This is a genomic window from Pseudomonas sp. stari2 (assembly GCF_040760005.1).
In the GTDB taxonomy this organism is placed as follows: domain Bacteria; phylum Pseudomonadota; class Gammaproteobacteria; order Pseudomonadales; family Pseudomonadaceae; genus Aquipseudomonas.
Genome location: NZ_CP099760.1, coordinates 5,750,485 through 5,807,354 on the forward strand (window position 1 = coordinate 5,750,485; position 56,870 = coordinate 5,807,354).

Genomic DNA, 56,870 nt, shown 5'->3' on the forward strand with positions numbered 1-56,870 from the left:
TGGGACCTGGATCTACGCCATCCTGTTTCTGGTTATCTTTTGCGAAACCGGCCTGGTGGTCACGCCGTTCCTGCCTGGCGATTCGTTGCTGTTCATCGCCGGCGCAGTGGCCGCAGGCGGCGGCATGGACCCGGTGCTGCTGGCGGGCCTGCTGATGTTGGCGGCGATTCTCGGCGACAGCACCAACTACGTGATCGGACGAACGGCAGGGGAAAAACTGTTCAGCAATCCGAACTCGAAGATTTTCCGCCGGGATTATCTGCAACAGACCCATGACTTCTACGACAAGCACGGCGGCAAAACCGTGACCCTGGCGCGCTTCCTGCCGATCATCCGTACGTTTGCGCCGTTCGTCGCCGGTGTTGCCAAGATGCCTTACCCGCGTTTTTTCGGCTTCAGCGTATTCGGCACCATCCTGTGGGTCGGCGGCCTGGTGACCCTGGGCTACTTCTTCGGCAACGTGCCGTTCATCAAGAAGAACCTGTCGCTGCTGGTGGTCGGTATCATCCTTCTGTCGCTGGTGCCTATGATCATCGGCATGCTCCGCAGCCGCCTCGGCGGTGCCGGTTCCAAAGCCGAATCGCGCTGAACCGATGTGGTCACTGAGCGCCTGGCGACGCCGACGCACTCTGGCGAAGCACCCGATTGCCGATGATATGTGGCAGCGGGTGCGTCACCACTTGAGCTTCCTCGACGGTATCAGCGCCACGGAAGATCAGTGGCTGCGCGAAGCCAGTGTCCTGTTCCTCGGAGACAAGCACCTGACCGCCCTGCCCGGCGTCGAACTGCATCAGGAACAACGCCTGCTGCTCGCCGCCCAGGCGCAATTGCCACTACTGCACCTTGGCGATCTGAACTGGTATCAGGGCTTCCACGAAATCATTCTGTACCCCGACGACTTCCTCAGCCCCCAGCGCCATCGCGATGCCAGTGGTGTGGAGCACGAATGGGACGGCGAGCACAGCGGTGAAGCCTGGCAGCAAGGGCCGATCATCCTCGCCTGGCCCGGGGTGATGGCCAGTGGTGGCTGGGAAGGCTACAACCTGGTGATCCACGAACTCGCGCACAAACTCGACATGCTCAACGGCGACGCCAACGGTCTGCCGCCGCTGCACGCTGACATGCGGGTCAGCGACTGGGCCCAGGTGATGCAGGCTGCCTACGACGATCTCAACCACCAGCTCGACCGCCACCCCGACGCAGAAACCGCCATCGACCCGTATGCCGCCGAGAACCCGGCCGAGTTCTTCGCCGTCACCAGCGAGTACTTCTTCAGCGCTCCGGATCTGCTGCACGAGGCTTATCCACAGGTGTATGCGCAGTTGCAGCTTTTCTATCGACAGGATCCACTGGCACGGCTGAAGCAACTTCAGGCCAAGGACCCGGTCTATCAGGCACACGACTAAGGCCTGGACGACCTTCGGTGCATGGCATCGTGAGTGGAATATGCCTATAATCGCCGCCACTTTTTGGTCAATCCGGCCAAGTGTTTTGGTCTACTAACGGGGGCAACGCCCAATGAGCTACAGCAAGATTCCGGCTGGCAAAGACCTGCCGAACGACATCTACGTCGCGATCGAGATCCCGGCCAACCACGCGCCGATCAAATACGAAATCGACAAAGACAGCGATTGCCTGTTCGTTGACCGTTTCATGGCCACCCCGATGTTCTACCCGGCCAACTACGGTTATATCCCGAACACCCTGGCTGACGACGGTGATCCCCTGGACGTGCTGGTTGTAACCCCTTACCCGGTTGCTCCAGGTTCGGTGATCCGCGCGCGCCCGGTCGGCATCCTGAACATGACCGACGACGGCGGCGGCGACGCCAAAGTCATCGCAGTCCCACACGACAAGCTGTCCCAGCTGTACGTGGACGTGAAGGAATACACCGACCTGCCAGCCCTGCTGATCCAGCAGATCGAGCACTTCTTCGCGAACTACAAAGATCTCGAAAAAGGCAAATGGGTGAAAATCGAAGGCTGGGACGGCGCTGACGCTGCCCGCGCCGCGATCACCAAGTCGGTTGCTGCCTACAAAGGCTAAGCCTCGCGACCTGCGACACGCTTGAAGAAAACCCCGGTTGATCCGGGGTTTTTTGTGCCTGGCTGGCAGGGTCTTAAACGACTTGTTTATGGCGCCCTACAGAAAAGTTTTAGTGTGTGTAATTTCCCACAAGTACGTCTTACATCCCGTCGCAAAATTTGCCGCGATTTTGAACGCAAGGTTTATTCAAACCGCTCTAGGCCGGCCGTAGACTCGTGTTTATGAGAAAGAACACTAGCGGTCCAAGATTCAAGGCACTCCTGGAAGCTGCGAATATCACCACCACGGGATTCGCAAAGTTCTGGGGCACGGAAGCCCAAAACGTTCATAACTGGTACACCCGAGGCGTACCCGCGTACCGCATGGAAGAAGTTGCGCGCCTGCTGTCCGTCAACAGCCAATGGCTGAAGACCGGTGAAGGCCCGAAAGAAGCGCCGCACCTGTACACCGCCGGCGACACACTGGATGCCCAGGCGATTCAGGGCGTCTATACGGTGCTCGAATCCACCGACATCGAACTGCCGCTCTACAAGGAAGCCCCTACGGCCCCTGGCTCCGACAAGACCCATGTCATCAAGGACCCGGAGCAAACCATCCGCCTGCCCCGCAGCCACCTCGAAACCCTGGAAATCCGCCACACCGACGCCATCTGCACCCACATGATCGGCAACAGCATGGCCGAGAAAATCGAAGACGGCTCCACCCTCGCCATCGACCGCGGCCTGACCCAGGTTGTGGACGGCGAAATCTACGCCATCGAACACGACGGCATGCTGCGCATCAAATACCTGCACCGCATGCCCGGCAACGCCTTGCGCCTGCGCAGCCACAACAGCGCCGAATACCCGGACGAAATCTTCCGGGCGGCGCAAATCGAGGAGCAGAGGATTCATGTATTGGGGTGGGTGTTCTGGTGGTCGACGCTGGGCAAACGGCGGCCGGTGGTGCCGTTTCTCTGAGTAACCCGGTGTGGTGGGAGCCAGCCTGCTGGCGATGAGGCCCTGAAAGTCGGTACAAATCCTGGATTTTCTCCAGTTTGATCGCTCTAAACCGCACTTCAAGCTGGGAATCAGAAGCAAAACTCAGTATCCTGCGCCCCACATTCGCGCATCGACCCGCCAAGCGGCCCAGATGACGCCTGACGCGGCAGACCACTGTCTGACCAAGTCCCACAGCCGGGCGCAAGATCCGGGTGTACGTTTTGAAGGCTGGCGCGGTTTACCAAAAATAAACCAAGCCAGTCCCCGAGAAGCCGGCCACAAGCCGGCTTTTTAATGCCTGCTGAAAAGCCAAACCTACCGTCCGAAATCTGAATCGCCGCTTGCCGGATACCAAACGCGCTTGTACCGTAAAGACAAACGTCATTACAGGTAACTCATCATGGCATCCATCAACATTCGTATCGACGACGAACTGAAACAGCGCGCCTTCGCAGAGCTGGAAAAGCTCGGGCTGACACCCTCAGAGCTTCTGCGCCAAACGCTTCAATACGTCGCGGACCGGGGCAAACTACCATTCAAAGCGGCATTGATTAGCGAAGAAGATGAAGCGCTTATCGCCGTGGTCACTGAACGACTTGCCGCTCCTCAGCGAGTCAAGGTAAGTCTGGATGACCTATGACCTCGAGTTTGATCGTCGTGCATTGAAGGAATGGAACAAGCTGGGCGATACGGTCCGTGAACAGTTCAAAAAGAAACTCGCCGAGGTTCTCGAAAATCCTCGCATAGAAGCCAACAGGCTTCGGGAACTGCCGGATTGCTACAAGGTGAAGCTGAAAAGTGCTGGATATCGCCTGATTTATCAGGTGATTGATCACGAAATTGTGGTGTTCGTAGTCGCTATCGGAAAGAGGGAGCGAGAGGCGGCTTATGACGCTGCACAGGATCGACTGTCGTCCCAACCCTGAGCCAGTTAATCATTAGGGTCAATTCTGAAATTGGGCAGCACCTGCTGCCCAATTACCCTCACGGATAACTAAACGACTTCACCAACGTCAACTCCCCCACCGCCCGCATCGGCACCAGGAACGTCTCCATCTTCTCGCTGGGTGTCCCTTCCTCGGTAATCACCGTGACCTGCGCCGTAGTCAGCGGCTGTACCGCCTCTTCCCCACCTTCATCATCCCCGCGATAACCACCGCCAAAGTAGTTCACATACACCAGATACTGCCCCTTGATCGGCGCCGGCATGGCGAAGATTTCCGGGCCGTAACCAGTGGTCACGTCGACGTCCAGCGCGGCGCCGTTGGGAGCTACGCGGTCGCCGTACCAGATGTGCGCGCCGTCAGGTGTGATCAGGTGCAGGTCGAGGTCGGTGCCGTCGCTGTCCCAGGACAGCAGCACGCGCAGCTTGGCCGGGGTGGCGCCGCCGCTGACGTTGAGGAATTGCGTGCGGTGGCGTTGCTGGCCGTCGGGGCTGCGCACTTCGACGCTGTTGCTGCCGTTGGGGAAGGAGAACGGGCGATCGAAGCGACCGCTGTCGTCGATTTTAAGCGGCATGCTGACGCCGTTGACGATCAGGCGGCCGGGCTCTTTGCTCTTCGGGGTGGCTTTGATTTCGCCGCTGATGCGCGCGGTGTTGGCCTGGCCGACCGGGGTGTTCACCGAGGAGGCCGGGTAGTTGACGGTCTGGCGAAAGCTCTCGCCCTCACCTTCAGGCGCGCCGCTGCGCCAGCCGCCGATCGGGGTGTCGAGTTTGACGCTGTCGGCGGCCATCGCCATCGGCAATGCATTGAGCGCGCAGAGCAACAGCAAGACCTGTGGATAACGGAGTGTCATGGTCTATTCCAGCAAAAGGTGACGGGCGAGCCCTTCGATGTAGGTTTCATCCTGGCCGTTGGGGTGTGCTTCAAAGGCCAGGTGCAGGTATTCGTGAGTCAGGTCGAGGCGGTCCTGCAAAGTCAGTACGCCGCGCACATAGATGCGCTGACGTTCGCGGTCGACGAAGGGGCGGCCGAAGGCGAGTTTGCAGACGGCGAAAGTGCTGACTTCGTTGTAGCCGGTTTCGCTTTCCAGCCTAGTACGCCAGCCGCGCCGCTGTTTTTGCAGCCAGTCTTGCGCGGCGGGCAGCGCTTCGCAGGACGCCACCGGGTTGTCCCAGCGACTGAGGCTCGCGCGCGGATAAGCGTGCAGCAGAATCGCGTCGTAACGCTGGCCGGCATTGGCTTGTTCGACGGCTTGTTGCCAGGCCAGCTTGTCGGGGCCGGGTTGATCGGAGTGATAGGTGACGGTGCTGCCGGCCAGCACCAGATCTGACGTCCACGCGGCGATGTTGCGTGATTCGGCGGAGGCTGGACGTGGTGCGACCCGTTGACGGGTGCTGCTGTCATCGATGCTCAGGCATTCGCCGTTGCGCGTGGCGTTTTGCAGCAGATACGTACGGATCGCCACGGCCAATGCCTTAGCCGCTTCAGCAGGTTCCGGTTTGGCTTCACGCTCAAGAACTCGAGCGACGTACTCTTCACGATCCAGCCGCGCCACAAGCTTGTCGTTGAGCAGAAACAGTTCGCCGTCGCTGTAGATATCCAGCGCATTGCCGTTGGCGAATTCGACATGGTAATCGCCCTGCAACGGGCCGGAACCCGCCACCCGATCACCGGCCAGAACCCGGGTAACGGGATAACGCGAAAACAAACCGACCTCGACACATCGCCCCGCGTCCGCCGGCCATGACGCGGGCAACACCGTCGCCAACGCCGAACCGTAATGCCGCAGAACCATCTGACTGGTGCCCCGGCCACCGGCCCAGATCGGCGAACCGTCCGCCGTCCAGCCAGCGAAACCGCCCTGACGTGATTGCGGGTCCTGATCGCCGAGCCAGCTCCAGGTTTTCACCCGCAAGCGTCCGCCGAGTTCACCGACGACATTGCCGTCCGCCGCGTTCAGCACCACGTCGAGCAGCGCCCGGCGCAGCTGATCCTGAGCCGGCAACCTAGACAAAACCTTCAGCAAGTCAGCCACGGACACCCGGGTAGCCGGTTGCACCGATGGTAGCTCCAGCAACCACGAAGGCGCCTGTCGCGCCTGCCAATAGGTTCTCCAGTCGCCAGCAGTTATGCCCAACCGCGCCGGCTCGAAATACAGCCCGCAGGATTTCACCAGCGCCTGTTCACGTTCGATCTTGCCGCCCGAAGCGCAGCAATAGACTTCTTCCTTCGACTGTCCGCGACATTCATACGCCGGTTCCCGTGCGCCGGTATCCACCAGCCACGCGTAAACGAACACCTTCCACAGACTGCCCAGCGGCGTCTCCAGCGACGATGGCAACGGCTCGCGAGCGGTCAGTTGCGTGGTGTTCAGCGACAACAGTTCGCCCTTGTAAGCCACGCGCAACGGTTCATCCTGTGCCGTCGCCAGCGCAGGAATCACACACATCAGCAGCCACAGCAGCGGCCGGGTCATGTCAGTTGACCGTGACCTGACCGAGGGCCGCTTTCGCTTCGCGGGCCTGATGCTGCGGTGCGTAGACCTGAGTGAAACGCACCGGTGGCAGGTTGAACTGGCCTTTCTGCGAGAAACGCACCAGATGGCGCAGACGCAATTCACCGCTCAGCGCATCCACCGGCACCGCGTAGGCTAGTTGGCCCGGTTCGAAACGTGCTTTCTCCAGCGCGGTCGGCTCGGTGCCGTCCTTGCCCTGCAACTTGATGCCCCACGTGGTGCGCTCGACATCGGCGCCCGGCGGCAACGGCACTTCGAGCATGCCGTAGCGCAGCGGTTTCGGTGCTTTGCTGGTGAGGATCACTTCGTCCAGATACAGACTGTCGCTGGACAACGGCTTGCTGCCGACCGGTTCCAGTTTGAAGGTGAAGGCTTCGTCACCCGGCACCAGACGCGACAGGCGACGAGTGATAGTCACCGCCATCGGATCGACCGCCGGTTGCTGGGTCTGGAAGCTCAACGCGGCACGCAACGGACGCTCCTGAGTGCCCGACACCGTCAACACGCTCGGCACCGGCGCAGCCCCCTGCCACGTCCAGAACATCTCGCCGGTCGCGCCGTAGTTTTTCTTCCAGCCGTCGCCCGGTGCCAGCGCGATGGTCGGCGACGCCTGAGCGATGCTGCGTTGCAGCCAGGTCAGCGCCAGCGCACGTTCGAGGGTCGATTGCTGCGGCAGCAGGCGCTGCAACAACGCTGTTGCACGGGCCTGATCGAACGGTTGCAGCGACAGGTTCAATGCTTCGACAAACGGTTGCGAGCTGACGGCCAAACGCTGTTGCGCAGCGCCCAGCTGACGGTTGAACGCGTCCGGCAAAGCGACTTTCGACTGCGTGGCCAGCGATGCGGTCAAGACCCGCGCCGCCGCCAGACCGAGCGCCGAATCCGGATCGCCCATCACCAGACTGTCTTCGCCGTCGTCCATCAGGGTTTCGGCATTGCCTTCCCCGGCCTTGGCCAGATCCTCCAGCAAACCGCTAAGCAGCGTGTTGACCGGCAAGTGCATCTGTTTGGCGAACGACAGGATCAGCGCCCGTTGCAGCAACGGCGTGTTCGGCGCCTGCTTGGCGTAGACCTCCAACACCCGCTGCCAGTGCTCCGGCGGCAAGGTCAGCTCCAACACCTGGCTGGCGTTCCAGTCGGCGTAATAGGCGTAAGCGGTGAGGAACGCATCCGGCTCGCCGTCGAAGCCCCACCAGGTGAAGCTCGCCGACGGCCCGGCCATTTGCACCAGACGCAGACGGCTGTTCTGCATGATCAAACGCAAGCGGTCACGGATCTGCGGGTTCGATGCCAGCGACGGATAGGCGATGCTCAGCGGCAGCAAGCGGCTGGCGGTCTGCTCGACGCCGCCGTACGGATAGCTGAGCAGGTCGTCGAGGGCCGAACGGAACAGCGCTTGCGGGCTGTCATCCAGACGCAGGCGAATGTCGGTGGCGTCTGCCGGAAGGCTCAGCGGCGTGTCACCGCTGGCTACGTCGAGGCTTTGAGTCTGCGTCACTTGCCAGCCTTCGCCGGTCGCGGTCAGGCGCACCGCGAGGGCGTCGGCGGTTTTGCCGTCCTGCACCAGTTCGGCGCTCCACTCGCCGGTGGCCAAGGCGAAGGCCGGCAGCGGCAGGTAGTTGATGCCGTTGTTCAGGGTCACCGGCAGGCGCTGTTCGGCGCCGGCGTAGTGCGTCACCAGCTCAGCCTTGACCGGCTTCTCGGCCTGGCTGAAGGCGAACACGCCAAGTTGCGGCTGATCGCCCTTGCGGAATTTGCTTGGCCCGCTCCACTTCAGGTACAGCGGTTTTTCCGAGCGGACGAACTGCTTCTTCTGCCCGACCTGACCGTCATCGGCAATCGCCCGCGCAGTGATGCGCCAGCGAGTCAGCGAGTCCGGCATTTTGAAGGTGAAGCGGGTCTTGCCGTCGGCATCGGTCAGCAACTCAGGCTGCCACGCAGCGGTGTCGACGTCTTCGCGACGCGGCCGCTCCAGCACTTTCACCCCGCGCTCGCTGCGGTTGGCCTTGCCCGGCGCGCCAGGGCTGCCCGGCAATGCCACGTCGTAACTGATGAACGACAGGCTGGCGCTGGTGCGCACGTTATTGCGGCGCGGGTGATAGAAGAACTGATCAATGGTCGGCGCGACTTCCGGTTGCAACGCGTAGACCATTTCATCCACGACGCTGACCGTCAGGTGCGCCGGCACAGCCTTGCCGGCGAATTGCGTGGTCAGGTCGACCGTCACGGTATCGCCCGGTTGATAGGTGTCTTTGTCGGTCTTGATCGCCACGTCGATCTGCGGCGCAACAACCTTGATCCCCGCGTTCTGAAAGCTGTACTGACCGCCCTTGGTGTACAGCACCGAGAACGTCAGGTTCGGCGCAAAGTTGTTCTTCACAGGAATGCGTGCGCGGTATTGGGTTTCGCTGAGTTTTTCCAGTTTCAGCCAGTCGCCGCCCTTGGCCAGCAGCGCGGTAGCTTCAACCTTGTCGCGCTCCAGCGACAGCAGTGCATCGCTGACAGGCTCCGGGAAAGTGATCAGCGCCAGTGCTTCGTCGCCGGCCTTGTACTCGGGTTTGTCGAGGACGATTTCCACGGTGCCCGGCACAGCCTTGACGCCGTCGCCAGTGACCGAATGGCCGGTGCCACCAAGCACCCGGCCGAACTGATCCTTCAGCGACAGGTTGTAGGTCCCCGGACGATCGAACGTCACGCTGAAGCCTTTGTCTTTCGCCGCCAGTTTGCCTTCGCCGGTGGTCTGGTCTTCGAGTCGAACCCAGCTATAGCCGCTCGGCACCACGGCCTGGGCCTGTTCACTGCCGCCCTCGTTGGCGTAGCTGAACGCGACCTTGTCACCGACCGCGCTGAAACGCTGCGGCGCAGTCAGACGGAAGCTGGCGGCGCCACGGTCGATGAGGATTTCCTTGGTGGTCTTGACCCGATACGCCGCGCCATCGCTGGCGAACACGGTGAGCATGTAGCGGCTCGGTTTGTCGGCGGCCGGCAGGTCGAGGGTCGCGTTGCCCTTGCTGTCGGTGGTCAGTTCGGTGCTGGTCAGCTCCACCGGGAATTGCCCGAGGTATTGCAGCTCGTTGTCGACCATCGACAGTTGCTGGGCGCGCAGGCTCAGGGTCAGTTTGGCGTTGGCCACCGGTTTTCCATCCGGGTACAGGAGCACCAGGCTGCCCTTCACCGGTTCGCCGGTGCGGTAATCCTGCTTGGCCAGATTCAGCGAGATTTCGAAGTGCGGTTTGATGTACTCCGCCACCCGGAAGGCGCTGCTGTAGGCTTGATCCTTATAGTTGAAACGCAGCTCATAACCACCGGCCACCGCGTTGTCCGGCAACTGGAAGCGGCCCTGGGTGCCGGCCTTCGAATCGAGTTTCAGATCGAGCCGCTGCAACTCGGTGCCGGTCGCATCGAGCACGCTGACATTGACGTCCGCCGCCCCCGGCAACACCGAATCCCGCGCGTTCTTGAATTCGCGGCCGACGATTTTCAGCGACACCCAATCGCCCGGGCGATACAGCGGCCGATCGGTGAAGGCATAGAGTTTGGTGTCGTAGATTTCGCTGTCGTAATAGAAGTTTTCCGAGACGAACACCCCGCCCTCTTCGTCCTCGCCGATGACGAACGAACGCTCGGGGCTTACGTGTTTCAGGCGCAGCAGACCATCGGTATCGGTGGCGCCGCTGCTCATTACACCGAGGCCGTCGGTCCACAGCACATTGACCTTCGGCACCGAGCTGCCTTCGTGTTTGCGTGCGGCCCAAACCAGCAATTCATCACCGGCAATCTTGCTCACCGCGACGGTGTTGGAAACGAAAACCATGGTGGTCGCGCGGTACTTGCCAATCAGCGCTTCGACCAGATACAGACCCGGTTTCAGGTTACCCAGCGGGATGTAAACGTTACCCGGCGCAACACTGACGAACTCGCTGGAAGACCCGGCCAGATTCACCCCGGCAGGCGGCTGAATCGGCTTGGCCTGCCACAGCGGATAACGGAACTGGCTGACCACCGGCAGCCCCGGAATCAGGGCAAATTGCGGATGAGCGTCGTACGGCGTCGGCGCCGCGATGGCGTTGCCCATCTTCAGTTCCGGCACCTCCTCGGTGACTTGCTGGCGCGACTCGTAGGAGAACGCACGCTGCATCACCCGACGGGATTTGCGGTACCAGTTGTCCCACAGGTACGCGAGGGTATTCGACAGGCCTTCGCCCTTGAACTGGCCGTCGCTGACCACGCGGTGCAGGTTCTTCTGGCGCTTGAGGAAGTCCAGGGGCTTGTCGATCTTGTACACGCGGATGTCGGCGCCGCCGTACGGTTCCATGCGGAAGCGACGGTAGTCACGGCCCGGTGCTTCGAGGCGCACCACCGCCTGCTCGTCGCTGGCGAAACTGCTGTCGGCCAGCAGGAAAAAGCTTTCACCGGAGACCGGCGTGTAGCCGCTTGGCTCCACGGTGTCTTCGGCATTCACGGCCGAAAACGGCAGGACCAAGAGCAACAGAAAAGGCAGTAAACGCAGCATGCGGGCACCGGTCATTGGGAGAGAAAGTTCAGTCGATAGACGCCGATGAAGTTGGGGTTGGCTGCGTCGGGTATCCATCGAGTGTCCTTCCATGTCATGAGTTGCTGCAGGCTTGCCGATCGCATGCCGTTGTCGGTTGGGGTGGTCGTGCCGGTGTGATAGGCGATGTAGCGGCCCATCCAGATCATCAGGTGCTGGTCGTCGCCCTGATCGAAAAACATCAGATCGCCGGGCCGCGCCTGGGACACGTCGCGGCCGATCAGATGGCTGTTGAACTGAATCAATTTAATCGCGTTGACGTAGGGCCCGACCTTGCCGCCGCCCTGCTGCCATTGCTGGGCGAACTTGCGTTGCTCGTCGCTCAACGCCAGCTCCGGCGGCAGGTAGCGGTTGGACACGCCATTGCTGCGCAGCCATTTGTCGTCATGGACTTTCAGCGCTTCGTTGGCGGCAAACCGCACCAGCCCTGCGCAGTCCTGCTGATACCAGCGCGGGCTCGGGCCTTTGCTCAACTGCTCCTGAGCGATGCGCACGAACCAGGCGCGAAAGACCTGGGATTGCGCAGGATCGAGCGTCGGCGTTTCGACTGCTCGGGCATCCGCGCTCAGTAACAGCGCGAGCAAGCCGAGGCTGCGGATCAATCCAGTCACAGCGCTTTCCACTCCAGCGGCAGCCATTGCCAGTGACCGTCGGGCTCACTGCCTTCAGGCAACGTCAGGGCGTATTTGCCGTAACCGCCGAGAGTGCGCAGTTTCGGGATCAGGTAGGTTTGCGCGGCGTTGTAGAACACCGGCTCCATGTCCTGGGGCAGGCTGTCGAGGGTTTCCTGCTGCATCAGTTGCGCCATCGAATCCGGGCCGAAGTAGATCGGCATCAGCACGTCTTTGGGCAGCACATCGGCCATCGGCGGGAAGCGTTTGTCGAGGGTGCCGAGAGCCTTGTCGACCAGTTTGTCATCGAGGGAAAACAGCAGCGTCGAACCGTAGCGCGCCAGGCTGACTTTCATGAACGCCTTGCCGGTGATCGCGTCCGGATTCTCGGCATCCTTGGCCGCGTACGGGCCGAAGCTGGAGCTGACCTGACGCTGCCAGAGATGACTCTGGCCTTCCTGCTTCTCGACCACCGGGAACGCGTGGTCGTCGACCTTGCTTTCGTAGGCGCCGACCATCGAATCGAACAACGTGCCGATATCAGCGTCGAGTTTGCCGCTGTCCTCGTCCTTCAGACTGGCCACCAGCAACGGCGTGTACAGCCGCGAATCGGCGTACCAGCACAGGCCCGCCGCGCCGGCCACGTGCTCGGTGAGTTTCTGTGCCACCGCTTCTTCGGCGCCGAGTTTCACCAGCAACGGTTTCTGCGGTTCGGCGGCCACTGGCAAGGTCACGCAAGCGCTGGCGCCCAGCGGCATGGCCTGCCAGACCGGTTTGAAATCGAAGTCCGGCTGGTTGTCCAGCTCATCCATGGCCAGGAAGCTGTGCCAGCCCTTGTCGTCCATGTCGAAACGCAGGCCGGCGAAGTTCGGGATGAAGCGCTGGTAACCCATGGCCAGGACGCTGGAATTGACCGACAGGCGCTGTTTGGTTTCAGGCGTCTTGACCGGCAGCCCGAACGCTTCGGGGAACAGTTTTTCGCCGTTGAGCAGCGCCGCCAAAGCCTGCGGCGAAACATGGCCGGACTCTTCGGAAGCACCGCTTTCCGGGTCGTAGAACTTGGACGGGTTGGAAAGCACCACCAGTTTGTCGCCGCGAGAGGCGAACAACAGGGATTTGCTGGCGTTGTAGGTCAGTTGATACAGCGGCACTTCGTCACCGCCGACTTTCAGAGTGCTGAACACGCTCAGTTGCGAATCATCCAGAGCGACTTTCGCCAAGGGCTCCAGCAACTTGGCCAAACCGCCGCGATCCATCACCAGCAGGAAATCCTTCAAACGACCATCGGCGCCGCGCCACAGCGCCACGTCCGCCGGTTGATCGAAGAGTTGCTCGATCAGGCTGTCTTGCAGCTTCAGGTCATGCTCGTAGATGATCCGCCGCAGACTGCCGATCAACCCGAGACGGTCGGCGTGGGTTTCGTAATAGAAGACGAAATCCTCGGTGAGCGTGGCTTTGAGGAACGGCACCGTCAGCAAATCCTTGGGCAACTGGCTCAGGGAGCGGGTTTCCAGCAACGCGTCCGGGCGGCTCAGCCCGAGCTTGTCACTGGCCAGTGCCGCCGCCGGCAATTTGGGCTTGTGCATCAGCCAGCCGAGCCCGCCCGCCACGCCGGCCACCAGGCACAGCCCGGCCACCAGCAACGGCCAGCGCCGGGAAGGTTTGGCGGTGGGTGCGGCGGTCGCCGGGGTCTCAGTGTTTTCGCTCATCTTCTCGCTCATGTTCCCAAAGCTCGGCAGTTCATCCGTGGTGCGGGATGCTTAATAGTTGAAAGTCTTGACCAGCAGCAGATCACCGATGGCCCGCAGGGGCACGATGAACGTTTCGCGTTTTTCGTCGACGGTGTTTTCGTTGAGCACCAGCGTGATCTGCGAGGTGATGACCTCGTTCTGGTTGCTGGCCTCCTCGAAGTTATAGCCGCCGTCGCCGAAGTTGCCCCAATAGTTGACATAAACCAGATAGGTGCCATGCAGCGGCGCGGTCATGGTGAACATTTCCGGGCCGGGGCCATCGACGCCGTCCGGGTCCAGACCGCCGCCGTTGGTCAACGCCGTGTGGGCGAAAAACGCATGCTGGCCGTCCGGGGTAATGATGTGCAGGTCGAGTTCGGCCTTCGGATCGTCCCAGCCCAGAACTACGCGAATCCGCGCCGGTGTGCGCAGGTTGTTCGCTTCGTAGAACTGCACACGCTTGAGCGACTGCCCTTCGGCGCTGCGCACTTCGACGCTGTTGGAGCCCGCGCCGAACGCATAGGGCCGGGCAAAACGCCCATCGTCGTCGGTGTACAGGTTCAGTGGGTTGCCATTGACCGCCAGGGTGTGCGGCCCGCGCTGGTTGCCAATGGCCTTGAGCTGGCCCTGGATCATCGTGCGATTGCGCTGGATGCCGCGATCGATGGGCGGCGTGGGATAGGCGACTTGCGGGTTTTCACTGCGGTCGAGCAAGCCGTTGTAGCGCCAGCCGCCCACCGGTTCCGACATCTCGGCACTCGGCGCGGCCGACAGCGCCGGCGCGCAGGCCAGGCCGATCAGCAGCAAAAGAATTGAACGCATGTAATGCCTCCTGCCATGCCTGAACGAAACCTTGCACCCGATCCTCGGTACTTCACAGCGGTGAAAACTGCGTTTCGTCTGAAAGACCCGTGACTGTCGGGTCGTAGAAGGCGCGAAGGTTAGCGACTCGGCAGTTTTTTAACAATCGGATACATCTTGAAATGCGGTAGGAATCACGCCCTCGGGTGGACGATGAGCCGAATAGGCGTCATATTCGGCTCACTAAATGAGCCGAATAGCGTTTCTATTCGGCTCACGCACTCAGGAATGGCATTTCATGGCTACTCACTGGATCTGGCAGCAGCCCGACTGGCCCGACTTCAACTGGCAGGCTGAGCGTCTCACGGCGCTGTTGCGCGAATGCGTTCAGGCGCAGGGACAATTGATGGGCATGGCGGGATCAGTGGGCAATTCACTGAGCGCTCAGACTGAACTGGACGCGTTGCTGCAAAACATCGTGACCTCCTCGGCCATCGAGGGGGAACAATTGAATGTTGAATCCGTGCGTTCTTCACTGGCACGACGCCTGGGGCTGGAATCGCCTGATGGCGACAACGTCAGCAAGCGCAGCGAGGGGCTGGCACAGCTGATGCTCGATGCCACTCATCACTTTGCCGAACCGCTGACACTGGAGCGATTGCTGGAATGGCATTCATGGCTGTTTCCAGAACAGGAGAGTGGTTTCCTTTCGCGTGCAATCAATGTCGGCGCATTACGCGGCGATGAGCCAATGCAGGTGGTTTCCGGACGAATCGACCGTCCGACCGTGCACTTCGAGGCGCCACCGCGACAAGGTCTTGAGCGGCAACTCGACAGTTTTCTCAAGTGGTTCGACGCCAGCCGGCATCAGGCAGGCCTCGATCCTTTGCTGCGAGCTGGCATCGCACATTTCTGGTTCGTCACCTTGCATCCATTCGACGACGGCAATGGGCGCCTGACTCGCACCCTTACCGACCTGGCACTGGCTCAGGGCGAAGCGCAGGCGATTCGTTTTTATGCGATGTCCGCCAGCATCCTCGATGATCGTGCGGGCTATTACTGGATTCTCGAATCAAGCCAGAAAGCCACGCTGGACATCACCGACTGGCTCACATGGTTCCTGCAAACCTTGCTGCGCAGCCTGCAGCAGGCCATCGCGCGGATTGAAAGTGTGTTGGGAAAATCACGCTTCTGGCAGGCGCACCGGGAATCCGGGCTGTCGGTGGAGCAGATCAAAGTGCTCAATCGCTTGCTCGATGGTGGTGAACGCGGTTTCGAGCACGGCATCAGTGCGGCGCAATACCAGAGTGTGGCCAAAGTTTCCAAAGCCACGGCCACCCGACATCTGGCGGAACTGCTGGAAAAGGGCTGCCTGCAACGTCTTCCGGGCGGGGGGCGGAGCACTCGGTATCAGATTCAATATCCGGGTAACTCGACCGACTGACACCCTTGTCCGTCGGCCCGCTCATTTGCCCATAAACCCCCTATCTGCTAGTGTCGCGCCGGTTTAACGTCAACCGGAATTAGCCGCCATGGCCCGCAAAAAAGCTGCACTGGATTTCGAACAGTCCCTCGCCGACCTGCAAACGCTGGTCGAGCGTCTGGAGAACGGTGAATTGTCGCTGGAAGACTCGCTGACCGCTTTCGAGCAGGGCATCGGTCTGACCCGTGACTGCCAGGCAGCACTGGCCCAGGCTGAGCAGAAGGTCCAGGTGTTGCTGGAACGTGATGGCGAACTGGCCGAGGAACCCTTCGACGCGGACCAGCCAGAATGATCGCGGCGTATTCGGCGACCAGCCAGGCGCGGGTCAATGCGGCACTGGAAACCCTGTTCAACGCACCGCTGCCAGAGCTGGCGCGGCTGTACGAAGCGATGCGCTACAGTGTGATGAACGGCGGCAAACGCGTGCGTCCGTTGCTGGCCTACGCCGCCTGCGAAGCCCTCGGCGGCAAGACCGAGCAGGCCAACGGCGCGGCGTGTGCGGTGGAGCTGATCCACGCCTATTCGCTGGTACACGACGATTTGCCGGCGATGGACGACGACGATCTGCGTCGCGGCCAGCCGACTACCCACAAGAAATTCGACGAAGCCTGCGCGATCCTTGCCGGTGACGGCCTGCAGAGTCTGGCCTTCAGCGCCCTGCTCGACCCGCGCCTGAGCGACCTGAGCGCGGATATCCGCCTGCAACAGGTCACGGCGCTGGCGCACGCGGCTGGCCCGGCCGGCATGGTCGGCGGTCAGGCCATCGACCTCGGCTCGGTCGGCCTGAAGCTTGATCAGAAAGCCCTCGAACAGATGCACCGGCACAAGACCGGCGCGCTGATCGAAGTCAGCGTCAAGCTCGGCGCCCTGGCCAGCGGCCGCGCCGAGAAGGATGAACTCAAGGCCCTGCAAAGTTATGCACAGGCCATTGGCCTGGCGTTCCAGGTGCAGGACGACATCCTCGACGTCGAAAGCGATACCGAAACCCTCGGCAAACGCCAGGGTGCCGACATCGCTCGCGACAAGCCGACCTACCCGGCCCTGCTCGGCCTTGACGCGGCCAAGGCTTACGCTCTGGAACTGCGCGATCAGGCCCTGCACGCGCTGCGACCGTTTGACGCGGCAGCCGAGCCGTTGCGCGATCTGGCCCGGTATATCGTCGACCGGCGCAACTAAAGGCTAATCAGCCAAAAAAGACCAACGCGTGGGCAGGGGACGATGCATCAGGTAAACTGCCGCATCTTTTATACCTATAACGATTCGCCTGATGCCCACGACGTTCCATGAGATTCCCCGCAAGCGCCCGACCACGCCCCTGCTCGACCGCGCGAACACGCCGGACGGCCTGCGCCGGTTAGGCGAAGCCGAGCTGGAAACCCTGGCTGATGAGTTGCGCCTGGAATTGCTCTACACGGTCGGCCAGACCGGTGGGCATTTCGGTGCCGGCCTGGGCGTCATCGAGCTGACCATCGCGTTGCATTACGTCTTCGACACCCCGGACGACCGGCTGGTGTGGGACGTCGGTCATCAGGCCTACCCGCACAAGATCCTCACCGGTCGTCGCGAGCGCATGGAAACCCTGCGCCAGAAGGACGGCATCGCCGCCTTCCCGCGTCGCTCCGAGAGCGAGTACGACACCTTTGGCGTCGGCCACTCCAGCACCTCGATCAGTGCCGCGCTGGGCATGGCCATCGCCGCCCGCCTGCAGAACAGCGATCGCAAGGCGATTGCCGTGATCGGTGACGGCGCGCTGACCGCCGGCATGGCTTTCGAGGCGCTGAACCATGCGCCGGAAGTGAACGCCAACATGCTGGTGATCCTCAACGACAACGACATGTCGATCTCGCGCAACGTCGGCGGTCTGTCGAACTACCTGGCGAAGATCCTTTCCAGCCGCACCTACGCAAGCATGCGCGAAGGCAGCAAGAAAGTGCTGTCGCGCCTGCCCGGCGCCTGGGAAATCGCCCGTCGCACCGAAGAATACGCCAAAGGCATGCTGGTTCCCGGCACCCTGTTCGAAGAGCTGGGCTGGAACTACATCGGCCCGATCGATGGCCACGACCTGCCGACCCTGATCGCCACCCTGCGCAACATGCGCGATCTGAAAGGCCCGCAGTTCCTGCACATCGTCACCAAGAAAGGCAAAGGCTTCGCCCCGGCGGAAGTCGACCCGATCGGTTACCACGCCATCACCAAGCTCGAGCCGCTGGACGCCCCGGCCGCTGCACCGAAGAAGGCCGGCGGGCCGAAGTACTCCGGCGTGTTCGGTGAATGGCTGTGCGACATGGCCGCCGCCGACCCGCGTCTGGTGGGCATCACCCCGGCGATGAAGGAAGGCTCGGACCTGGTAGCGTTCAGCGAACGCTTCCCGCTGCGCTACTTCGACGTGGCGATTGCCGAGCAGCACGCCGTGACCCTCGCCGCCGGCATGGCCTGCGAAGGTGCGAAACCGGTGGTGGCGATCTACTCGACGTTCCTGCAACGCGGTTACGACCAGTTGGTGCATGACGTCGCGGTACAAAACCTCGACGTCCTGTTCGCCATCGACCGCGCCGGTCTGGTGGGCGAAGACGGCCCGACCCACGCCGGCAGTTTCGACCTGTCTTACCTGCGTTGCATCCCGGGCATGGTGATCATGACCCCGAGCGATGAAAACGAACTGCGCAAGATGCTCACCACCGGTCACCTGTACAACGGCCCGGCGGCGGTGCGTTACCCGCGCGGCACCGGCCCGAACGCGACCATCGAGAAAGACCTCGAACCGATCGAGATCGGCAAGGGCGTGGTTCGCCGTCAGGGCAGCAAGGTCGCCCTGCTGGTGTTCGGCGTGCAACTGGCCGAAGCGCTGAACGTCGCCGAAACCCTGGACGCCACCGTGGTCGACATGCGTTTCGTCAAACCGATGGACGAAGCGCTGGTGCGCGAAATCGCTAACAGCCACGACCTGCTGGTGACCATCGAAGAGAACGCGATCATGGGCGGTGCCGGTGGCGCGGTCAGCGAATTCCTCGCCCGCGAGAACATCCTCAAGTCGGTGCTGCACCTGGGCTTGCCGGATGTTTACGTCGAGCACGCCAAACCGGCGCAGATGCTGGCCGAGTGCGGGCTGGACGAGGCCGGGATCGAAGCGGCGGTGCGTGAGCGCCTGGAGCTGCTTAACCGCTGACTCGCTGGATAAACGCAAAAACCCATGTGGGAGCGGGCTTGCTCGCGAAGGCGTCGGATCAGTCGATGATGAGTTGACTGACACACCGCTTTCGCGAGCAAGCCCGCTCCCACATTTGATTTGTGTACACCTGAAAGACCTACGGAATACCGATGAACCTCTCGCGTCTCGCCCTGCCCCTTCTCCTGCTGCCAAACGCCAACGCCCTCGCCGACACCTTCGAACGCGATCAGGCTCTGAAGCTGCCGGACGTGCTGATCAGCGCCAACCGTCAGGTGGAAGCGCGCAACGACAGCAGTGCCGCCAACACCGTATTCACCCGCGAAGACATCGAGCGTCTGCAACCAAGCAGCGTCACCGACCTGCTGCAACGGGTACCGGGCGTACAAGTGGCGCAAACCGGCGGACGCGGCAGCCTGCCGGGGATCTACATTCGTGGCACGCAATCGGCGCAGAGTCTGGTGCTGGTAGACGGCCAGCGCATCGGCAACTCCACCTCCGGCGACAGCAACCTGCAACACCTCAATATCGAGCAGATCGAACGCGTCGAAGTGCTGCGCGGTTCGCGTTCGGTGATCTACGGCAGCGATGCGATTGGCGGGGTGATTCAGATCTTCACCCGACGCGGCGCCGAGCAAGGTTTGCAGCCGCGGATGCATCTCGGATTCGGCAGCAACCAGACCTGGGAGCGCAGTGTCGGCCTGTCCGGTGGCGATGAGAAAACCCGCTTCAACCTCGGCGCCAGCCTCGATGAAACCGCCGGGATCGACCGCACCCGCGAGTCGTATCCCAGCGACAGCGATCACGATGCCTACCGCAACAAATCCATCAGCCTGAGCCTCAGCCATGCGCTGACCGATGACATCGAAGTCGGCGCCAACCTGCTGGATAACCGTGGCAAAAGCGAGTTCGACAACCCGTTCGGGCGCTTTGACCCGATCACCTTCGACTCTGTCCAGCAACAGCCCTACAGCGATTTTGCTGTCAGCAGTTTCAGCAGCTACATCGATGCGCGGATCAACGAGCGCTGGAAGTCGCGCCTGGAACTCGGCCACAGCGAAAACCGCGAAAAAACCTTCGACAAGCTCAGTGACGAACGCTCAGTGTTCAATACCTACCGCGACTCGGTGACCTGGCAGAATGACCTGACCCTCGATGCACGCAACAGCCTGATCCTCGGCGGCGACTGGTATGAAGACCGGGTCAACAGCAGCACTGCGTTCGACGAGGACAGCCGCTGGAACCGCGCGGCCTTCATCCAGCATCGTTTCCAGGCCGACAGTTTCTCCACCGAACTCGGCCTGCGTCGTGACGATAACCAGCAGTTCGGCGGCCAAAACAGCTGGAGCGGCACGCTGACATTGCCGGTCAACCCGGACAACGATCTGTTGCTCAGCTACAGCGAAGGCTTCCGTGCACCGACCTTCAACGACCTGTATTACCCGGACTTCAGTAACCCGGACCTGAAACCGGAAACCTCGAAAAGCTACGAGCTGCAATGGCGCAGCCAGTTGAGTGACAGCAGCCGCCTTGAAGCGTCGCTGTATCGGACCGATCTGGAAGACGCGATCATCTTTGGCAGCAACTCACGCCCGGAAAACGTCGCCTCGGCACGGATCAACGGCTTCGAAGCAGCCCTGAAACAGGAACTGCTGGGCTGGCAAAGCAACCTCGGCGTGGCAATCATCGATCCCCGCGACCGCGACACCGGCCACACCCTGGCGCGCCGTGCCCGTCGCACCTTGAGCTGGGATCTGGATCGGCAATTCGATCGCCTCGGCCTCGGCGCCAGTTGGCAGGCCGTCAGCAGCAGTTATGACGACCTGAAAAATCAGCAGCCACTGGGTGGTTATGCGTTGCTGGAACTGCGCAGCAGCTGGGCGCTGGACCGGGAGATCAAGCTGGATTTCAAGGTGGATAACCTGCTGGACAAGGGTTACAGCCGGGCGCTGTACAGCCATGACGGCAGTCAGTATGGCTATCGTGAGGAAGGCCGGGCGTTCATGTTCGGGGTGACCTGGACACCGCAGCTCTAGCGGTCAGCGGTCTGGCGCAATCAGTTGGCAGAGCTTGGCCGTCGCCTCGATCATCTGCCCGCTCGGACGTTCCAGACCTTTATCGGTGACCAACAGCAACTGTCTGTGCTTCACCGCCGCCACCTGCGGCCAGGCATTCCACGCATCCAGTTGCGGCTGATCGCCGGCCAGAATCACCTCGGGGTTACGCTGCAAAACGGCTTCGATGCTCACCTGCGGAGCCGGCAGCGTCAGGTCGGTGAAGACGTTGCGTGCGCCGCACACTTCAAGCGCATCGCTGATAATCTGCCCGCCGCCGACGGTGTACAGCGGCTTGTCCCAGACTTGGTAGAACACCCGCAACGGCGTTTCCCGCCGATAGCGCTGGCGCAGCTCGTCGAGCTTGCGCCGCAGCTCGGTCGCTCGTTCAACCCCGCGCTCAGGACGACCGAGCTGCGTCGCAATGGCTACGATCTGTGTGGTCAACTGTTCGAAACTGTGGGGTTCGGCAACGAAGGTCGGGATGTTCAGGCGCTTGAGCTGATCGCGCTGTGCCGGGCCGACACTGCCGGGCCACAGTAGCAACAAGTCAGGTTTGAGACTAAGCAGCCGCTCCATATCGAGTTGGCCGTAACGGCCCACCGAAGGCACATTCTTGATTGCAGATGGCCGGTCACCGGCATCCAGCACGCCCACCAGCAGGTCGGCCGAATTCAGCTCCACAACAATTTCAGACAGGGATGGCGCGAGACTGACCACCCGCATGGCGGCCAGGGTTTCGCTGCTGACGGCCAGCAGCAGAACCGCCAGCCAGAGACGGCGCATCAACCGAGCTGACGCGGGATACGGTAGAGGTAGAACAGCACCGCCGTAGACAGCGCCAACAACATCAGCGGCACCGCTTCGAGGCCGACGAACACCGCCAGAGCGCCAATCCACGCCGGTAACCCCGCCGCCAGAAACGCCGTGCGACGACGAGCCGCGAGGGCAATCCACGCAGCGGGCTCTTCAGGGGTATCGAGGGCTTTTTGTGTGGCGATCAGCGCATGTTTGTAGCGGCCGAAAAACTTCAGGCTGACAAACATCGAGGCTACGCCAGCGATGAACAACGGCATCGCCAGCACCGGCATGATCGCTTCGCTCTCGCCGAACACAGCGTTGAGCACAAATAGCGGCACCAGTGCCAGCGCCAGGTATTTCCACCAGGCGACTGACAGGCGGCGCCGCACCTGACCGCGAGTCACGCGCGGTCTACCTCGCCCTGATGTTCGTTACCCATCATGTGGTCGAGTTTGCTGGCCTTGGTCGCCAGGTAGAGTTTGTTGTGCGGGTTGTGGCCGGTGTGCAGCGGCACGCGCTCGGCGACGACGATGTTCATGTCGGTCAGGGCTTTGACCTTGCGCGGGTTGTTGGTCATCAGGCGCAGGGATTTCACGCCCAGATGCTCGAGCATCGGCAGGCACATGGCGTAGTCACGCTGGTCGGCGGCAAAGCCCAGACGCTCGTTGGCTTCAACAGTGTCGGCGCCGCCGTCCTGCAATTCGTAGGCGCGAATCTTGTTCAGCAGGCCAATGCCACGACCTTCCTGACGCAGATACAGCAACACGCCACGGCCTTCACGGGCGATTGCCTTGAGGGCGGCCTCCAGTTGCGAGCCGCAATCGCAACGCTGGCTGAACAAGGCATCGCCGGTCAGGCATTCGGAGTGCAACCGGCCGAGTACCGGGGCACCGTCGGCAATCTCACCCAGGCTCAGCACGACGTGCTCGCGGCCGGTGGCTTCATCGAGAAAACCGTGCATGGTGAATTGCGCAAAAGGCGTTGGCAGCTTGGAAGCGGCGACAAAAACGACAGGCACCGGTGTGCTCCTGATCTAAAAAGTCCGAGATTCGCTGGGCGGCATTGTAACAGCAGGTTCCTGCAGACGCTTAGGCTGAATTATCGGCCATAACGATCAAAAAGTTTGATGACAGGCCTGCCTTCATTGCCTTGAGTCGAACGGATACGGCTGTTTCCAGCGTTCGAAGATGGGCTTCAGCTCGCCGCTTTTCACCAGTTGATCCATGCGCTGGTCGTAGATCGACATCAGTGCACGGGCCTGAGGGGTATCGGCAAAGCCGAGGTACAGCGGCAGCTCCGCCAGATGCGAGTAACGGTATTGCGAAGGGTCGGCGGCATTTCTCACCACCGCTTCGATTTCCGTCAGTGCGTCGATGTAGTAATCCGCCCGCCCCTGTTTGAGCATCGACAGGATCCCGGTGCGGCGCTCGATCTGGTTGTAACGCTTGATGTTCGGCAGGTAGGTCTCATAACGATAACCCCGCACCCAGGCCAGCCGGTATTTGCCGAGGGTAGCCTCGGTCGGTGCCGGATTGCTGGCCAGCCCCAGCGCGTAGATGTGATCGGAATCGAAGTTCCAGCGCGGATACAGCACTTGTTCGGCTTCACCGCGATAGGAGCCGACCAGCGCGTCGACTTCCTTCAACTGCACCAGCCCCACCGAACGGGTGTACGGCACGGTGCGGATATCCAGAGTCACGCCGGCCGGTTCGAACACCTTGCGCAGGACGTCCCAGCCCAGGCCGTGGCCGTCGGCGGCGGTGTAGTCTTCCCAGTCTTCGCTGGCCAGGTGAATGACCGACGGCGGCGCATCCTGTGCATGGGCAACAGCACCCAGCAGGATAAAAAACAGTATCGCCAACCCGCGTCGAGCCATCCCTGTGTCCCTCATCCACGCCTTGAAATCAGGCGAAAATCCACACCAGACCCTGCATCGCCAACCAGGCGAACACGCCCGCCAGCACATCGTCGAGCATGATGCCGACGCCGCCATGTACATGCCGGTCGATCCAGCGGATCGGCCATGGCTTGAGGATGTCGAAGAAGCGGAACATCAAGAACCCCGCGAGCAACCAGTACCAGCCTTCCGGCACCAGCCACAGGGTGATCCACATCCCGACCATTTCGTCCCAGACGATGCCCTCGTGGTCGTGCACCCGCAGATCGTCGGCCACCTTGCCGCACAGCCAGAAGCCGAACAGCATGGTGATCCCGAGCATCAGCCAGTAACCCCAGTCGGGCAACATCTGCCACAACGGAATAAAGGGTAGCGCAACTAACGAGCCCCACGTGCCCGGTGCTTTCGGCAAGGTGCCCGAACCGAAGCCGAATGCTATGAAATGCCAGGGATTGCGCCAGACCGACGGCGGAACGAATTCGCCGGGAACCTGTTTCGGGTGATCTGTCACGGTGACTCCTGAAAATGTTGATAACCCCGGATTTGCGGGGTGATGTCATGCCCTTCGCGGTCCAGCAGCACCACGCCCTGCCCCTCGGCCACGCGCCCGATCACATGGATCGGCCAGCCATCGGCCAGCAACGCCGGCAATTCGACGGACGGCAGGGTAAAGGCCAGCACGTAATCATCGCCACCGCTCAACGCCGCACGCTCGGCACCGCGCTGGCCGAGAGACGCCACTAGCGCATCCGACAGCGGCACTCGCTCGCGCTCAATTTCGAGGCGAACCTTCGAAGCCAATGCGATATGGCCGCAATCGGCGAGCAGGCCATCGGAGATATCCAGCGCCGAAGTGGCCTTGCCCCGCAGGGCCTGACCGAGAGCAAGTTGCGGCTGCGGCGACCAGTAATGATCGAGCAGTGGCTGGGCGATGTCAGGCTCTGCCTCGCGCTGCCCCAGCACCAGCGGCAAAGCCCCGGCGGCATTGCCCAATTCACCGCCGACACACAGCAGATCCCCCGGCTGCGCGCCGCTGCGAGTCAGGGCCTGACCGGTCGGAACACGACCGAACACGGTGACGGTGAGGCTCAACGGCCCGCGCGTCGTGTCGCCGCCGACCAGCGCCACACTGCAGCTTTGCGCCATGCGGTTCAAACCGCGGGCATAGGCTTGCAGCCAATCGGCAGTCACCGTCGGCAAGGTCAGGGCAAGGGTAAAGGCAACGGGCGTGGCGCCCATGGCAGCGAGGTCGCTGACCGCCACGGCCAGCGAGCGCTGACCGAGCAGAAACGGATCGCAGGGATCGGCGAAATGCACGCCGGCCACCAGCGTATCGGTGGAGATCGCCAGTTGTTCCCCGGAAGGAACCGCCAGCAAGGCGCAGTCGTCGCCGATCCCCAGTGCAACGCCCTCGCCGCCCTGCGCACAAGGCGCGGCGGCGAAGAAATTGCGGATCAGCTCAAACTCGCCCATGAGGTATCAAGCGCGTTTTAGCGCTTGAACGCCTTCACTTCAGCTTCACGCAGGCGCGGAGCCAGCTTGTCGAGCACGCCGTTGACGAACTTGTGGCCGTCGGTGGAACCGAAGACCTTGGCCAGTTCGATACCTTCGTTGATCACAACGCGGTACGGCACGTCGACGCGCTTGAGCAGTTCCCAGGTGGACAGGCGCAGAACCGCCAGTTCAACCGGGTCCAGCTCTTCGATCGCCAGGTCCAGACAAGGCTTGAGCGCGGTGTCGATTTCGGTACGGTTGGCCGGAACCCCGTGGAGGATTTCACGGAAGTACGCGCCATCGACATCGGTGAAATCGTTATCGACCCGGAACTGCGCTTCGATCTCGTTCAGCGAAGCCTTGGCCATGTGCCATTGATACAGGGCCTGAGTCGCGAGCTGACGGGCTTCGCGGCGCTTGGCGCTCTTCGATGGCTTGCCGGCATCCGCAGGTTTCGGATCGCGCGGGTTGAAACGATCGCTATCGTCGCTAATCACTTGGCCTCCAACTGCGCCAGCAGGCTGACCATTTCCAGAGCGGACAGGGCAGCTTCAGCACCTTTGTTGCCGGCCTTGGTGCCGGAACGTTCGATGGCTTGCTCGATGGAATCAACGGTCAGGACGCCGAAAGCGACCGGTACGCCGAATTCCATGGACACCTGGGCCAGGCCCTTGGTGCATTCGCCAGCCACGTATTCGAAGTGCGGAGTGCCGCCACGAATGACCGCGCCCAGGGCGATGATTGCTGCGAACTCGCCTTTCTGGGCGACTTTTTGCGCAACCAGCGGGATTTCGAAGGCGCCAGGTGCGCGGATGATGGTGATATCGCTTTCGCTCACGCCGTGGCGAACCAGGGCATCAACTGCACCGCTGACCAGGCTTTCAACCACGAAGCTGTTGAAACGGCCCACTACCAAAGCGTAGCGGCCTTTAGGGGCGATGAAGGTACCTTCGATGGTCTTCAGGGTCATTCGTCAGATCTCTTAAAGAGCCGGGACGCGTCTGTTTCGCGTCCCTCAGTGATTTATTTGCCGCGAATTCGGGTCCGGAAACAACCGGTCATTATTCGGAGGGCACGTATTCTACAACTTCCAGATCGAAACCGGATATCGCATTAAATTTCATCGGTGCCGACATCAGGCGCATTTTGCGCACGCCGAGGTCACGCAGAATCTGCGAACCGGCACCGACGATGCTGTAGGTGGTCGGTTTTTTCACCGCCGCCTGATCGCCGGTTTCGCGGATATGCGCCAGCAACACGTCGCCATCCAGTGGGTGACCGAGCAACAGCACCACACCGCTGCCGGCCTCGGCGACCGCAGCCATCGCGGCGCGCAGGCTCCAGCGGCCCGGCTGCTTGACCATCAGCAGGTCGCGCAGCGGGTCCATGTTGTGCACGCGAACCAAGGTCGGCTCTTCGGCACAAACGGTGCCCAGGGTCAGTGCCATGTGCACGTCGCCTTCCACGGAGTCACGATAGGTCACCAGGTTGAATTGGCCCAGTTCGCTGTCCAGTGGCTGCTCGGCAATCCGCTGAACGGTACGTTCGTGGATCATCCGGTAGTGAATCAGGTCGGCGATGGTGCCGATCTTGATGTTGTGCTCGGCCGCAAAAGCTTCCAGCTCGGCGCGACGGGACATGGTGCCGTCGTCGTTCATCACTTCGCAGATCACGCCGCTCGGCTCGAAACCGGCCATGCGCGCCAGGTCGCAGGCGGCTTCGGTGTGGCCTGCCCGGGCCAGGGTGCCGCCGGCCTGGGCCATCAGCGGGAAGATGTGGCCCGGGCTGACGATGTCTTCGGCTTTCGCGTCTTTCGCAGCGGCCGCTTGCACGGTGCGTGCGCGGTCAGCGGCGGAGATGCCGGTGGTCACGCCTTCGGCGGCTTCGATCGAAACGGTGAACTTGGTGCCGAAACCGGAACCGTTGCGCGGCGCCATCAGCGGCAGCTTCAGGGTTTCGCAGCGCTCGCGGCTCATCGGCATGCAGATCAGGCCACGGGCGTGCTTGGCCATGAAGTTGATGTGCTCGGCCTTGCAGCATTCGGCGGCCATGATCAGGTCGCCTTCGTTCTCGCGGTCTTCGTCATCCATGAGGATGACCATCTTGCCTTGGCGGATGTCTTCAACCAGTTCTTCGATGCTATTGAGCGCCACAAGGCACCCCCTTCAGTCAGGATTTGAGGTAGCCGTTGGCGGCCAGAAAGCTTTCAGTGATGCCACCGGACGTTGGCTCTGCAGCCTTGTCGCCCAACAGCAGACGCTCCAGATAACGCGCCAGCAAGTCAACTTCCAGGTTCACCCGGCGACCTGGCTTGTAGGACGCCATGATGGTTTCGCTCAAGGTGTGCGGAATGATCGTCAGCAGGAATTCGGCGCCATCGACCGCGTTCACGGTCAGGCTGGTGCCGTCGACGGTGATCGAGCCTTTGTGGGCAATGTACTTGGCCAGTTCCTTCGGCGCGCGGATGCGAAATTCCACGGCGCGGGCATTGTCGCTGCGCGAGACCACTTCGCCGACACCATCGACGTGACCGCTGACCAGATGTCCACCGAGACGGGTGGTCGGGGTCAGGGCTTTTTCCAGGTTGACCGGGCTGCCGCTTTTCAGGTCATTCATGGCGGTGCAGTCAAGGGTTTCGCGACTGACGTCGGCGGCAAAGCCGTCGCCCGGCAGCTCAACTGCAGTCAGGCACACGCCGTTGACCGCGATGCTGTCGCCGAGTTTGACGTCGCTCAGGTCGAGCTTGCCGGTTTCGACATGCACCCGCACATCACCGCCCTTTGGGGTCAGTGCGCGGATACTGCCGATGGATTCGATGATGCCGGTAAACATGGGGTTCTCCTTGAGAACGAAGCCAGCGCTAACGCGATGGCCGGGAATTATACGCTCGCCGATGAGACAGGGATTGCAGTGACTCGCCAGTCATCGCCAACCGCGCGAATTTCAGTGATTTTCAGCTCCGGCGCATCCTTCATATAGGCTAGCGGCCAGTCCAGCAGCGGACGCGCCGTGGAGCCGAGGAACCTGCCGGCGATGAAGATCACGAACTCGTCGACCAGACCGAGCCGGGCAAATGCGCCGGCCAGTCGCGGGCCGGCCTCGACCAGCACTTCGTTGACGCCACGACTGGCCAGCTCGATCAGCAATTGATGCAGATCGACCTGACCGTCATCACCCGGCACGATCAGGCATTCCGGGCCATGGGCGTACTGTTCTTCGATGGCCACGCAGGTGGCAACCAACGCCGGGCCGGCCTTGAAGAACGGTGCATCCAGCGGCACTCGCAGACGTCCGTCAATCAGTACCCGCAGCGGCGGACGGCTCAGGGCCAGCGCGGTTTGCCCGGCATCCAGACCCAGCTCATCGCCGCGCACGGTCAGCCGAGCGCCGTCGGCCAGCACCGTATCGGCGCCAGTCAGCACCACGCTGGCCTGGGCGCGCAAGCGCTGCACCGCTGAACGTGCGGCCGGGCCGGTAATCCATTGGCTTTCGCCACTTTCCATCGCGGTGCGACCGTCGAGGCTCATGGCCAACTTGACCCGCACAAACGGCAGGCCGTGTTCCATGCGCTTCAGAAAACCTTGATTGAGCTTGCGCGCTTCGGCTTCCAGCACACCGCTTTCAGTGGCAATGCCGGCATCGGCCAGACGTTGCAGACCTCGTCCGGCCACTTGCGGATTGGGATCGCGCATCGCCGCGACCACCCGACCGACACCAGCATTCACCAGCGCATCAGCGCAGGGCGGTGTGCGGCCGTGGTGGCTGCAAGGTTCGAGAGTGACGTAAGCGGTGGCGCCCCGGGCCAGTTCACCGGCGGCGCGCAGGGCGTGGACTTCGGCGTGGGGTTCGCCGGCGCGCTCATGCCAGCCTTCGCCGACAATCTGCCCGTCGCGCACGATCACACAGCCGACCCGTGGATTGGGATGAGTCGTGTAGTGCCCCTTGCGCGCCAGCTCCAGGGCCCGGGCCATGAAATGGACGTCGAGGATGGCCTGCTCGGCGGCGGTGGTCATTCTTTCACCGGTTCACGGGCGAGACGATCGATCTCTTCGCGGAACTCGTTGAGGTCCTGGAAGCGGCGGTACACGGAAGCGAAACGGATGTAGGCGACTTCATCGAGCTTTTGCAGCTCGGCCATCACCAGTTCGCCGACCACGAGGGATTTGACCTCGCGTTCGCCGGTGGCGCGCAGCTTGTGTTTGATGTGCACCAGCGAGGACTCGAGACGCTCGACGCTCACCGGACGTTTCTCCAGGGCGCGCTGCATGCCGGCGCGGAGTTTTTCTTCGTCGAACGGTTGGCGGCTGCCGTCGGTTTTGATCAGGCGCGGCAACACCAGTTCGGCCGTCTCGAACGTCGTGAAACGTTCGCCGCAGGCTAGGCATTCACGCCGGCGGCGCACCTGTTCGCCCTCGGCGACCAGACGCGAGTCGATGACCTTGGTGTCGTTGGCACCGCAGAAGGGACAGTGCATGGTGGCTGGCAACAAAAAAAGGGAGGGCCATGGTAGCGCATCCCGGTGGCAAGACAAGCCATAGGCTTTGCGGTATACAGACTGCCATGATCGTTTGATCCATGGATTTCATTTTGACGGAGCCACCAATGTCGCTACGACCGCTCGTTTTGCTCAGTGTTTTCGCCCTGCTGGTGGCCTGTGGCAGCGATAAGCCCAAGCCGCAGCCGCCAGCGCCGGGCCCGGCGCCGCAACAGGCGCAGAAAAAGGCCAGGGAAGCTGCCGACCTCGGCCCGCTGCCCGCGTATCAACGGGAACTGAGCGGCACCCTGCAAGGCGTGCCCGCGGGCGCCGAAGTCGAACTGGCGCTGCTGGTGATCGACGAGAAGGGGCGCCCGCAACAATTGCTCGCCAGTTCCAGCCTGATCGGCAACAACCAGGTTCTGCCGTTTCGCCTGCGCTTCAATCCTGATGCCTTCCCGGTCGGTGCGCGGGTCGAACTGCGTGGCCGTACCACTCAATCCGGCCAGTTGATCCTGCACCTGCCGTCGCAGACCATCAGCCAGCCGACCACCCAGGCCCTGGGCCAACTGCAATTTGTCAAAGCGCCATGAATGCACCGCTGGACCTGCAACAGGCGCTGGGCGAGTTGCTCGGTGATGCCCGACTGGTGACCTGCCCGCTGCCAGACACTGACTTGAAACTGTGGCTGATCGACGGCGACAACATGGCCCGGGAATTCAGCCCGGAGGAGACCCGACGGATCCTGCATGAGCCGCCGTACTGGAGTTTCTGCTGGGCCAGCGGTCTGGCGGTGGCGCGTTATCTGGCGGAATTCCCCGAATGGGTGCGTGGCAAACGCGTACTGGATTTCGGCGCCGGTTCCGGGATCGCCGGGATTGCCGCCGTGAAGGCTGGCGCCCTGGAAGTGGTGGCCTGCGACCTTGATCCGCTGGCGATTGCCGCGTGCCGGGCGAATGCCGAACTCAATGACGTGCAGATGAGCTATTCCACGGACTTCTTCGCCGAGGCGGATCGCTTCGATCTGATCCTGGTGGCCGACGTTCTCTACGACCGGGAAAACCTGCCGCTGCTCGACGCGTTTCTCAGTCGCGGCCGCGAAGCCTTGGTGGCAGATTCGCGTGTCAGGGATTTCCGTCATCCACTGTACCGGCGCATTGAAATGCTCGAAGCCATGACCCTGCCGGATCTGGCCGAGCCCGAAGAGTTTCGCCATGTCAGCCTCTACCATGCGGCCCGCGCCTGACCGTATAGTTGCCCCATTCACGCTTTTACGAGATACCCCATGAGTCAGCAAACGCCGTACATCTTCGACGCCACAACGGCCGACTTCGACCAGTCGGTGATCGAGGCTTCCTTTCAAAAACCGGTGCTGGTGGATTTCTGGGCCGAATGGTGTGCGCCGTGCAAGGCGCTGATGCCGATGCTGCAAGGCATCGCCGAGAGCTATCATGGCGAGTTGCTGCTGGCCAAGGTCAATTGCGATATCGAGCAGGACATCGTCGCCCGTTTCGGCATCCGCAGCCTGCCGACCGTGGTGCTGTTCAAGGACGGCCAACCGGTGGACGGCTTTGCCGGTGCGCAACCGGAATCCGCCGTGCGTGCCCTGCTTGAGCCTCACGTAAAAATGCCACCACCGGCAGCGGCTGATCCGTTCGAGCAAGCCCAGGCGCTGTTCGACGAAGGCCGTTTCGCCGATGCCGAAGCCGCGCTGGTGGTGATGCTCAACGAAGACAACACCAACGCCAAGGCGCTGATCCTGTACGCCCGCTGCCTGACCGAACGCGGCGAACTGGGCGAAGCGCAAGCCGTGCTCGACGCGGTCAAGAGCGACGAACACAAGGCCGCACTGGCCGGTGCCAAGGCGCAGATCAAGTTCCTCGGCCTGGCCCGCGACCTGCCGGATGCCGCCGACCTGAAAAGCCGTCTGGCGCAAAACCCGCAAGACGACGAAGCGGTGTATCAACTGGCGATCCAGCAACTGGCCCGCCAGCAATACGAAGCGGCACTCGACGCCCTGCTCAAGCTGTTCATCCGCAACCGCAGCTACAACGAAGGCCTGCCGCACAAGACCTTGCTGCAAGTGTTCGAACTGCTGGGCAACGATCACCCGTTGGTGACCGCTTACCGGCGCAAGGTGTTTGCCGCGCTGTATTAAGCGCTTACTCGATCCAGCTATAGAGCGGCGTATCCCCGCCGCTCACCACTTTCACGTCCGACGAATGCCGCAGGCGCACCAGCAGGCGCTTGCCCGCTGCCGCGCTGCCGGTCAGCCCTTCAAGCTGATCCAGCAGTTCCGGCCCGCTGAGTTGCCCGGCCTTGCGCAGCAAATCCCTGGCGACCTGCCACACCGCGTCATCCTGATTGACCGGTTTCGCCACAGGCGCTGCGGCGGCTTGCGGCTGGGCCGTTTGCACCTGCACGCCAAACTGCGAACCGAGCCTCGCCCAGTCGCTTTCATCCAGTTCCAGGGTCAAATCCACCGGCAACTCGCCGACGGTTCCGCGTATCCGCAACATAACTTCGCTCCCGCACATTTCTGACCTGCATGCTCCCATGGGACTTGTGTAACGCCAAGTGTCAGGAGCTGGCGAAGCTTGCCTTGTCGGCTACATTTCTTCTTTTTTTCATGGGAAGGAACCCCATGTCTTCAGGAAGAAAACTGGCGTCGAAGGGAGGCCCTACCTCTACAGGTGGCGTAATTCTCGAAGGAAACGAAAACCTGCGTATCGAGGGCAAAATCATCGCCTCGATCGGGCAACTTGCCAGTTGCCCGGCATGCAGCGCTGGCCAAGGACCGATTGTCGCCGTTGGCGAAAGAACTCTGATCCTGCCCGCCGGCCCGGCTGCACTGGAGGGTGACTATATCGCCTGCGGCTGCCCGCCCATGGCCAACAAACTGCTCACTCAGCAACACAGCGGCTTCGCCGGCATTGGCCGTCCAGCTCCCATCGATATGGGCCCTTCGATTACCGCCCCGACTTCACGTCGCTATCTGCAAGTCATCATCGAACGCCTGGACGACTCCCAGAAACCAGGACTTGCCTACAGACTCAAAGACAAGAAAAAAACAGCCGTCCTGCAAGACATCACCTGTAATGCAACAGGCGAAGGCTGCGAACACCCTGTGGAAAGCCATTCGGATTACGACACTCTGTTGGTCGGTGAAGAGTCCGAGTGGACGTTTTACGCTTATGAAGAACCCCTGAATCAGGACTTGCCATGAAGTCGGAAATCAAACTCGTCTTTAAAGACTTTCTGATGCAGCCACCAAAAGGCGTGAAGTTTCAGTTGCTGATCGACGGACTTGTCATTGATGACAACATCGTTCAAAACGATGACAAACCCCGCATCTACTCGCTCGTTTCGGACAAGACTCAAACCGCTATTACTCGCTCGGACGCCCAGAAACTACCTCCGATAAAGAGCCGTGACAGCTACGAAGTCACTGTTCAAATTGTTGGTAACTCCGGCGCAAAAAAGGCAATGCATACAGCCACGCTGAATTCAGGTAAATCGCTGTCGATAGTTGCAGTATCACCTTGGGTAAAAGTGCCCCTATCAACCAGCGGCAAAGTCTCTAACGACACATTCTACGAGGTCGAGTATGGCGTCAAACGGAGGGATGAAACCCGCACCGTAAAGGTGGTCATCCAAGACATGCCGCGCCGCATACTGATGGAGGCACTATCACACCGAGGTTCGACTGAATGGGCCGGCAACAAAGTCAAACATTCTTTACCGCATCCAACGCTTAAGAAAAGCGTGGAGTTCAGGGCGGAATCAAACAAGTGCAATGTGTTCGTCTATGACGTATTGACTGCCATCGGTGTCAACGTGGCAATGATCGAACATGGCTCTTCGAAATACATCCCGGGCTATTCCAAAGTGAGCCCGCCAACCGCTGGGGAATGGGCAGATGAGAACCGGCTGCTCAATAGTTGGAGCGCAGAAAAATCACCCCTGCCCGGAGACGTTGGTGCGTATGCTGTCAATTACTCTGATGCCAGCGGTCACGTCGGATTTGTTCTGACTCAGGGTGTCTGCATTTCAGCAAGCTGGGACAAAATCGAAGTCAACGACGTAGGCTTTCGAATCGCATCGGGTAATGCTGCTCGCAGTGACCACGACTTCACCATCTTCCGACGTTACAAGTACAGCAAACCACAATGAAACGACTCTGGATAATCCTGGCTGCTTCACTCCTGCTCGTTGTGGCATGGCGCTTTTGGTCGCCTGCCGACCTCTCAGCCTGCACCTCCGAAGGCGCAGCGCCAGGGCCGTTGACCGCCATCGTTCACAATTACTTTGAAAGTAATAGGCGTATCGGATGGCGGGATATGGATGACCGCTTCGACATACTTTCTACTCCCGAAGGCCAAAAAGTTGCCGGCCAACCAATGCCGTACGCTTGTGAAGCGTTACAGATACTGCAGAGTCCCGCGTTCAGTGAAAGTGAAAAAATTTTCACTACGGCGTTGATGTTTCAGTTGCCGATCAGTCAGTACATGGGCTTCATGGATCGCAGCCAGCAACTCTACTCAGAGCACAGAATAGATCCGGAGGTCATGAAGGTGGTGGTACTTCCGCGCGGCACGGCGATCAACTACTGGTGGCTTCCAGCCTGGCGCCAGCGCTTCACTCGCGATGCTCCGAATCTGCTCGACGAAAGTCTGATCCGCCATGTGCTGACGGGAGGCTACTGGTTCGACCATCCCGGCGCCGGATTCTGATTCAAAAATCGTGACATTCAATCCACGTACCACTCCGGGAACATCCCGGACGGTGCTCAGTCATGCCTTGCGCAAAGCGTTTCGGGCGGGCAAACTCTGCGCACTTTCGTTATAAGATTACATAACAAACTCTTCACTTTACTTCCCGGAGTTCGCCATGCGTCGTCTGCTGCTCGCTTTGCCGTTTGCCCTGTTGCCGCTGGCCATCGCCCAGGCTGCCGATGAGCACGATCATGATCACGAACATGGCAGCCTCGGTGCCCACGAGCATGGCGTCGGTCGCCTGAACGCTGCGCTCGACGGCCAGACCCTGGAGCTGGAGCTGGAAAGCCCGGCGATGAACCTCGTCGGTTTTGAACACGTCGCCACCAGCGATGCCGACAAGGCCAAGGTCGCCGCCGCCCGTGCACAACTTGAAAAACCATTGGCGTTGTTCAGCCTGCCAGCCGCTGCCGGTTGCAAAGTCGCCAGCCAGAAACTGGAAAGCCCGCTGTTCGGTGACAAGCCGGATGCCGACGATCACGATGAGGATGACCACGACGAAGACGCCAAGGGCGGCGAAGCGCATCACCACGATCACAGCGAAATCCACGCTCACTACCAGTTCACCTGCGCAGCACCGGGCGCCTTGACTACCCTGGATCTGGCGAACATTTTCAATAGCTTCCCGGCCACCCAGAAAATTCAGGTACAACTGATCGGCCCGAACGGCCAGCAAGGCACGGAAGTGACGGCCAAATCCGCCGCCCTGAAATTCTGATCACGAACCGGCACCATGACCCAAGCACTCATCGAACTGTCCGACCTGGGCTTCAACTGGCCCGGTCACCCGCCGCTGCTGGACATCCCGGCGTTTCGTCTGGAACCGGGTGAAACCCTGTTCCTAAAGGGCCCCAGCGGCAGCGGCAAGACCACCCTGCTCGGCCTCCTCGGCGGGGTGCAAAAGCCCGGGCGCGGCAGCATTCGCCTGCTCGGCCAGGAACTGACCGAACTGAGTGCCGGCGCTCGCGACCGTTTTCGCGTCGATCACACCGGCTACATTTTCCAGCAGTTCAACCTGCTGCCGTTTCTCTCGGTGCGTGAGAACGTCGAGCTGCCCTGCCACTTTTCGAAGCTGCGGGCAGACCGTGCGAAGCAACGTCATGGCAGCGTCGATCAAGCCGCCGCCACCCTGCTCGCCCACCTGGGTCTGAAGGACGAAGGCATTCTCGGACGCCGCGCCGACTCGCTGTCGATCGGTCAGCAGCAACGGGTCGCTGCTGCACGTGCACTGATCGGTCAGCCGGAACTGGTGATCGCCGACGAGCCGACCTCGGCGCTGGATTACGACGCCCGGGAAAACTTCATCCGTCTGTTGTTCGCCGAGTGCCGTGAGGCCGGTTCGAGCCTGTTGTTCGTCAGCCACGACCAGAGCCTGGCGCCGCTGTTCGACCGTCACCTTTCCCTGGCCGAACTCAATCGCGCCGCCACGTCTGCCGAGGTCTGAGATGTATCTGTTCCGTCTGGCCATGGCCAGCCTCGCCAACCGCCGCTTCACCGCCCTGCTCACCGCATTCGCCATCGCCCTCTCCGTATGCCTGCTGCTGGCGGTGGAGCGGGTGCGCACCGAAGCCAAGGCCAGTTTCGCCAGCACCATCAGCGGCACCGACCTGATCGTCGGCGCCCGTTCCGGGTCGGTGAACCTGCTGCTGTATTCGGTGTTCCGTATCGGCAATGCCACCAACAACATTCGTTGGGACAGCTTTGAACACTTCGCCAGCAATCCGAAAGTGAAGTGGGCGATCCCGATGTCCCTCGGCGACTCCCATCGCGGCTACCGGGTGATGGGCACTACCGAAGCCTATTTCGAGCATTACCAGTACGGCCGCCAGCAGCATCTGGAACTGGCCGACGGCCGCGCCTTCGCTACCGATCCGTTCGAAGTGGTACTCGGCGCCGAAGTGGCCGAGGCGTTGCATTACAAGCTCGGCGACAAACTCGTGCTCGCCCATGGCGTGGCGGCGATCAGCCTGGTCAAACACGACGACAAACCGTTCACCGTGGTCGGCATTCTCAAGCGCACAGGCACCCCGGTGGACCGCACGCTGCACATCAGTCTCGGCGGCATGGAGGCGATCCACATCGACTGGCACAACGGTGTGCCGGCCCGTGGCAACGGGCGGATCAGCGCCGATCAGGCGCGCAACATGGACCTGACGCCGCAAGCAATCACCGCATTCATGCTCGGCCTCAACAGCAAGATTTCCACCTTCGCGCTGCAGCGAGAAATCAACGAATTCCGTGGCGAGCCGATGCTGGCGATCCTGCCCGGCGTGGCCTTGCAAGAGTTGTGGAGCCTGATGAGCACCGCTGAAAAAGCATTGTTCGTGGTCTCGCTGTTCGTGGTGCTGACCGGGTTGATCGGCATGCTCACGGCGATTCTCACCAGCCTCAACGAGCGTCGCCGCGAAATGGCGATTCTGCGCTCGGTGGGCGCGCGACCGTGGCACATCGCAAGCCTGCTGGTGCTGGAAGCCTTTGCCCTGGCACTGACCGGGGTGATCGCCGGGCTGGCGTTGCTGTACATCGGCATCGCTGCGGCACAGGGTTATGTGCAGGCCAATTACGGCTTGTATCTGCCGCTGGCATGGCCAAGCGAGTATGAATGGACGCTGCTCGGTGGCATTCTGGCTGCCGCGCTGCTGATGGGCAGCGTGCCGGCCTGGCGCGCGTATCGCCAATCATTGGCCGATGGCCTGTCGATCCGTTTATGAGGATGTTCACCATGCCCCGCGCTGTCCTTGCGCTGCTGATGCTGGTCGCCCTGCCCGTGTGGGCAGCGGCACCGAAAGACCTGACCTGGTCGGAGATGATTCCGCCGGACGCGGCGCCCGAAGTGCCGAACATGACACCGCTGCATGACCTGTCGAAGATGAGCGACGCGCTGTCCGCCGAATCGGCGCCGGCAGCCAAGCAGGACCTGCCCAACGCGCCGGTGGTGCAAAGCCTCGACGGCCAGAACATCCGCCTGCCAGGCTATATCGTGCCGCTGGAAGTCAGCGAGGAAGGCCGCACCACAGACTTCCTGCTGGTGCCGTATTTCGGTGCCTGCATTCACGTGCCGCCACCGCCGTCGAACCAGATCGTGCATGTGAAAAGTGAAGTCGGCGTGAAGCTCGACGAGCTGTATCAGCCGTACTGGGTCGAGGGGCCGTTGCAGGTCAAGCCGTCTACCAGCGAACTGGCCGATGCCGGCTATCAGATGGATGCGGACAAGATTTACGTCTATGAGCTGCCGGAGTAAATCCGGCAATCAGTTATAGCCCGCCAAATCGGCTACGCGAGCAAAGGTTCCACAAAAAAACTGCCCATCACTGTTTCATTGAGCTGAGTCAAAAGACCGTATCAGACGGATTCGTACCATAGGACATCAAACATTTTTAACGTCCTTTGGGAGCTTCCATGAACAAGTCCTTGCTCAGCGCCTCGCTGTTTGCCCTCGCGCTCGCAGCCCCGCTCGCCCACGCCCACGAAGCCGGCGACATCATCGTTCGCGCCGGTGCGATCACCGTCAACCCGAAGGCCGACAGCTCCAGCGTCAAGGTTGATCAGGGTCCGCTGAGCGGCACCAACCTGGGCGGCAAGGCGACCATGAGCAGCGACACCCAACTGGGTCTGAACTTCGCCTACATGCTGACCAACAACATCGGTATCGAGCTGTTGGCCGCGTCGCCGTTCGAGCATGACGTGAAGATCAAGGGCACTGCCCTGCCGGCCGCCAACGGCAAGCTCGGCACCCTGAAACACCTGCCGCCGACCCTGAGCGTCGTCTACTACCCGCTGGACGCGAAGTCGGCGTTCCAGCCCTACATCGGCGGCGGCATCAACTACACCTGGATCTACGACGAGCACGTCGGCAGCGAAGCCCAGTCCAACGGCTTCAGCAACTTCAAGGCGAAAAACTCCTGGGGCCTGGCCTGGCAGGTCGGCGCCGACTACATGCTGACCGACAACATCATGCTCAACGCCCAGGTGCGCTACATCGACATCGACACCCGCGCCACCGTCGAGAACAACGCTGTTGCACCAGGCACTCGCGCAAAAGTGAATGTCGACGTCGATCCATTTGTGTACATGGTCGGTCTGGGCTACAAGTTCTAAGCGAGCAATCAAAGAACGTTCACGTGGTGGTGAATGAGGCTTGGTGGCGGGCAGACTCAGAACTGACGGCGATGTTACGCAATCGACCGGGGAGCAAGCTCCCTCGCTACAGGAAATGTGTTTGAAATCCGATTTCCGGCCGTGAAAAAGGCGCCTGTCAAAGGCGCCTTTTTCATGTCTGCGAGAAGCTCAGCGGCCGAGCAGACGTGCCAGGCCAACGCTCATCGGCGTTGGCGTCGGGCACTTGAAGCGCTCGAGCAAGCGACCGTTGTTCGCCCGCGAATGGCGGATGTCACCGGAACGCGCCGGGCCATAATTGACGGGCGGCAGCTCACCGACCACCGCTTCCAGCGCGGCCAGCATCTGCTTGAGGTTGGTCGCCTGATTCCAGCCGACGTTCACCGCACCGACATCCACTTGCGGTTTTTCCAGAGCCTGCACCAGCACATCGACCAGATCTTCGACGTACATGAAATCCCGGGTCTGCTCGCCATCGCCGAATACAGTGATCGGCAAACCTTTCTGCGCGCGTTCGCTGAAGATGCTGATCACGCCGGAGTATGGCGAGGACGGATCCTGGCGCGGGCCGAAAATGTTGAAGAAGCGGAAGATCGCCGGTTCCAGACCATGCTGGCGACGATAGAAATCGAAGTAGTGTTCGCCCGCCAGTTTGTCCGAGGCGTACGGTGTCAGCGGCGCTTTCGGCGTGTCTTCGCTGATCGACTCGCCCTCGCCATTGTTGCCGTAGACCGCTGCGCTGGAAGCGAACAGCACACGCTTCACGCCGGCCTCGCGCATGGCTTCGCAGACGTTGAGCGTGCCGATGAAGTTGCTCTGGTGAGTCTTCACCGGATCATCCACCGACGCCTGCACCGAGGCCACGGCGGCCAAGTGCGCGACGGCGCTGCAGCCTTGCATCGCACGGGCGACCAAAGCGACATCGGCCACATCGCCGACGATCAGTTCGACCTTGGGATTATCCAGCGGCAGATTGCTGCGCTTGCCGGTCGACAGATCATCGAGGATCCGCACCGAATGGCCCTTGGCAAGCAGCGCGTCAGTCAGGTGCGAGCCGATGAAACCGGCGCCGCCGGTGATTAGAACAGGGCCTTCAGCCATGACGATAAAACCTATCCAGTAAGCCCGGGAGCGCGGCACGCCAGGCGCGCGGCTTGATCCCGAAAGTGTGCAGAATTTTCTTGCAGGCGAGCACCGCGTGTTGCGGTTCTTCGGCGGCATCCGGCCGCGCGGCGTGGGCCTGGGCGGTCGGTTCTTCGATGGCCAGCGGATGCAGGCTGCGGGCCTCGGTGAGGATGGCCTGCCCCAGCGCCAGCGGTGTGGTCGCCTCGTGGCCGGCATAGTGATAAGTGCCCCACAGCGGCGCGGCGCAATCGAGTTGTTTGAGTACCGAAATGATCACCCGCGCCGCGTCGTCGACCGGGGTCGGATTGCCACGACGGTCATCGGCCAGCAGCAATTCTTCCGGTTGTTCGGCACGAGCCAGGAAGCGTCCAAGGGTGCCTTCCGGGCTGTCGTCGAGCAACCAGCCGAAGCGCAGCAATACGTGCTGCGGGCAGGTGGCGCGCACGCTCTGCTCGATCCGCCACAAAGCCTGGCCACGCAGGCCCAACGGCACCGGCTCGTCCTTTTCGCTGTAGGCGGTGGCGCGGGAGCCGTCGAATACCCGGTAGCTGGACGGCTGCACCAGCACAATGTTGTGGTGCTGGCACAGTTCGGCCAGACGCTCGATGGCGCGTTCCTGGCCCGACAGACGGCTTTCGCTGACAGTCTCCGCCTGAAACCAGTCGAAATAGTAGGCAAGGTTGATCAGTGCATCGGGACGGGTGTCGTCGAGCAGTTGAGTCAGGCTCGCGGCATCCCAGCCGTCTTCGGGCGGGCGGGGGGCGAGGAAACCGATGTCTTCCTCCGCACCGAGGCGAATCAGCGCCTGCCCAAGGGCATTTCCGCCGCCCAGTAACATAAGGCGCATTCGCATAGAGTCAGCAGGCCCAGTCTGATTGGAACGATGGCTTTAGCGACGATGCTCGTGGCTCCGTCGTCGATAATTGCCGGAATCGTTGCATTTTGCGGGTTTAGTGCGCAACCGTCACCCGTAAAGTGTAGATCCCCAGCGGTACTTGCAACTTCGCCTGCTCACCCGCATAACTGCAGACATGAATCTGCCCCTCCCCAAGGACGCGGCCCTGGCAGGCTTTCACCCCGCCGTCAGCGCCTGGTTCAGCCGCACATTCGCGACGGTCACCGCCGCCCAGGCCCGCGCATGGCCGTTGATCCGCCAGCGCCGCTCGACGCTGATCGCCGCGCCCACCGGCTCCGGCAAGACCCTCACCGCATTCCTCGCGGTGCTCGACGATCTGGTCCACCGTGGCCTGGAAACCCCGGACGGTCTGCCGGACGAAACGCTGGTGGTCTACGTTTCGCCGCTCAAGGCGCTGTCCAACGACATCCGCATCAACCTGCAGGACCCACTGGCGGGGATTACCGACCAGTTACGCCAAATGGATCTGCCAGCGCTGGAAATCACCACCGCCGTGCGCACCGGCGACACGCCGCAGAAAGACCGCGCCGCCATGCGCAAAAGTGCGCCGCACATTCTGGTGACCACCCCGGAATCACTCTACGTGCTGCTTGGCTCCGAGTCCGGCCGCAAGATGCTCGGCACCACGCGCACGGTGATCGTCGATGAAATCCACGCCATCGCCGCCGGGAAACGCGGCAGTCATCTGGCCTTGAGCCTCGAACGCCTGCAGGCGTTGTGCGCCGAGCCGCTGACCCGCATCGGTCTGTCGGCCACGCAGAAACCGATCGATGCCGTCGCACGCTTTCTAGTGGGACATGAGCGCCCCTGCGAAATCATCGACATCGGCCACGCCCGCCCACGGGATCTGGGCATCGAAGTACCGCCGGTGCCGTTGTCGGCGGTCATGGCCAATGATGTCTGGGAACTGGTTTACGACCGCCTCGCCGTACTGGCCCGGGAACATCGCACCACGCTGATTTTCGTCAACACCCGGCGCCTGGCCGAGCGCCTGAGCCGACACCTCAGCGAGCGCCTCGGCAAACACGCTGTCGCGGCGCACCACGGCAGCCTCGCCAAGGAGTTTCGCCTTGATGCGGAACAGCGACTCAAGCGCGGCGAACTGCAAGTGCTGATTGCCACCGCATCGCTGGAACTGGGGATCGACATCGGTGAAGTCGACCTCGTGTGCCAGATCGCCTCGCCGCGTTCGATTGCCGGTTTTCTGCAAAGGGTCGGCCGTTCCGGACACCAGGTTGGCGGCACGCCCAAAGGGCGACTGTTCGCCACCACCCGCGACGACCTGATCGAATGCGCCGCGCTGCTCGACTGCGTGCGCCGCGGCGAACTGGATACGCTGCACATCCCAGAATCGCCGCTGGACGTGCTGGCGCAGCAGATCATCGCCGAGGTCAGTTGCCAGGAATGGGCCGAAGACGATTTGCTCGCGCGGTTCCGCCGGGCCGAGCCCTACGCCCGCCTCGACGAAAAACATTATCAGGCGCTGCTGACCATGCTCGCCGAGGGCTACAACGGTCGTCAGGGCATCCGCAGCGCCTACCTGCATCGCGACGCGGTGAGCCGAACCCTGCGTGGGCGGCGCGGCGCACGGCTGACCGCCGTCACCAGCGGCGGCACCATCCCGGACAACGCCGACTACAGCGTGCTGCTGGAACCACAGGGTCTGAACATTGGCAGCGTCAACGAAGACTTCGCCGTGGAAAGCATCGCCGGCGATGTGTTCCAGCTCGGCAATACCTCCTACCGAATCCTGCGGGTGGAAACCGGCAAAGTGCGAGTCGAGGATGCCCAGGGTCAGCCACCGACCATTCCGTTCTGGCTCGGCGAAGCGCCCGGTCGCAGCGCCGAATTGTCGATGGCGGTAGCCCGCCTGCAGGCACAACTCGATCAACTGCTGAGCACCAGCCCCGGCAACCTGCAACCGGCCCTCCACTGGCTGACCGCGACCCTGGGGCTGGATCTGGCCAGCGCCGAACAGCTTGTGGATTATCTGGCCCGTGCCCGCCTCACCCTCGGCGCGTTGCCGTCCCAGGACACGTTGCTGATGGAGCGCTTTTTCGACGAGTCCGGCGGCACCCAACTGATCATCCATTCGCCGTTCGGCAGCCGCATCAACCGCGCCTGGGGCCTGGCCCTGCGCAAGCGCTTCTGCCGCACCTTCAACTTCGAATTGCAGGCCGCCGCCAGTGAAGATGCGATCGTGCTGTCGCTGTCCACCAGCCACAGTTTCGAACTCGACGAGGTCTGGCGTTATCTGCACAGCAACAGCGCCGAGCACATCCTCATTCAAGCCGTGCTGGATGCGCCGCTGTTCGGTGTGCGCTGGCGCTGGAATGCCGGGGTGGCGCTGGCCCTGCCGCGCTACACGGGCGGGCGCAAAGTCGCACCGCAATTGCAGCGGATGAAAAGCGAAGACTTGATCGCCAGCGTGTTTCCCGATCAGATCGCTTGCCTGGAAAACCTCGCCGGCGAGCGAGAAATTCCCGAACATCCGCTGGTGGAGCAAACCCTCGACGATTGCCTGCACGAGGCGATGGACAGCGAAGGCTGGCTGCAACTGCTGCGGCGCATGGAGCGCGGCGAAGTGCGTTTGATCGCCCGCGACCTGCCGGCGCCCTCGCCGCTGGCGGCGGAAATCCTCAGCGCCCGGCCCTACACCTTTCTCGACGATGCGCCGCTGGAAGAACGTCGCACCCAGGCCGTGCTCAACCGCCGCTGGAGCGATCCGCAATCCACCGATGACCTCGGCGCGCTGGACGCTGATGCGATCGAAGCCGTGCGCGAAGAGGCCTGGCCGACGCCGAACAGCGCCGATGAAATGCACGAAGCGCTGATGAGTCTGGCGTGCATCAGCGACCACGAAGTCGAGGCCAATCCGCACTGGCGCGATTGGCTGAATGCGTTGGCCGACACGGGGCGAGCCTGCCGATTGCAGATCGATGCCGTGCACTCGCTTTGGCTGGCACGGGAACGCCTGACCTGTCTGCAAGCGCTTTATCCACAGGCGCATTCGGCACTGCCAGCGTTGCCCGGTTTCGATGAGGTCTGGACCGCCGACGATGCCTTGGTGGAAGTCATCCGCGCACGACTGAGCGCCTTCGGCCCACTGCCACTGGAAGCCATCGCGCAACCGCTGTCATTGCCGCCCGCACGCGTCCATCAAGCCCTCGCCCAACTCGAATGCGAAGGCTATGTGCTGCGCGGTCGGTTCTCGCCCGGGCTGACGATTGAAGAATGGTGCGAGCGGCATCTGCTCGCGCGTATTCACCGCTATACCGTCAAGCGCCTGCGCCGGGAAATCGAACCCGTGGCGTTGCAGGATTTCATGCGTTTCCTTTTCGACTGGCAGCATCTGTCCCCGTCCACCCGTGGTCAGGGCAGCGCCGTGTTGCCGGCGATTGTCGGCCAGTTCGAAGGCTACCCGGCTGCCGCCTCGGCGTGGGACAGCGACATTCTTCCGGCCAGGCTCAAGGACTATTCACCGAGCTGGCTGGATGATCTGTGCCGCAGCGGCAAACTGGTGTGGACGAGGCTCAGCGCCCGGCAAAAAACCAGCGGCACGGCGTTGCGCAGCACGCCGGTTGTGTTGCTGCCGCGCAGTCAGGTCGGGTTGTGGAGTTCACTGGCCGAGCAGACGCCAATCAGTGAGCTGTCGCCCAAAACCCGCAAGGTTTTCGACGCCCTCAGCCAACACGGCGCGCTGTTCTTCGATGAGCTGATTCATGAAGCGCACCTGCTGCGCACGGAACTGGAAATCGCCTTGCAGGAACTGGTCGGCGCCGGTCTGGTGAATGCCGACAGCTTTGCCGGCCTGCGAGCGCTAATTACCCCGGCGAGCAAGCGCCAACAGCGCAGCAGTCGGCGCGGGCGCGGGGCGTTTGTCGGTGGCATGGACGACGCCGGGCGTTGGGCGTTGTTGCGTCGCGGGCCGGTCGTGGAAAACAGCCAAACGGCGTCGCCCGAGACACTCGAACACATCGCCATGACCTTGCTGCGTCGCTACGGCGTGGTCTTCTGGCGTCTGCTGGAGCGTGAGGCGGACTGGCTGCCGAGCTGGCGCGAACTCCTGCGTACCTTTCACCGGTTGGAGGCCCGGGGCGAGATTCGTGGCGGGCGGTTTGTCAGTGGCCTGGCGGGAGAACAATTCGCCCTGCCCGAGGCGATTCCGCTGTTGCGCGAAGTGCGCCGTCGGCCTCATGACGGCCGCCTGATCGCAGTGTGCGGCGTCGATCCGCTGAACCTCGCCGGCACCTTGTTGCCGGGGACGAAAGTACCGGCGCTGGCGAGCAATCGACTGGTGTATCGCGACGGATTGCCGGTCGCTGCGGAGATCGCCGGCAAGCAGCAATTCTGGGTGGATCTGGATCCCACCGCCATGAGCGATATCAGCAACAAACTGACTCGTCACTGAGTCCGCACCTGCTCCGACAGCACCACCGAGGAATGCGCCGGCGCCACCTCCTCTTCCTGACGTTTGGGCAACAAAACCTGCTGTGGATAAGTTTGCGCGAAATGCACCCACGGGCTGTTATCCACAAGTTTTTTCAAACGCTGGTTGAACGCGCGGCTCACCGCGTATTGTCCGCCCGAAACCGTGCGGAATTGCGCGGTCAGCACCACGCCGTTCAGGTCCATTTTGTCCACGCCGAACACATCCAGCGGCCCTTGCAGGTTGTACTTGAGGAACGGGTCTTCGCGGATCGAGTCCCCGGTCTCACGGATCAACTCGATGGCTTTCTCGACATCGGTGTCATAGGTGAACTGCACCGAGAAAAACGCGAACGCAAACTGCCGCGATTGATTGGTCACCGCCTTGATCTGACCGAACGGCACCGAATGCACAAAGCCCTTGCCGTCGCGCAGTCGCAGGGTGCGAATGGTCAGGCCTTCAACCGTGCCGGCATGCCCGGAATCGAGCACCACCCAGTCACCGATCGACAGGGTGTCTTCGATGATGATGAACAGCCCGGTGATCACGTCCTGCACCAGTTGCTGCGAGCCGAAACCGATGGCCAGACCGACCACCCCGGCACCGGCCAGCAGTGGCGCGACGTTGATCCCGAGATTGGCCATGGTGGTGATCGCGCAGATCACCACCAGGATGATTTTGATCGCATTGCGCAGCAGCGGCAGGATGGTTTTCACCCGGGTGCTGGGCTGGCGCGCCGAGCGTTTGCTGACCGGCGGTTTCAGCGCTTCCTGAATCGCCGTGTCGAGCACCACCCACAGCAGCCACGTCACGAGGAAGATCAGGCCGATGCTGCTCAAGGCATTGCTGATCGCCCGGCCGACCGTGCTGCTTTGCGCAAAATCAATCAGCGACACGCCCCAGATTCGCCCGAGGATATCGATGAACGCAACGGCAATGACGATCCGCAGCAACGCATGCAACAGGCTGAGAAAACGCTCCTTGTAGGCGCTGCTGCGCTGGATCGCCTCGGCCCGGCGTGATTTGAACAGGTGCTGCAGCACAGTGCTGAGAAACACCGTGCCAATCAGTAGCACCGTGGTGAGCAGCGCACAGCGCAGGGCTTTTTGATTGTCCTCGCCGATGCCGATCAGATTGACCGCCGAGACCAGCACCATCAACACGATCGGCCAGTACCAGAGCCCGGAAAAGATCCGCAGCGACTCCTGCAGTGAAGGTTGTTTCAGACGCTGGGCCAGTGACCGGTTGCGGATCAGGTGCGCCACTGGCCGGCGCAGGCGAATCACCAGCAAGCCGAAGATGATCGACGCCAGCAGACCGGTGAACACCGCGATGCTGCTGGTGATATTGCCGCCCAGTTGCCGGGCGATCTGCGGACTGGTCAGCGCGTCACTCAACGCGGCGAGAAAGCCGATCAGAAACAGCGGTTTCGGGCAGTAGTCGCGAATGATCTGCACGGCGCGGCGCTTGTGGCCGGTGTTGAACATCACCACCACACACAACAGCATCGAGGTGGAAAAAATACCGCTGCTGGTAGCGTAGGCAAAACACAGCGCCAGCGCCCGGCCGACCGAGGCTGGCAGGAAGTGACTGACGTACAGGGTCAACGGCAGGCAGATCAACGCAGGCAATGTGTAGGGCAGCAAATAACCGATCAGGTCCTGACTGCGCTGGCGGGTACGCAGCCAGCGGCCCTCGCGCATCCGCCTGGCCAGCACGCTGCCAAGCACGGTCAACACGGCGAAGGTGCCGAGCCACACGCCGGACAGCATCATGAAATCCCCGGCGACGCTCCAGCCCGAGCGATCCGACGGCTGATTGACCAGCCTGTCGACTTCATCAGCCGCCCGGTCGGCGCGCAGGCGCCAGGCGTCGACCAGGTGCTCGTTGAGGTCGAGCTTGTCCTGCACGTCGTCGATGCTGGAACTGATGGCACCGAGCAGTCCACCCTGCACCAGTGGTTCGGGTTCGGCGGATTTTGCAGTGGCTGCCGGGACACCCGGCAGGCTGGCGGCCTGCACTGCATTGCCGCCGAACAACAGCAATGCCCCCAATAGAATCGCGATCCTGAACCTGGTCAAAACGCAAAGCTCCCTTGGTTGAACCTGTAAGGAACTGAGCGTTTTTTGCTCGGCAAAGTTCAAGAACGCCTTGACGGCGGCTTTTGATCTTTGCTCTCAGGTCAAATATCAAATGCCCCTCCCTGTATTTTTCCACCCCCACCAAACCCCGACACTGCGCTCCATTCAATCCCCCACCGGAGTGCCGTCATGCCCATTGCCTTGCTCGCGCTGACCCTCAGCGCATTCGCCATCGGGACGACCGAGTTCGTCATCGTTGGCCTGCTTCCCACCATCGGTGCCGATCTCGGCGTCAGTCTGCCGTCCGCCGGTCTGCTGGTCAGTCTCTACGCCCTGGGCGTAGCCATCGGTGCGCCGGTGCTGACCGCCCTCACCGGCAAGGTCCCGCGCAAACTGTTGCTGCTGTCGCTGATGGTGCTGTTCACCCTCGGCAATCTGCTGGCCTGGCTGGCGCCGAGTTACGAATCGCTGGTGCTGGCGCGGATCGTCACCGGTCTGGCCCACGGTGTGTTCTTCTCCATCGGCTCGACCATTGCCACCAGCCTGGTACCCAAGGAAAAAGCCGCCAGTGCAATCGCGATCATGTTCACCGGCCTGACCGTGGCGCTGGTCACCGGCGTGCCGCTGGGCACCTTCATCGGTCAGCATTTCGGCTGGCGTGAAACCTTCCTCGCGGTATCGGCACTCGGCGTGATCGCGTTCATTGGCAGCTTGCTGTATGTGCCGAACGACATCGCCCACAGCAAACCCGCATCGCTGTTGCAGCAATTGCAGGTGCTCAAGCAACCGCGCCTGTTGCTGGTGTACGCCATGACCGCCATCGGTTACGGCGGCTCGTTCATCGCCTTCACGTTCCTGGCGCCGATCCTTCAGGACATCTCCGGTTTCAGCGCCAGTACCGTCAGCCTGGTGTTGCTGGTGTATGGCGTGTCAGTGGCGGTCGGCAACATCTGGGGTGGCAAACTGGCGGACAAACGCGGGCCGATCAGCGCGCTGAAAATCATCTTCGCCCTGCTCGCCGCCGTGCTGTTCGCGCTCACCTTCACCGCCGGCAATCCTTGGCTGGCGCTGGCCACCGTGCTGGTCTGGGGCGCAGTCGCCTTCGGCAACGTGCCGGGCTTGCAGGTGTATGTGGTGCGTCAGGCTGAACATCACACACCGCAAGCGGTGGATGTGGCATCGGGCCTGAACATCGCCGCGTTCAACCTCGGTATTGCCGGCGGCGCGTGGGGTGGCGGCCTGATCGTCGAACACATCGGCCTGATCCATACGGCGTGGATCGGCGGCCTGGTGGTGCTGGTGGCATTGGCTCTGACGGCGTTGAGCGGACGCCTCGATCGCCTGGGCCCGGTGTACACCGAACCTGCCGAAGGCTCGGCCCGGATCGTCACCGGGCACTGATCCGGCACGGCCCGACCGTCCGTAATCCCGTCGAAACTTTCCCGAACCGCCCACAGTCATCCACAGACAGAGGCCGTATGGGGACTTTCGACGGGAGGGCGGCATGGCAACGATTCATATCGGTATTTCAGGCTGGCGTTACGCCCCGTGGCGCGGGGACTTTTACCCGAAGGGGCTGGCGCACAAACGCGAATTGCAGTTCGCCTCACGGGCGGTCAACAGCATCGAAATAAACGGATCGTTCTACGCCCTGCAACGGCCCGAACGCTACGCCCAGTGGTACGCCGAAACACCGGATGACTTCGTGTTCAGCATCAAGGCGCCGCGCTTCATCACCCACATTCGCCGCCTGCGCGATATCGAAAAACCCCTGGCCAATTTCTTCGCCTCCGGGGTGCTGGAACTGAAGGAAAAGTTCGGCCCGATCCTCTGGCAATTCCCGCCCAACTTCACGTTCGACCCCGAACGTTTCGAAGCCTTTCTCGACCAGTTGCCCCACGACACCCAGGCGGCCGCCGAGCTCGCCCGCCAGCACGATTCGCACCTGCACGGCCACGCGAGCATGAAGGCTTACAGCAAAAAACCGCTGCGCCATGCCGTGGAAATCCGCAACGACAGTTTCATCGACCCGGACTTCGTGCGTTTGCTCAAACGCTACAACACCGCGCTGGTGATCGCCGACACCGCCGGGAAATGGCCGTACCGCGAAGACCTCACCAGCGATTTCGTCTACCTGCGCCTGCACGGTGCCGAGGAGCTTTACGCCAGCGGTTACACCGACGCCGCGCTGCAACGCTGGGCCGAGCGGATCGACGCCTGGCACCATGGCCGGCAACCGGACGACGCCCATTTGATCGCGCCGCGTCTGAAACCTCGGCCCCGTAAATCCCGCGAGGTTTTCTGCTACTTCGACAACGACATCAAGGTCCGCGCGCCTTTCGATGCCCGCAGCCTGTTGCAGCGTTTCGATCTGGATAAAAACCTCGAAACCGTACCCGGCGAACCGGCTGCCGAAGGGGTACTCGCATGAGCATTCCCGAGCCGGTCGGTTTCACCGACGAGCAGGCGGCGGTCACCACCACGGTGCGCCGCTTTACCGTGCTGACGGTCAACACCCATAAGGGTTTCACCGCACTGAACCGGCGTTTCATCCTGCCGGAATTGCGCGAAGCTGTGCGCAGCGTTTCTGCCGATGTGGTGTTTCTTCAGGAAGTCCACGGCACCCACGAGCATCACCCCAAACGCTACGCAAACTGGCCGACGATGCCGCAGTACGAGTTTCTCGCCGACAGTCTCTGGCCGCAGTTCGCCTACGGACGCAACGCGGTGTATCCGGACGGCGATCACGGCAATGCCGTGCTGTCGAAATTCCAGATCGTGCGGCATGACAATCTCGACGTTTCGATCAGCGGCCATGAAAACCGGGGATTGCTGCACTGTGTGCTGCGCCTGGCGGGAGACGACCGTGAAGTGCACGCGATCTGTGTCCATCTGGGCCTGCGCGAAAGCCATCGCAACGATCAGTTGCGCCTGCTGCGAGAGCGCCTGGCCGAGCTGCCTGATGACGCGCAGGTCATCGTCGCCGGCGATTTCAACGACTGGCGCCAGCGCGCCGATGCCTTGCTTGAACCCTGTGGCCTGCGCGAAGTGTTTGCGACGCATCAAGGCAAACCGGCGCGCAGTTTCCCCGCCCGCATGCCGTTGCTGCGCCTTGACCGGATCTACGTGCGCAACCTCAAGGCCAGTCAGCCAAAAGTGCTGGCGAACCGTCCCTGGTCACACCTTTCCGACCATGCACCACTATCGGTGGAGATTGAACTATGAGCAGTGCACCGTTGGAGAAATCCGCCGTGGAGCCGGTCAGCATCACCCCGCCCGTACGCGAGCCGGGCACCGTCGATGTCGAGTATCGCTGGCAGGGAAACAACCGCGTCGAGCTGCTGGAAAACGGCGAGGAATTTTTCCCCCGGGTGTTCGAAGCGATGCGCGCGGCGAAAAGCGAAATCCTGCTGGAGACCTTCATCGTCTTCGAAGACAAGGTCGGCAAGCAATTGCAGGAAATTCTTATCGATGCCGCCCGGCGTGGCGTGCGCACCACCGTCAGCCTCGACGGCTTCGGTTGTGGGGAACTGAGCGCCGGTTATCTGACCGCGTTGAGCGATGCCGGCGTGCATCTGCAGATCTTCGATCCGGCACCCAAACATCTGGGGGTTCGCACCAACTGGTTCCGGCGGTTGCATCGCAAGATCGTGGTGGTCGACGGGTTGGTCGCGTTCATTGGCGGGATCAATTTCTCCGGCGATCACCTGGCCGATTTCGGCCCCGAAGCGAAGCAGGATTATTCGGTAGAAGTTCAGGGCCCGGCGGTGACCGACATCCATCATTTCGCCCTGCTGCAAAGCGGCCGACCGGGACGCGCAAGGTTTTGGTGGCAACGGCGTCGGCAGCGTCGAGCGGAAATGGCGTTCGATGATCACGACGGCCAGGTGCGTCTGGTGTTCCGCGACAATGACCAGCACAACACCGATATCGAAGACGTCTATTTGCAGGTGCTGCGCCGCGCCCAACGGCGGGTGGTGATCGCCAACGCCTACTTCTTTCCCGGCTATCGCCTGCTGCGCGAGATCCGCAACGCAGCCCGGCGCGGGGTCGAGGTGCGGCTGATTCTGCAGGGACAGCCGGACATGCTGGTGGCCAAACTCGCCGCGCGCATGACCTACGACTACCTGCTCAAGGCCGGTGTGCAGATTCATGAATATTGCGAGCGGCCGCTGCACGGCAAAGTGGCGCTGGTGGATGAAGAATGGAGCACCGTCGGCTCAAGCAATCTCGACCCGTTGAGCCTGTCGCTGAACCTGGAAGCCAACGTGCTGATTCGCGACCGAGCCTTCAATCGTCTGCTGTTCGAACGCCTCGAAGACCTCAGCCACAACCACTGCAAGGCGATGGACGCCACGAAATCACCACGCGGGCGAATCTGGCACATGACCGTGGGTTTTCTGGTGTTTCACTTCCTGCGGCATTTCCCGGCAATGGCCGGCTGGCTGCCGGCACACAAGCCACGACTCAAACCCTTTTTCCAGGCCGCCGGGAGTGATCCTTCATGAGCCATTCCCAAGCCCACGCGGCGGTGCATCCGGCACCGGCGGGCAAGTCTCGCTGGAGTCGCTGGAAACGTCCGCTGACCCTGCTGTTTTTTCTTGCGCTGATCGTCCTGCTGACGATGTTCGCCAGCCGCATCGAATGGGCCGAGGTGCTGCAAACCCTCGCCGACTTCAAGGTGCGAACGCTGATCATCGCCTCCAGCCTGACCTTGCTGAGCTTTCTGGTGTACGCCAGTTTCGACCTGATCGGCCGCACTTACATCCGTCAGGATCTGACGTGGAAACAGATCCTGCCGGTGGGCGTCATCAGCTATGCGTTCAACCTCAACTTGAGCGCATGGGTCGGCGGGATTGCCATGCGTTACCGGCTGTATTCGCGACTCGGGGTGAGTAAAAGCAACATCGCCAAGATCCTCGGCCTGAGCCTGGCGACCAACTGGTTCGGCTACATGACCATCGCCGGCGCGGTGTTCAGCAGTGGGCTGGTCAGCATGCCACCGGGCTGGAAAGTCAGCAGCGATGCGTTGCAGGGCATTGGTGTGTTGCTGCTGGTGATCAGCTTCGGTTATCTGGTCGCCTGCCGTTTTTCCAGGCGTCGCGAGTGGTCGATTCGCGGGGTGGAAATCAACCTGCCGTCGCTGCGCATGGCCGTTCTGCAACTGCTGCTCGGCGCGCTCAACTGGTCGTTGATGGCGGCGGTGATTTTCACTTTGCTGCCGGGCAAGCTCGACTATCCGCTGGTGCTCGGCGTGCTGCTGATCAGTGCGATTGCCGGGGTCATTACTCACATTCCCGCCGGGCTCGGGGTGCTGGAAGCAGTGTTCGTCGCCCTGCTGCAGCACGAGGCTTCGCGCGGCAGTCTGGTGGCTGGGTTGCTGGCCTATCGAGCAATTTATTTTCTGCTGCCGCTGCTGATCACCGTGGTGATGTATCTGGTGGTGGAAGCCAAGGCCAAGGCGCTGCGGATCAAGAAAAAGCCCAAGTCCTGATCAGCGCGATTGAATGATGCTCAACCGTTCGCCCACCACCATCTCGGTGATCCAGTCGACCAGGATCGAGGTGTAGGCCTGCTGCGAAGTCGGATCGCTCAGGGCATGGTCAGCACCATCGATGATCCGGTGGGTGAGCGAGTGAGTCTGCTGGCACGCAGCGCGATAACTCATGATTGTCGCGTGAGGCACATAATCGTCGGTTTCCGATTGCACCAGCAGCACATCGCCGGTGAATTGCGAGCAGGCATGCAGCGCCCGGTTGCTGTCAGCACGTACCAGAGTGCCGCGATAATCGCGCAGGTCAGCCTTGTCCAGATCGCGCTTGGGTGTGTGCCATTGCTCATCGCGATACAGCGCCGGGACGCGCAGCGCCAGCCAGCGCACCGGGCGCAATGAGGTGAGGATCGAGGCGAGATAACCGCCGTAACTGGTGCCGACCACCGCGATGGCCGAGGTGTCCAGCGCCGGGTGCGCGAGCAGTCGGTCGTAGGCCGCCAGCAAGTCGCGCAGGTTGTCTTCACGGGTGACCCGGCTCAGCGGAATGCCAGTGCCGCCGGTGTGCCCGCGCAAGTCGAATGTCAGGCACACGCAGCCCAGGCCGGCGATGCCTTTGGCCCGTTCCAGGTCCCGCTCCTGACTGCCGCCCCAGCCGTGCACGAACAACACGCCGGGGACTTTCGATTTGGGACTGAGGAACGTCCCGCTCATCTGTTCGTCATCAATGTCGATTTGAATGCTTTCGCTTCTAGCCGTCATAGGATTTGACCGTTACGTATTTGAGGAGAAAATCGCTGTTCTCGGCCGGGCCGCGATAGACCTCGATGGCATCCGCCGGCAGGGCCTGGTCGATGTAGGTTTCCACCGACGAGACGCGGATCGCGCGCATCGACGGATCGTTGACGAAACTCTGCAACGCCGCCACTTCGGCACTGCTCGCACCGCCCATACGCCAGGATTGTTCGAGCACGCCACTGCGTGGCTGGCCTTCGCTGTCCAGTCCCTGGGCGATGTCGTAGTTACGCCGCGAAGCGTAGAACCGTGGATAAGCTTCATCCGCCGCGCTATCGAAAACCTGCGCCTGTTCGATGGCCAGCCGCACATCGTCCGCCAGGTCCAGTTTCAGCAGTTCCTCGTAACCGCCCTGCACCACCAGCAGGTTAGAACCGCCGTACACTTCCTCGCCATGGGCGTCTTCGGTCAAGTATTGATCACCGCAGTAACTGAGCACCCGGTCGCCGATGAATGACTGACCGACGCTGTGTGTAACTACATGGCTCAAGTCCTGCTCCAGCACCACGCCTTCGTTGAACTGTTTGGCAATATCGGAACGCGCAAGGATTTCGTCGAATGCGTCGAGGCTTTTGATCACTTCTTGACCGCGTCCGGCACAGGCGTGAATCGGCTTGAGGCGAATCGGGCCGCTGTACAAGAGATGTTCAGCAGCGGGTCGCGCATCCTCGTGGGCAAATACACTGAACCCGTCGAGCACGACATTGCGAATGCGTTCGGAAAACAGCGGCGACCAGCCTTGCGGCGCGTGGGCCTGATGGCTGCGCAAGCCATGGCTGATGGCTTTGGTGCAGATGAAATCGTGCTCGACGAAACCGCCCCAAAGATCGTCCGGGCCTTTGATACCCAGTTCATGGGCCTTGGCGGCGCCGACAATGGTTTGGGTCGGCAGCAGATACAGGTCGCGACCGTGGTGCTTTTGCGCGTCGTAGCTGCCGCCGCATTTCAGTCCGAGAATCTGCGCCAGCCATCGGGCCAGCGCCTTGTTGGTCTGCACTTCGTGTTGCGGCGCGTCGGGCCGTACGGAATGGGCGACCACTATTTTGTTGCGGGATGTCGGGGTCATGCGTCCCCCTTACAGCGGCTCGGTGAATGTAGGTCAGAGGGTGCAGAGATCAGGCCAAACGATAACGATGCCAAAACCTTTGCGGATCAGTCGATTAGCCTTTTCGTAATGGCGTTGCGCCCGTTTCAATCTGCACGATGGCCGCCGCGGCCACGGCATTTTGCCCGACAGCGAGGGTTATCTCGCCAGCGCGGTCGGTGGGGTCACGCCGAACCGATTGCGATAGTCACTCGGCGCCAGCCCGGTGATTTTCTTGAAGATGGCGCGAAAGGCTCCCGGATCCTGATACCCCACCGTCCACGCAATGTGATCGATGGTGCCGTTGCTGAACTCGAGCATTTCCCGGGCCTTGCCGACCCGCAGGTGCTGGCAGTATTCGGTGGGTTTCAGGCCCGTCGCGGCACGGAACCGGCGCAGGAACGTGCGCTCCTCCAGCCCCGAGCGTTCGGCCATGGAGGCCAGCGAAACGTCGGTCGCACCGGTGCTTTGCAGCCAGTGCTGGACCTTGAGAATCGACGCGTCGCCATGGTTGAGGATCGGCGCGAAATTGCTGCCGCAGGCACTGGCGCTGTCGCTGTGCTCCATCACCAGGAAACGCGCAGTGGCGCTGGCGATGCTCGGCCCGAGCAGGCGATCGACCAGCCGCAGCCCCAGTTCCGACCAGGCCATGAGCCCGGCGGTGGTGATCAGGTCGCCGTCATCGACAATCGGTGTGTCGGCGTTGAGCCTGATCTGCGGATAACGCTCGGCAAAGGCCTTGGCCGAGGTCCAGTGAGTGGTGGCGCTGCGACCGTTGAGCAGACCGCTTTCGGCCAGCAGCCACGAGCCCACGCAGACGCCGCCCAGCGTCGCGCCACGGCCATGCTGGTCGCGCAGCCATTGCAGCAATCCTGGCGATGCCTGCTCTGCACTGAACCCGGCGATCGACGGCGGAATCAGCACCGCCAGCAAACCCGTTTCTGCAGCGGGATGACTGTCGTAAATCCTGACCGGTGCCTGCTCGTTCTCGACCTGCCAGTGACTCACCCGCAGTCTCGGTAATTGCGCGGCCTGATGCTCGACGGCGATCCGGTCGGCCACGCCGAACAAGTCGGTCAAGCCATGCACCGCCGCCAGTTGCGCGCCGGGATAAATCAGCACGCCCAGCTCGGCAACGGCCCTTTCAACACCCATTGTCAGTTTTCCCCTGTCTATTGTCGGTGCGGCCAATCCTCGAAGACATAGCGGGCGCGGATACTGATTCCACTCCCAACAAACACTTCGAGGAAACTCCCATGGCCAGGCAAGCGCTCATCGTAGTCGATATCCAGAACGACTACTTCCCCCAAGGCAAGTGGCCGCTGGCTGGCGTCGACGCCGCCGCCGACAATGCCGCCCGACTGATCGCCGCGTTCCGTGAAGCGGGTGATCCGGTGATCCATATCCGTCACGAATTCACCTCGGCGGATGCCCCGTTCTTCACCCCGGGCTCTGAGGGCGCAAAATTGCATTCCAAGGTGCTCAACCGCGCCGATGAACCGGTAGTGCTCAAGCATTTCGTCAACGCGTTCCGCGAAACCGAGCTGCAATCGATCCTCGATGAGCAAGACATCAAGGAACTGGTGGTGGTCGGCAGCATGAGCCACATGTGCATTGACGGCGTTGTCCGGGCTGCGGCGGATCTGGGCTACACCGTCACGGTGATCCACGATGCCTGCGCCACCCGCGACCTGGAATTCAATGGTTTGATCGTGCCGGCGGCTCAAGTGCATGCGGCGTTCATGTCCTCGCTGGGTTTTGCCTACGCCAGTGTGGTCTCGGCAGACGAATTCCTCGCGGCCACCCGTTAATCCTCCTACATGAACGTCCGCAAGAAAGACCGGCCCGCCCTCTTGCGGGCCTTTTTTCGTGCGCTGAAAAAATCTCACGCGTGAGCCATTGATGGCACTTTGAATTGGTTGTAGTGTGGCTCACGCGTGAGATGTTCATAACGGAGTCATCGCCATGAAAAGCAACTCCCCTGCAACAAAATCGGAGAGCCCGAAGGGAGTGCGCTCGACAACGTCCGCGAAAAAACCGTCGAGCTTCTATATGAAGCAGATGCGCGCGGGCCTGGCTGCCGCCGGTTATGTGAAACACGAAACTTGGGTGCTTCCCGAAAACCGAAGCTTGCTCAAGCAAATGGAGCAACAGCTACGCCAACCGATTCTGGCTGGCTCTTTCATGTCGGAGAATTACATGAGCGCAGGCAACAACTGGAACATCGATAGCCTCTACAACGCTTTCAAGGCACTGGACGAGGTGGCTTCCCACGAGATCACGCTGTCCCTGATCCAGAGCGCCGAACCCAGCCTCAAGCTGGAAATGAACGAATTCGGCGGCCTGCCGATTCACATCGCCATCGCGGGTCAGCAGATCATCGTCGATACCGTGCTGGTGGACATCGATTCGATCACCGACGTGCGCACCTTCAATGACGCGGTGCTGCGCAGCCGGGAAATGTTCCCGCTGTCGTCGATCGGCATCGAGACCATGCCCAACGGTCAGAC

The 56,870-nt window shown here is 61.7% G+C and carries 55 protein-coding genes (2 of these 55 only partly in view); 30 read left to right on the top strand and 25 right to left on the bottom strand.

From position 1 onward, the window contains the following. The 6 genes from NH234_RS26360 to NH234_RS26385 all read left to right on the top strand — a co-directional run. Positions 1-589: the 3' portion of a DedA family protein gene (locus NH234_RS26360; protein WP_085712304.1), read on the top strand. 68 nt of this gene lie to the left of the window's left edge; the window shows 589 of its 657 coding nt (coding positions 69-657); its start codon lies beyond the left edge, outside the window; its stop codon occupies positions 587-589. Positions 590-593: 4 nt separating this feature from the next. Further along, on the top strand, positions 594-1,406 hold the full coding sequence (locus tag NH234_RS26365) for a zinc-dependent peptidase (RefSeq protein WP_367254803.1): 813 nt from the start codon (positions 594-596) through the stop codon (positions 1,404-1,406). Positions 1,407-1,518: 112 nt separating this feature from the next. Continuing rightward, on the top strand, positions 1,519-2,046 hold the full coding sequence (gene ppa, locus NH234_RS26370; protein WP_007933577.1) for an inorganic diphosphatase: 528 nt from the start codon (positions 1,519-1,521) through the stop codon (positions 2,044-2,046). Between the two features lie 221 nt (positions 2,047-2,267). Beyond that, a complete protein-coding gene (locus NH234_RS26375) occupies positions 2,268-3,005 on the top strand; it encodes a helix-turn-helix transcriptional regulator (RefSeq protein WP_085732972.1) in 738 nt (245 codons plus the stop codon). Positions 3,006-3,426: 421 nt separating this feature from the next. Beyond that, a complete protein-coding gene (locus tag NH234_RS26380; RefSeq protein WP_085732973.1) occupies positions 3,427-3,666 on the top strand; it encodes a type II toxin-antitoxin system RelB/DinJ family antitoxin in 240 nt (79 codons plus the stop codon). Further along, on the top strand, positions 3,656-3,952 hold the full coding sequence (locus NH234_RS26385) for a type II toxin-antitoxin system RelE/ParE family toxin (protein ID WP_085732974.1): 297 nt from the start codon (positions 3,656-3,658) through the stop codon (positions 3,950-3,952). The genes NH234_RS26380 and NH234_RS26385 overlap by 11 nt, the downstream gene beginning before the upstream one ends. 58 nt (positions 3,953-4,010) lie before the next feature. Here the strand turns inward: NH234_RS26385 and NH234_RS26390 are convergent, their stop codons facing one another. The 6 genes from NH234_RS26390 to NH234_RS26415 are packed head-to-tail and all read right to left on the bottom strand — an operon-like array spanning position 4,011 to position 14,200. Further along, positions 4,011-4,823: a YfaP family protein gene (locus NH234_RS26390; protein ID WP_367254806.1), complete on the bottom strand. Its 813-nt coding sequence runs from the start codon at positions 4,821-4,823 to the stop codon at positions 4,011-4,013. Positions 4,824-4,826: 3 nt separating this feature from the next. Continuing rightward, entirely contained in the window at positions 4,827-6,446 is a 1,620-nt protein-coding gene (locus NH234_RS26395; protein WP_367254808.1) for a DUF2300 domain-containing protein, read from the bottom strand. Between the two features lies 1 nt (position 6,447). Next, the gene (locus NH234_RS26400; RefSeq protein WP_367254810.1) at positions 6,448-11,013 is read right to left on the bottom strand and encodes an alpha-2-macroglobulin; all 4,566 of its coding nucleotides are present in this window, start codon (positions 11,011-11,013) and stop codon (positions 6,448-6,450) included. Next, on the bottom strand, positions 11,010-11,675 hold the full coding sequence (locus NH234_RS26405) for a DUF1175 family protein (protein WP_170929639.1): 666 nt from the start codon (positions 11,673-11,675) through the stop codon (positions 11,010-11,012). Before NH234_RS26405 ends, NH234_RS26400 begins: the two co-directional genes overlap by 4 nt. Continuing rightward, on the bottom strand, positions 11,645-13,357 hold the full coding sequence (locus NH234_RS26410; RefSeq protein WP_367254812.1) for a DUF2138 domain-containing protein: 1,713 nt from the start codon (positions 13,355-13,357) through the stop codon (positions 11,645-11,647). Before NH234_RS26410 ends, NH234_RS26405 begins: the two co-directional genes overlap by 31 nt. A gap of 51 nt (positions 13,358-13,408) precedes the next feature. Further along, positions 13,409-14,200, bottom strand: coding sequence for a DUF2135 domain-containing protein (locus tag NH234_RS26415; RefSeq protein ID WP_085732980.1), 792 nt, complete (start codon positions 14,198-14,200; stop codon positions 13,409-13,411). Between the two features lie 277 nt (positions 14,201-14,477). Here NH234_RS26415 and NH234_RS26420 point away from each other — a divergent pair, with 277 nt between their 5' ends. The 5 genes from NH234_RS26420 to NH234_RS26440 all read left to right on the top strand — a co-directional run bounded on the left by NH234_RS26420 (position 14,478) and on the right by NH234_RS26440 (position 20,864). Further along, entirely contained in the window at positions 14,478-15,623 is a 1,146-nt protein-coding gene (locus tag NH234_RS26420; RefSeq protein ID WP_367254815.1) for a Fic family protein, read from the top strand. Positions 15,624-15,711: 88 nt separating this feature from the next. Further along, positions 15,712-15,954, top strand: a complete 243-nt coding sequence (locus NH234_RS26425) for an exodeoxyribonuclease VII small subunit (protein WP_007894317.1) — start codon at positions 15,712-15,714, stop codon at positions 15,952-15,954. Further along, complete coding sequence (ispA, locus tag NH234_RS26430; RefSeq protein WP_367254818.1) at positions 15,951-16,838, top strand: (2E,6E)-farnesyl diphosphate synthase; 888 nt, start codon at positions 15,951-15,953, stop codon at positions 16,836-16,838. The genes NH234_RS26425 and ispA overlap by 4 nt, the downstream gene beginning before the upstream one ends. Positions 16,839-16,929: 91 nt before the next feature. Next, positions 16,930-18,828 carry a 1-deoxy-D-xylulose-5-phosphate synthase gene (gene dxs / locus NH234_RS26435; RefSeq protein ID WP_367254820.1) on the top strand — a complete coding sequence of 633 codons (1,899 nt, stop codon included), beginning with the start codon at positions 16,930-16,932 and terminating at the stop codon, positions 18,826-18,828. A 152-nt stretch (positions 18,829-18,980) separates the two neighbouring features. Then, complete coding sequence (locus NH234_RS26440; RefSeq protein ID WP_367254822.1) at positions 18,981-20,864, top strand: TonB-dependent receptor; 1,884 nt, start codon at positions 18,981-18,983, stop codon at positions 20,862-20,864. A gap of 3 nt (positions 20,865-20,867) precedes the next feature. Here NH234_RS26440 and NH234_RS26445 read toward each other — a convergent pair whose 3' ends face one another. The 12 genes from NH234_RS26445 to nrdR form a co-directional block, all read right to left on the bottom strand. Beyond that, positions 20,868-21,668 (bottom strand): cobalamin-binding protein, encoded by an 801-nt coding sequence (locus tag NH234_RS26445; protein ID WP_085732984.1) that lies wholly within the window; start codon positions 21,666-21,668, stop codon positions 20,868-20,870. Beyond that, entirely contained in the window at positions 21,668-22,087 is a 420-nt protein-coding gene (locus NH234_RS26450; RefSeq protein WP_065259553.1) for an MFS transporter, read from the bottom strand. The genes NH234_RS26445 and NH234_RS26450 overlap by 1 nt, the downstream gene beginning before the upstream one ends. Further along, positions 22,084-22,701 carry a GTP cyclohydrolase II gene (gene ribA / locus NH234_RS26455; protein ID WP_065259552.1) on the bottom strand — a complete coding sequence of 206 codons (618 nt, stop codon included), beginning with the start codon at positions 22,699-22,701 and terminating at the stop codon, positions 22,084-22,086. Before ribA ends, NH234_RS26450 begins: the two co-directional genes overlap by 4 nt. A gap of 123 nt (positions 22,702-22,824) precedes the next feature. Further along, positions 22,825-23,559, bottom strand: a complete 735-nt coding sequence (locus tag NH234_RS26460) for an ABC transporter substrate-binding protein (protein WP_085732985.1) — start codon at positions 23,557-23,559, stop codon at positions 22,825-22,827. Positions 23,560-23,587: 28 nt separating this feature from the next. Beyond that, complete coding sequence (locus NH234_RS26465) at positions 23,588-24,091, bottom strand: phosphatidylglycerophosphatase A (RefSeq protein ID WP_065259550.1); 504 nt, start codon at positions 24,089-24,091, stop codon at positions 23,588-23,590. Next, on the bottom strand, positions 24,088-25,053 hold the full coding sequence (gene thiL / locus NH234_RS26470) for a thiamine-phosphate kinase (RefSeq protein WP_367254825.1): 966 nt from the start codon (positions 25,051-25,053) through the stop codon (positions 24,088-24,090). The genes NH234_RS26465 and thiL overlap by 4 nt, the downstream gene beginning before the upstream one ends. A 17-nt stretch (positions 25,054-25,070) precedes the next feature. Further along, entirely contained in the window at positions 25,071-25,571 is a 501-nt protein-coding gene (gene nusB / locus NH234_RS26475; RefSeq protein ID WP_085712321.1) for a transcription antitermination factor NusB, read from the bottom strand. Further along, on the bottom strand, positions 25,568-26,044 hold the full coding sequence (gene ribE, locus NH234_RS26480) for a 6,7-dimethyl-8-ribityllumazine synthase (protein WP_003228649.1): 477 nt from the start codon (positions 26,042-26,044) through the stop codon (positions 25,568-25,570). The genes nusB and ribE overlap by 4 nt, the downstream gene beginning before the upstream one ends. A gap of 91 nt (positions 26,045-26,135) precedes the next feature. Continuing rightward, positions 26,136-27,227 carry a bifunctional 3,4-dihydroxy-2-butanone-4-phosphate synthase/GTP cyclohydrolase II gene (gene ribBA / locus NH234_RS26485; RefSeq protein ID WP_065259547.1) on the bottom strand — a complete coding sequence of 364 codons (1,092 nt, stop codon included), beginning with the start codon at positions 27,225-27,227 and terminating at the stop codon, positions 26,136-26,138. A gap of 16 nt (positions 27,228-27,243) precedes the next feature. Then, a complete protein-coding gene (locus NH234_RS26490; protein WP_085712322.1) occupies positions 27,244-27,906 on the bottom strand; it encodes a riboflavin synthase in 663 nt (220 codons plus the stop codon). A gap of 47 nt (positions 27,907-27,953) precedes the next feature. Continuing rightward, on the bottom strand, positions 27,954-29,087 hold the full coding sequence (ribD, locus tag NH234_RS26495) for a bifunctional diaminohydroxyphosphoribosylaminopyrimidine deaminase/5-amino-6-(5-phosphoribosylamino)uracil reductase RibD (protein ID WP_367254830.1): 1,134 nt from the start codon (positions 29,085-29,087) through the stop codon (positions 27,954-27,956). Next, positions 29,084-29,548 (bottom strand): transcriptional regulator NrdR, encoded by a 465-nt coding sequence (nrdR, locus tag NH234_RS26500; protein ID WP_003228656.1) that lies wholly within the window; start codon positions 29,546-29,548, stop codon positions 29,084-29,086. Before nrdR ends, ribD begins: the two co-directional genes overlap by 4 nt. 128 nt (positions 29,549-29,676) lie before the next feature. Here nrdR and NH234_RS26505 point away from each other — a divergent pair, with 128 nt between their 5' ends. Genes NH234_RS26505 through trxA form a run of 3 tightly spaced genes read left to right on the top strand, consistent with a single transcriptional unit; the run spans position 29,677 to position 31,706 of the window. Next, complete coding sequence (locus NH234_RS26505; protein ID WP_367254832.1) at positions 29,677-30,141, top strand: hypothetical protein; 465 nt, start codon at positions 29,677-29,679, stop codon at positions 30,139-30,141. Continuing rightward, positions 30,138-30,794 (top strand): methyltransferase, encoded by a 657-nt coding sequence (locus NH234_RS26510; RefSeq protein ID WP_169432106.1) that lies wholly within the window; start codon positions 30,138-30,140, stop codon positions 30,792-30,794. Before NH234_RS26505 ends, NH234_RS26510 begins: the two co-directional genes overlap by 4 nt. A 39-nt stretch (positions 30,795-30,833) precedes the next feature. Further along, positions 30,834-31,706, top strand: a complete 873-nt coding sequence (trxA, locus tag NH234_RS26515) for a thioredoxin (RefSeq protein ID WP_367254834.1) — start codon at positions 30,834-30,836, stop codon at positions 31,704-31,706. 4 nt (positions 31,707-31,710) lie between these two features. On the opposite strand, the gene NH234_RS26520 is transcribed toward trxA, so the two are convergent. Then, on the bottom strand, positions 31,711-32,067 hold the full coding sequence (locus NH234_RS26520; protein WP_367254836.1) for a hypothetical protein: 357 nt from the start codon (positions 32,065-32,067) through the stop codon (positions 31,711-31,713). A 125-nt stretch (positions 32,068-32,192) separates the two neighbouring features. On the opposite strand from NH234_RS26520, the gene NH234_RS26525 reads away from it, so the two are divergent. The 8 genes from NH234_RS26525 (at position 32,193) to NH234_RS26560 (ending at position 38,421) form a co-directional block, all read left to right on the top strand. Continuing rightward, positions 32,193-32,774 (top strand): PAAR domain-containing protein, encoded by a 582-nt coding sequence (locus NH234_RS26525; protein ID WP_256662989.1) that lies wholly within the window; start codon positions 32,193-32,195, stop codon positions 32,772-32,774. Beyond that, the gene (locus NH234_RS26530; protein ID WP_085732993.1) at positions 32,771-33,721 is read left to right on the top strand and encodes a CHAP domain-containing protein; all 951 of its coding nucleotides are present in this window, start codon (positions 32,771-32,773) and stop codon (positions 33,719-33,721) included. Before NH234_RS26525 ends, NH234_RS26530 begins: the two co-directional genes overlap by 4 nt. After that, positions 33,718-34,281, top strand: a complete 564-nt coding sequence (locus NH234_RS26535) for a hypothetical protein (RefSeq protein WP_367254838.1) — start codon at positions 33,718-33,720, stop codon at positions 34,279-34,281. The genes NH234_RS26530 and NH234_RS26535 overlap by 4 nt, the downstream gene beginning before the upstream one ends. Before the next feature lie 157 nt (positions 34,282-34,438). Beyond that, positions 34,439-35,041 (top strand): DUF2796 domain-containing protein, encoded by a 603-nt coding sequence (locus NH234_RS26540; protein ID WP_085732995.1) that lies wholly within the window; start codon positions 34,439-34,441, stop codon positions 35,039-35,041. A gap of 15 nt (positions 35,042-35,056) precedes the next feature. Beyond that, entirely contained in the window at positions 35,057-35,767 is a 711-nt protein-coding gene (locus NH234_RS26545) for an ABC transporter ATP-binding protein (RefSeq protein ID WP_085732996.1), read from the top strand. Position 35,768: 1 nt separating this feature from the next. After that, complete coding sequence (locus NH234_RS26550; RefSeq protein WP_064599744.1) at positions 35,769-37,034, top strand: ABC transporter permease; 1,266 nt, start codon at positions 35,769-35,771, stop codon at positions 37,032-37,034. Positions 37,035-37,045: 11 nt separating this feature from the next. Next, positions 37,046-37,564 (top strand): DUF3299 domain-containing protein, encoded by a 519-nt coding sequence (locus NH234_RS26555; protein WP_085733027.1) that lies wholly within the window; start codon positions 37,046-37,048, stop codon positions 37,562-37,564. Between the two features lie 158 nt (positions 37,565-37,722). Then, entirely contained in the window at positions 37,723-38,421 is a 699-nt protein-coding gene (locus tag NH234_RS26560) for an OmpW family outer membrane protein (protein ID WP_085712330.1), read from the top strand. 189 nt (positions 38,422-38,610) lie between these two features. On the opposite strand, the gene NH234_RS26565 is transcribed toward NH234_RS26560, so the two are convergent. Both NH234_RS26565 and NH234_RS26570 read right to left on the bottom strand, forming a co-directional pair. Further along, positions 38,611-39,540: an NAD-dependent epimerase/dehydratase family protein gene (locus NH234_RS26565; protein WP_085732997.1), complete on the bottom strand. Its 930-nt coding sequence runs from the start codon at positions 39,538-39,540 to the stop codon at positions 38,611-38,613. After that, complete coding sequence (locus NH234_RS26570) at positions 39,533-40,417, bottom strand: sugar nucleotide-binding protein (RefSeq protein WP_085732998.1); 885 nt, start codon at positions 40,415-40,417, stop codon at positions 39,533-39,535. Before NH234_RS26570 ends, NH234_RS26565 begins: the two co-directional genes overlap by 8 nt. Positions 40,418-40,595: 178 nt before the next feature. Between NH234_RS26570 and NH234_RS26575 the strand changes: the two genes are divergently transcribed. After that, complete coding sequence (locus NH234_RS26575; RefSeq protein WP_367254841.1) at positions 40,596-44,891, top strand: DEAD/DEAH box helicase; 4,296 nt, start codon at positions 40,596-40,598, stop codon at positions 44,889-44,891. Here the strand turns inward: NH234_RS26575 and NH234_RS26580 are convergent. After that, positions 44,885-46,990, bottom strand: coding sequence for a mechanosensitive ion channel family protein (locus NH234_RS26580; RefSeq protein ID WP_367254843.1), 2,106 nt, complete (start codon positions 46,988-46,990; stop codon positions 44,885-44,887). The two genes, NH234_RS26575 and NH234_RS26580, sit on opposite strands and share 7 nt — an antisense overlap. 189 nt (positions 46,991-47,179) lie before the next feature. Between NH234_RS26580 and NH234_RS26585 the strand changes: the two genes are divergently transcribed. The 5 genes from NH234_RS26585 to NH234_RS26605 all read left to right on the top strand — a co-directional run bounded on the left by NH234_RS26585 (position 47,180) and on the right by NH234_RS26605 (position 52,484). Beyond that, positions 47,180-48,391 carry an MFS transporter gene (locus NH234_RS26585; RefSeq protein ID WP_367254845.1) on the top strand — a complete coding sequence of 404 codons (1,212 nt, stop codon included), beginning with the start codon at positions 47,180-47,182 and terminating at the stop codon, positions 48,389-48,391. A 103-nt stretch (positions 48,392-48,494) separates the two neighbouring features. After that, positions 48,495-49,421 (top strand): DUF72 domain-containing protein, encoded by a 927-nt coding sequence (locus NH234_RS26590; protein ID WP_367254848.1) that lies wholly within the window; start codon positions 48,495-48,497, stop codon positions 49,419-49,421. Then, complete coding sequence (locus tag NH234_RS26595) at positions 49,418-50,215, top strand: endonuclease/exonuclease/phosphatase family protein (protein ID WP_367254849.1); 798 nt, start codon at positions 49,418-49,420, stop codon at positions 50,213-50,215. Before NH234_RS26590 ends, NH234_RS26595 begins: the two co-directional genes overlap by 4 nt. Beyond that, the gene (gene clsB / locus NH234_RS26600; RefSeq protein ID WP_367254851.1) at positions 50,212-51,498 is read left to right on the top strand and encodes a cardiolipin synthase ClsB; all 1,287 of its coding nucleotides are present in this window, start codon (positions 50,212-50,214) and stop codon (positions 51,496-51,498) included. Before NH234_RS26595 ends, clsB begins: the two co-directional genes overlap by 4 nt. Further along, on the top strand, positions 51,495-52,484 hold the full coding sequence (locus tag NH234_RS26605) for a lysylphosphatidylglycerol synthase domain-containing protein (protein ID WP_367254853.1): 990 nt from the start codon (positions 51,495-51,497) through the stop codon (positions 52,482-52,484). Before clsB ends, NH234_RS26605 begins: the two co-directional genes overlap by 4 nt. Here the strand turns inward: NH234_RS26605 and NH234_RS26610 are convergent, their stop codons facing one another. The 3 genes from NH234_RS26610 to NH234_RS26620 all read right to left on the bottom strand — a co-directional run bounded on the left by NH234_RS26610 (position 52,485) and on the right by NH234_RS26620 (position 55,515). Beyond that, positions 52,485-53,243 (bottom strand): alpha/beta fold hydrolase, encoded by a 759-nt coding sequence (locus NH234_RS26610; protein WP_007955615.1) that lies wholly within the window; start codon positions 53,241-53,243, stop codon positions 52,485-52,487. It lies immediately after the preceding gene. Continuing rightward, on the bottom strand, positions 53,233-54,342 hold the full coding sequence (locus NH234_RS26615) for a DUF3182 family protein (protein WP_367254855.1): 1,110 nt from the start codon (positions 54,340-54,342) through the stop codon (positions 53,233-53,235). The genes NH234_RS26610 and NH234_RS26615 overlap by 11 nt, the downstream gene beginning before the upstream one ends. A 177-nt stretch (positions 54,343-54,519) precedes the next feature. After that, positions 54,520-55,515, bottom strand: a complete 996-nt coding sequence (locus NH234_RS26620; protein ID WP_085733007.1) for a GlxA family transcriptional regulator — start codon at positions 55,513-55,515, stop codon at positions 54,520-54,522. 101 nt (positions 55,516-55,616) lie between these two features. On the opposite strand from NH234_RS26620, the gene NH234_RS26625 reads away from it, so the two are divergent. Together NH234_RS26625 and NH234_RS26630 are read left to right on the top strand one after the other, a co-directional pair. Beyond that, positions 55,617-56,171, top strand: coding sequence for a cysteine hydrolase family protein (locus tag NH234_RS26625; RefSeq protein ID WP_367254857.1), 555 nt, complete (start codon positions 55,617-55,619; stop codon positions 56,169-56,171). Positions 56,172-56,325: 154 nt separating this feature from the next. Further along, on the top strand, positions 56,326-56,870 hold the 5' portion of the coding sequence (locus tag NH234_RS26630; protein ID WP_085712342.1) for a YjfI family protein. 124 nt of this gene lie beyond the right edge of the window; the window shows 545 of its 669 coding nt (coding positions 1-545); its start codon is at positions 56,326-56,328; its stop codon lies off the right edge, out of view.

Bases quoted from the DNA above. Each gene is read 5' to 3' on its own strand.
- NH234_RS26365 (WP_367254803.1), top strand. From the start codon at position 594: ATGTGGTCACTGAGCGCCTGGCGACGCCGACGCACTCTGGCGAAGCAC.
- ppa (WP_007933577.1), top strand. From the start codon at position 1,519: ATGAGCTACAGCAAGATTCCGGCTGGCAAAGACCTGCCGAACGACATC.
- NH234_RS26375 (WP_085732972.1), top strand. From the start codon at position 2,268: ATGAGAAAGAACACTAGCGGTCCAAGATTCAAGGCACTCCTGGAAGCT.
- NH234_RS26380 (WP_085732973.1), top strand. From the start codon at position 3,427: ATGGCATCCATCAACATTCGTATCGACGACGAACTGAAACAGCGCGCC.
- NH234_RS26385 (WP_085732974.1), top strand. From the start codon at position 3,656: ATGACCTATGACCTCGAGTTTGATCGTCGTGCATTGAAGGAATGGAAC.
- NH234_RS26390 (WP_367254806.1), bottom strand. From the start codon at position 4,823: ATGACACTCCGTTATCCACAGGTCTTGCTGTTGCTCTGCGCGCTCAAT.
- NH234_RS26395 (WP_367254808.1), bottom strand. From the start codon at position 6,446: ATGACCCGGCCGCTGCTGTGGCTGCTGATGTGTGTGATTCCTGCGCTG.
- NH234_RS26400 (WP_367254810.1), bottom strand. From the start codon at position 11,013: ATGACCGGTGCCCGCATGCTGCGTTTACTGCCTTTTCTGTTGCTCTTG.
- NH234_RS26405 (WP_170929639.1), bottom strand. From the start codon at position 11,675: ATGGCTGCCGCTGGAGTGGAAAGCGCTGTGACTGGATTGATCCGCAGC.
- NH234_RS26410 (WP_367254812.1), bottom strand. From the start codon at position 13,357: ATGAGCGAAAACACTGAGACCCCGGCGACCGCCGCACCCACCGCCAAA.
- NH234_RS26415 (WP_085732980.1), bottom strand. From the start codon at position 14,200: ATGCGTTCAATTCTTTTGCTGCTGATCGGCCTGGCCTGCGCGCCGGCG.
- NH234_RS26420 (WP_367254815.1), top strand. From the start codon at position 14,478: ATGGCTACTCACTGGATCTGGCAGCAGCCCGACTGGCCCGACTTCAAC.
- NH234_RS26425 (WP_007894317.1), top strand. From the start codon at position 15,712: ATGGCCCGCAAAAAAGCTGCACTGGATTTCGAACAGTCCCTCGCCGAC.
- ispA (WP_367254818.1), top strand. From the start codon at position 15,951: ATGATCGCGGCGTATTCGGCGACCAGCCAGGCGCGGGTCAATGCGGCA.
- dxs (WP_367254820.1), top strand. From the start codon at position 16,930: ATGCCCACGACGTTCCATGAGATTCCCCGCAAGCGCCCGACCACGCCC.
- NH234_RS26440 (WP_367254822.1), top strand. From the start codon at position 18,981: ATGAACCTCTCGCGTCTCGCCCTGCCCCTTCTCCTGCTGCCAAACGCC.
- NH234_RS26445 (WP_085732984.1), bottom strand. From the start codon at position 21,668: ATGCGCCGTCTCTGGCTGGCGGTTCTGCTGCTGGCCGTCAGCAGCGAA.
- NH234_RS26460 (WP_085732985.1), bottom strand. From the start codon at position 23,559: ATGGCTCGACGCGGGTTGGCGATACTGTTTTTTATCCTGCTGGGTGCT.
- thiL (WP_367254825.1), bottom strand. From the start codon at position 25,053: ATGGGCGAGTTTGAGCTGATCCGCAATTTCTTCGCCGCCGCGCCTTGT.
- ribE (WP_003228649.1), bottom strand. From the start codon at position 26,044: ATGACCCTGAAGACCATCGAAGGTACCTTCATCGCCCCTAAAGGCCGC.
- NH234_RS26490 (WP_085712322.1), bottom strand. From the start codon at position 27,906: ATGTTTACCGGCATCATCGAATCCATCGGCAGTATCCGCGCACTGACC.
- ribD (WP_367254830.1), bottom strand. From the start codon at position 29,087: ATGACCACCGCCGCCGAGCAGGCCATCCTCGACGTCCATTTCATGGCC.
- nrdR (WP_003228656.1), bottom strand. From the start codon at position 29,548: ATGCACTGTCCCTTCTGCGGTGCCAACGACACCAAGGTCATCGACTCG.
- NH234_RS26505 (WP_367254832.1), top strand. From the start codon at position 29,677: ATGTCGCTACGACCGCTCGTTTTGCTCAGTGTTTTCGCCCTGCTGGTG.
- NH234_RS26510 (WP_169432106.1), top strand. From the start codon at position 30,138: ATGAATGCACCGCTGGACCTGCAACAGGCGCTGGGCGAGTTGCTCGGT.
- trxA (WP_367254834.1), top strand. From the start codon at position 30,834: ATGAGTCAGCAAACGCCGTACATCTTCGACGCCACAACGGCCGACTTC.
- NH234_RS26520 (WP_367254836.1), bottom strand. From the start codon at position 32,067: ATGTTGCGGATACGCGGAACCGTCGGCGAGTTGCCGGTGGATTTGACC.
- NH234_RS26525 (WP_256662989.1), top strand. From the start codon at position 32,193: ATGTCTTCAGGAAGAAAACTGGCGTCGAAGGGAGGCCCTACCTCTACA.
- NH234_RS26530 (WP_085732993.1), top strand. From the start codon at position 32,771: ATGAAGTCGGAAATCAAACTCGTCTTTAAAGACTTTCTGATGCAGCCA.
- NH234_RS26535 (WP_367254838.1), top strand. From the start codon at position 33,718: ATGAAACGACTCTGGATAATCCTGGCTGCTTCACTCCTGCTCGTTGTG.
- NH234_RS26540 (WP_085732995.1), top strand. From the start codon at position 34,439: ATGCGTCGTCTGCTGCTCGCTTTGCCGTTTGCCCTGTTGCCGCTGGCC.
- NH234_RS26545 (WP_085732996.1), top strand. From the start codon at position 35,057: ATGACCCAAGCACTCATCGAACTGTCCGACCTGGGCTTCAACTGGCCC.
- NH234_RS26550 (WP_064599744.1), top strand. From the start codon at position 35,769: ATGTATCTGTTCCGTCTGGCCATGGCCAGCCTCGCCAACCGCCGCTTC.
- NH234_RS26555 (WP_085733027.1), top strand. From the start codon at position 37,046: ATGCCCCGCGCTGTCCTTGCGCTGCTGATGCTGGTCGCCCTGCCCGTG.
- NH234_RS26560 (WP_085712330.1), top strand. From the start codon at position 37,723: ATGAACAAGTCCTTGCTCAGCGCCTCGCTGTTTGCCCTCGCGCTCGCA.
- NH234_RS26565 (WP_085732997.1), bottom strand. From the start codon at position 39,540: ATGGCTGAAGGCCCTGTTCTAATCACCGGCGGCGCCGGTTTCATCGGC.
- NH234_RS26570 (WP_085732998.1), bottom strand. From the start codon at position 40,417: ATGCGAATGCGCCTTATGTTACTGGGCGGCGGAAATGCCCTTGGGCAG.
- NH234_RS26575 (WP_367254841.1), top strand. From the start codon at position 40,596: ATGAATCTGCCCCTCCCCAAGGACGCGGCCCTGGCAGGCTTTCACCCC.
- NH234_RS26585 (WP_367254845.1), top strand. From the start codon at position 47,180: ATGCCCATTGCCTTGCTCGCGCTGACCCTCAGCGCATTCGCCATCGGG.
- NH234_RS26590 (WP_367254848.1), top strand. From the start codon at position 48,495: ATGGCAACGATTCATATCGGTATTTCAGGCTGGCGTTACGCCCCGTGG.
- NH234_RS26595 (WP_367254849.1), top strand. From the start codon at position 49,418: ATGAGCATTCCCGAGCCGGTCGGTTTCACCGACGAGCAGGCGGCGGTC.
- clsB (WP_367254851.1), top strand. From the start codon at position 50,212: ATGAGCAGTGCACCGTTGGAGAAATCCGCCGTGGAGCCGGTCAGCATC.
- NH234_RS26605 (WP_367254853.1), top strand. From the start codon at position 51,495: ATGAGCCATTCCCAAGCCCACGCGGCGGTGCATCCGGCACCGGCGGGC.
- NH234_RS26610 (WP_007955615.1), bottom strand. From the start codon at position 53,243: ATGACGGCTAGAAGCGAAAGCATTCAAATCGACATTGATGACGAACAG.
- NH234_RS26615 (WP_367254855.1), bottom strand. From the start codon at position 54,342: ATGACCCCGACATCCCGCAACAAAATAGTGGTCGCCCATTCCGTACGG.
- NH234_RS26620 (WP_085733007.1), bottom strand. From the start codon at position 55,515: ATGGGTGTTGAAAGGGCCGTTGCCGAGCTGGGCGTGCTGATTTATCCC.
- NH234_RS26625 (WP_367254857.1), top strand. From the start codon at position 55,617: ATGGCCAGGCAAGCGCTCATCGTAGTCGATATCCAGAACGACTACTTC.